Raw genomic sequence first — 57671 nt, 5'->3', positions numbered from 1 at the left:
AGGCAAGCAACATGCCTGACGGTATCGGCGTCTATGGCGACGTGATGCGTCACGTCATCGGCGGCCGTCCGGAAGGCTGGAACTACATGGCCGGCCAGTCGCAGGGCTGGGGCGGCATCGATATCGGCACCATGGAGTGCCTGACCCGTACCGGTCCGCTGTTCGAGATCAAGGCCGACGAACTCGCCCCGATGCCCAACCTCGCCAAGAGCTGGGAATGGAGCACGGACGGCCACACGCTGACCATGCACCTCGTTGAAGGCGCCAAGTGGTCGGACGGCGTGGAGTTCACCTCCGACGACGCCATGTTCTACTGGGAAGACAACGTCGTTGACCCCAACGTATCGCCGCTCAACGGCGCCACCCCGGAGAGCTTCGGCGAAGGCACGACCCTTGCAGCGCCCGACAAGTACACGCTCGTCTGGACCTTCAAGGAAGCCTTCCCGGCCCAGTACATCTACCAGATGGCCTACGGCACGTTCTGCCCGGGTCCGGCTCATATCTTCAAGCCGCTCCATCCCAAGTACAAGGCTGGCCAGACCTACGATCAGTACAAGAATGCGGTCCCGCCAGACTGGATGAACATTCCGGTGATGGGTGCCTGGGTTCCTGTGACCTACCGCCCCGACGATATCATCGTGCTGCGCCGCAACCCCTACTACTGGAAGGTCGACGACCAGGGTAACCAGCTGCCGTACCTGAACGAAGTTCAGTACAAGCTCTCCACCTGGGCCGATCGTGACGTGCAGGCAGTTGCCGGTACGGGCGACTTCTCCAACCTTGAACAGGCTGAGAGCTATGTTGAAGCCCTGAAGCGCTCGGCAGATCCTGCAGCTCCCGCACGTCTCGCCTTCGGTGCCCGCACCATCGGCTATTCGCTGCTGCCGAACCTTTCGGCCAATGGCTGGGGCGAACCCGACGCACGCGGCGAAGCCGTACGTGAACTGAACCGCAACAGCGACTTCCGTCTGGCCGTCACGTCCGCTCTGGACCGCAAGGCTCTGGGCGAAAGCCTGGTGAAGGGCCCGTTCACCGCCATCTATCCGGGCGGCCTCTATGCCGGCACGACCTATTACGACAAGGCGTCGACCGTCTACTACCCGTACAATCTCGATGGCGCCAAGGCGCTGCTTGAGAAAATCGGGCTCAAGGACACGGACGGCAACGGCATCGTGAACTTCCCCGCTGATACCGCCGGAGTTGGTGGCAAGGACGTGGAAATCACCATCCTCGCCAACGCCGACTACCAGACCGACAAGTCCCTTGCAGAAGGCGTGATCGCACAGCTCGAAAAGCTCGGCCTGCGCGTCATCCCGACCTTCCTGCCCGGTACCCAGCGTGACGCAACCGAGCAGTCGGGCAAGTTTGACTGGACGGTTCGTCGTAACGGTTCGGAACTGATCTCCGTGGTTCAGGGCACGCCGGCGCTTGCGCCGACCGGTCCCCAGATCGCATCGAACCATCGTGCTGGTACTGACGGCACGCTCGACCTCCTGCCGTGGGAACAGCAGATGGTGGACGTGGTCAATCAGTTCATCGCGAACAAAGATGCTGCGGCTCGTGTCGACCTGATGAAGCAGTACCAGAAGCTGTTCACCGAGAACGTGGCAGCGATTGGTCTCACCCAGTATCCGGGTGCACTGATCATCAACAAGCGCTTTGCCAATATCCCGGCCGGCGCTCCGATCTTCATGTTCAACTGGGCTGAAGACAACATCATCCGTGAGCGCGTCTTCGTGCCCAAGGACAAGCAGCAGAACCTCGAGCTCTCTCCCAACACCCTCCCGGGTGCACCTGGCTCGGCCGGACCGGAATCTCTTTAGTCGGTCTGATCTAGCCTAGGGCAGGGGGCTCGCGCCCCCTGCCACCTTCACAAAAATCGGCTTCGGGTGCGCCGCCGGCATCCTTCGCTGACCAAGACTTCAGATCCGGCGCGTTGGGTGAGGCCTCAAGATGGTTCAAGTGTTGCGCTTCCTGGTCGTGCGCATTCTGGCCGCGCTGCCCATCCTGTTCACGCTCAGTGTCGTGACCTTCGCCATCATTCAGGCGCCTCCTGGCGACTATGGCGACTACATCCGATCCATGCTCATCAATCAGGGCGGCGCGACCGCCGACGAGGCCGAGGCTCAAGCCAACGCCTATCGCGAGGCAAACGGCCTCAATGACCCGCTGCCGGTGCAGTATCTCAACTGGATGGGCGGCATCCTCACGCGCTTCGATTTCGGCCACTCGCTCTACTACAACAAGCCGGTTGGCGACGTTGTCGCCGAGCGCTTGCCGCGCACCATCCTGCTGGCGCTGACCTGCCACATCCTCGCGTCCGTCATCGGCATCTCGCTGGGGATTGTCGCCGCCACCCGTCAATACAGTTGGGTGGATACCCTGCTGGGCGTCTTCTCATTCCTCGGTATGACCATACCCAGGTTCCTGCTGGCGCTGATCATCATCTACATCCTCGCCTTCAAGTTGAACGTGCAGGAGATCGGTAGCTTCTTTTCGGCGAAATATGGTGGCGCGCCGTGGAGTTGGGACAAGTTCGTCGATCTCGTGAGTCACGTCTGGCCGGTGGTCTTCATCGCCACCTTCGGCGGCCTCGCCTACAACATGCGTGTGATGCGGGCGAACCTGCTCGACGTGCTCAATGCGCAATACGTGGAAACCGCCCGGGCCAAGGGCCTGTCTGAAGGCGCGGTCATTCTCAAGCACGCCGTTCCGAACGCGCTCCATCCTCTCGTCGCCTATCAAGGCGTTGTGCTGCCCTACATGCTGACTGGCGAAATCGAAGTCGCGATCGTCTTCGGCCTTGCCACTGTCGGCCCTGCGATCGTGGGTTCGATGGCTGTGGGTGACGTCTATGTCACCGCGACCTTCATGATGGTGCTCGCGGTGACGCTGATCATCGGCAACATAATTGCCGATCTTCTGCTGGTGGCGCTGGATCCGCGCGTACGTCTTGGCGGGGGAGCACGCGAATGAGCGAGGTAACACACAAGCCCGAAACGGCCGCCCCGGCGCCCGCCGTATCTGCGCGCTTTGCCTATGGCAACGAGACCTACGCCGCCCTCGTCTGGCGTCGCTTCCGCCGCTCTACAATGGGGATGATCGGCCTGGTTCTCGTCGTTGCGCTGATCCTGATGGCGATCTTTGGCGACTTCTTCGCGCCCATGGATCCCAAGCGGACCGAGATCGGCTTCGCGCCACCTGACCATATCGAGTTTACGGCACCGGACGGCGGTTTCAGCCTGATCCCGTACATCTACCCAATCGTCGAGACCGGCGAATTTGACCCGATCACCTTCCAGCCGCTAACGGGTGCCGACCGCAGCAACCCGACGGTGCTGGGGTTCTTCGTCAAGGGCCACAAGTACAATGTGCTGGGCCTGATCCCGAGCGACACCCACTTCTTCGGTTCAGTTGATGGTCGTCCGATTCACTTCCTCGGTACCGACAAGTTCGGCCGGGACATCCTGTCTCGCGGCATTATCGGCTCACAGATCACGCTGACCATCGCGCTTGTGGTGGTGCTGCTCACCTCGGTGATTGGCACGTTTGTCGGCATCTTCTCAGGCTACATGGGGGGCAGGATCGACGTTTGGGTGCAGCGCTTCGTCGAGTTCGTGCTGGCGTTCCCACAACTGCCGCTCTACCTCGCCCTGACCTCGCTGATCCCAGTAACGGCACCGTCGAACGTGTTCATCGCGTTCGTGATCGGTCTGATGTCGGTGCTGGGCTGGGCGCAACTGAGCCGCGAAGTGCGATCGAAGACTTTGGCACTGGCGCGGATCGAGTACGTCAGGGCGGCGATCGCAGTCGGCTCGTCGGACATGCGGATCATCACCCGCCACATCCTGCCCAACGTCTCGAGCCACCTGATCGTCGCGGTCACCATGGCAATCCCCGCCGTCGTGCTGCTCGAGAGCTTCCTTGGTTTCCTGGGCTTTGCCGTTAAGCCGCCTCTGATTTCCTGGGGCCTGATGCTCCAGGATACCGGTACGTTCTCGGTGATCGGCTCCTATCCCTGGATCCTTTCGCCCGTGATGTTCGTCCTCATCACAGTGTTTGCCTTCAACGCGCTCGGCGACGGCCTTCGCGACGCTATTGACCCCTATTGAGGCCATGACCATGACCGATAGCAACGAAGACCTGAGCCCACCCGAACGCTACGATCTGGGCGCCCATGGACGCGAGCTCATCCTCGACGCCCGCAACCTCGCCGTCGATTTCAAGGTCGAAGGCGGCATCGTCAACGCCGTCCGCGACGTCTCGTTTCAGCTCCACAAGGGCGAGACCATCGCCATCGTGGGCGAGAGCGGGTCGGGCAAGTCGGTGACGGCCCGCACCATCATGCGGCTGCTGACCAAGCGGGCCAAGATCGGCAAGAACTCGCGCATTACCCTGTCGGGCAAGGACATCCTGGGGCTGTCCGATGCGGGGATGCGGAAGCTCCGTGGCAATGATCTGACAATGATCTTCCAGGAGCCGATGAGTTCGCTGAACCCGGTTTATACCATCGGCCAGCAGCTTTGCGAGGTGCTGCACCTGCACAACAAGATGAGCCGCGCCGAGGCCATGGAACGGGCGCGCGTGCTGCTCGAGGAGGTGCAGATTCCGGAGCCCGAAGCGCGTCTGCGCCAGTATCCGCATCAGATGTCGGGCGGCCAGCGTCAGCGCGTCATGATCGCCATGGCGCTGGCCAATCGGCCCGACGTGCTGATCGCCGATGAGCCGACCACCGCGCTCGACGTCACGGTGCAGGCGCAGATCCTCAACCTGATCAAGGATCTTAAGGCCAAGTACGGCATGGCCGTGATCCTCATCACCCACGACCTGACCATCGTCCGGCAGTTCTCGGACTACGTCTATGTCATGCAGAACGGCCGCGTGCAGGAGCACAACACCACCGAGGCGCTGTTTTCCAATCCGCGCCACGCCTACACCAAGCACCTCTTGGCTTCAGAACCCAAGGGCTCGGCCAAGCCGATCGCGGCGGACTCGCCGACGGTGCTTGAGGGCAAGAAGGTCAAAGTCGCCTTCACTCTCAAGCGCGGCGGTTTCCTCAGCCCGGATTTCTTCGAACTTGTCGCTGTCGACAGCCTCGACCTCAAGCTTCAAAAGCATGAGACGCTGGGTCTTGTGGGCGAAAGTGGCTCGGGCAAGACTACTTTCGGGCAGGCACTGATCCGCCTCATCGGCACCCAAGGCGGCGAGATCTACTTCAATGGCGAGGCGATCCACACCAAGGACCGGCAGGCGATGCGGCCATTGCGCAGCCGCATGCAGATTGTCTTCCAGGACCCCTTCGCCTCGCTCAACCCGCGCATGTCGGTGCGGCAGATCATCGAAGAGGGCCTGATCGTCAACGGCCTCGGCGGCAACAGCCGCGAGCGCGGCGACCGCGTCCGTGAAGCCCTCCGCGATGCTGGGCTGCCCGACACCATCCTGCAACGTTTCCCGCATGAGTTCTCGGGCGGCCAGCGCCAGCGTCTCGCGATCGCACGTGCCATTGCGCTTGAACCAGAGTTCATTCTGCTCGACGAGCCCACCTCTGCGCTCGATCTTTCCGTGCAGGCGCAGATCATCGAACTGCTGCGCAAGCTGCAGGACGAGAAGGGGCTGAGCTACCTGTTCATTTCCCACGACCTCAAGGTGGTGAAAGCGCTTTGCCACCGGGTCATGGTGATGCAGAACGGCAAAATCGTCGAGCAGGGGCTCGTCGCCGACGTGCTCGAACGCCCGCAAACTGAATACACATCACGGCTCGTTAGGGCCGCTTTCGAAATCGCGGCCTGACGGCCACGCTACAGCCTTACGGAGACATTTGATGGCTAATCCCAAGATCACCTTTATCGGCGCAGGCTCGTCGGTGTTCATGAAGAACATCGTCGGCGACATTTTGCAGCGCGAGGCGCTGACCGGAGCCGAAATCCGCCTCATGGACATCAATCCGCAGCGCCTCGAAGAAAGCGCCATCATCGCCGGCAAGCTGGTGCAGACGCTTGGTGTGCCCGCAACCGTCAAGACCTATTCGAACCAGCGTGAAGCCCTAGACGGCACCAATTTCGTGGTCGTCTGCTTCCAGATCGGCGGTTACGAGCCCTCGACCGTGGTCGATTTCGACGTGCCCAAGAAGTATAACCTACGCCAGACCATTGCCGACACGCTCGGCGTTGGCGGCATCATGCGCGGCATCCGTACTGTGCCGCACCTGTGGTCGATCTGCGAGGACATGCTGCAGGTGGCGCCCGATGCGATCATGCTGCAGTACGTGAATCCGATGGCCATCAACACTTGGGCCATTGCCGAAAAATACCCCACCATCAAGCAGGTCGGCCTGTGCCACTCGGTGCAGGGCACCGCGATGGAACTGGCCCACGATCTCGATATTCCCTATGACGAGATCCGCTACCGCTCGGCCGGCATCAACCACATGGCGTTCTACCTGAAGTTCGAACACCGCCAGGCCGACGGTTCCTACCGTGACCTCTATCCCGACCTGGTCCGCGCCTATCGCGAAGGTCGCGCGCCCAAGCCGACTTGGAACCCGCGCTGCCCCAACAAGGTGCGCTACGAGATGCTGACGAGGCTCGGCTATTTCGTCACCGAGAGCTCCGAGCATTTCGCTGAATACACCCCGTACTTCATCAAGGAAGGCCGCGAGGACATCATCGAAAAGTTCGGCATTCCGCTCGACGAATACCCCAAGCGCTGCATCGAGCAGATCGCGAAGTGGAAGACTACGTCGGAAGAATACCGCAAGGCCAACACCATCGAGGTCAAGCAATCCAAGGAATACGCGTCCGAGATCGTCAACTCGGTGTGGACCGGCGAGCCCGGCGTGATCTACGGCAACGTCCGCAACAATGGCGTCATCACCTCGCTGCCCAACAATGCCGCGGTGGAAGTGCCGTGCCTCGTTGATGCCTCGGGCATTCAGCCGACCTATATCGGCGCCCTGCCGCCGCAGTTGACTGCCTTGATCCGCACCAACATCAACGTGCAGGAACTGACCGTCGCGGCGCTCATGACCGAGAACAAGGAACACATCTACCACGCCGCGATGATGGACCCGCACACCGCGGCCGAGCTCGACCTCGAGCAGATCTGGAACCTCGTCGACGACCTGCTCGCCGCTCACGGTGACATGCTGCCGGCCTGGGCGCGCGTGCCGAAAAAGCAGCGCGTCGCCTGATGCTTTGGGGCAGGGCGCTAGCGCCCTGCCTCCCTCTCCCTAAAGCTTGATGGCCAGCGTCACCGCGCCGGCCCCGACCAGCGCAACGCCGACCCAGCCCTGCAGTGTCAGCTTCTCCCCCAGAAACAACACCCCAAAAATCGCCACCAGCACCACGCTGAGTTTGTCGACGGGCGCCACCTGCGCCGCCTGTCCGAGCTTCAGCGCGCGAAAATAGGCGAGCCACGAAGCCCCGGTCGCAAGTCCGGAGAGGACCAGGAACAGCCAGGTCTTTCCCCCGATGCTCCCCAAGGGTTGGAACTTGCCCATCGCCAGCACAATCCCCGTGAGCACGACGAGGATCACCACCGTGCGGATCAGCGTCGCGAAGTCGCTGTCGATATTGGCGATACCGATCTTCGCAAAGATCGCGGTCAGCGAAGCGAACACGGCCGAGAGCAGCGCCCAGAACAGCCAGCTATCCAGCGGAGAACTCATTGCAGTCTCTCACGGAGCGAGATGCCCCTGATCAATACTGCGCCCCGGCCCGCACGGCGGCAAGGAACTCGGCGTGTCCAAGGGCGCGTGTTGATGCGAGCTTGTACTCCTTGACCAGACTGTCATGGGTCTCGCGCGCAAACTTCCGCAATTTCGGGTCCCGCGCCATCTCCGCCTTCGCCACCGCCGGGTCGAGCAGCCCCAGCCCATCAAGCACGGGGTAGTGCAATTGCGTTTCGACATGCGGCAGCCCGAACAGATAGTCCGCAAAGTGCTCGCGCCGCGGCATCTCCGTTCTCCACCGCGCCAGCCGCTCCTTGGTCTCGGGGTGGATGCGATTGGCCCGGACTTCCCGCCAGAACGGCGTGTCCTCACGCTCGGTCATGTAGTGCGTGTTGACGAAGGTCCGGAAATCGTCGACCTGGCGCCCGACCCGGGCGTTGTAGTCATCCCGCAGCTTCTGCGTCATCTGCGCCGGATCGCGGAGATACTGGCCCGCGAACATCATCATCTGTACGATCGTGCCATGGATCGAGGTCGACTCCAGCGGCTCGAGAAAGCTCGAGCTCAGGCCGACCGCCACGACATTGTTGATCCACGCCTTCTCCAGCCGGCCGATCTGGAAGACGATATCACCGCGCACGTCGACCTTCCGGCCAAGCACCCGCTCGATTTCTGCATGGGCTTCGTCCGGCGTTCGGAATTCGTCTGAGTAGACATAGCCGCACCCGAAGCGCGTCTGCGTCGGGATCTGCCACATCCAGCCCGCTTCCTGCGCCCAGGCGCGGGTGTAGTTGGGGATTTCGTCGCCCGGGGCGATATCGAGCCAGAAGGGCAGTGCCCGGTTCACCGGCAACTCATGCGCATAAGAAACCCAGCCCGCCTGCATTTCCTTGAGGATCAGCCGCTTGCGGAAGCCGGTGGCGTCGATGAAAAAATCCCCGGCCAGCCGCTCGCCATCCTCAAACACCAGCGCCGTGATATCGCCGCTGACAGCGTCCCGCTCCACCGTGCTCAGCACGTTGTCGACGATCTCAACGCCCTGCGACTTGGCCTTGAGGAACTCGCCCACCAGTGACTGGTCAAAGTGGTAGGCCGGAATGAACGGGCCGAGCGGGATCAGGCTGCCGTCATCCTTCTTCGCCCACGGTGCTTTCTTTTTTTCGAGCAGCGGGCCGAACAGGTGCATGTCCTGCACCTTGTGCCCCGCCGATACCGCATAGACGTTGAGATAGTCGGATGGCGCGCCGGGCGGGGCTTTCACCACCTGGTGCGGGTCATCGATCGGGCCGTAATAGGTAAAGCCCTTGCGCCGCCAGTCCTCGTGCCGGATGCCGAGCTTGTAGGTGGCTTCGGTGGCGCGGAAGAATTCGAAGATATCGATGTTGAAGTGGCGCAGGAACACGTGGAACGCCGCAGTGGTTGCTTCGCCGACCCCAACAGTGGGGATCTTCGTCGATTCGACGACGGTTACCTTCGCGTCGAGCTTCAGGCGCTTGATGCTGTCCTGGATGATGAACGCGCTGATCCAGCCGGCCGTGCCGCCACCGACGACGACGAAATGCGATTGTCCCGCCATTGCCTTAACTCCTTCTCCCTGAGTGAGTTAAGGCGACGGCGCCCCTTCGCGCAAGCGATGAAGCACAAGGGAAAGTCCGGTTTGTTAAGCCACGCTGTAGATGCGCTCGGCGTTGCGATATAGCAGCTTGGCGCGTTCATCTTCGCTGGCGCCGGCGATAATCGCCTCTGTCGCCTTCACCCATCGCGTCAGGTCCGCGAACAGAGTCACCACCGGATGATCGCTGCCCCAGACCACCCGGTCCCAGCCGAAGGTCTCGATCACGAACTCGACGTAGGGCTTGATGTCATCGACGGTCCAGGTGGCATCCACGTTGGAGAGGATGCCCGAGACCTTGCAGGCGACATTGGGCAGTTCGGCTATGGCCTCCATCCGGGTCGTCCAGCTTTCCCACTCCCGGTCGGCGACCTTGGGGTTACCGCAGTGATCGAGAATGAACTGGGTGTCAGGGCAGGCGCGGATCAGGGGTGGCGCGAAGGGGAGTTCGTGGCTCTTGACGCAGATATCGAAGTTCATCCCGTAGCGTGGCAATAGCTTGATATTGTTGATGAACGTCTCAGTGGTCGAGAGCTCCGGTGGCTGAAACTGCAGCAGCCGCCGGATGCCTTTTACGCCCCCAAAGGCCGCCATCTTGTCGAGGTGCGCCGGGAAATCCGCGTGCTCCGGGCGGCCATTGGCGATGGCGCCGACGATGCGGTCCAGCCCCAGCACAAACTCGGTTTCCCCTGCGATATCGCTCTCGGCGACATCAACCTCCATGTGGAGTGCTGCCTCGATCCCAAGTGGTGCCGCTTCGGCCCAGTAGGCCTCGATGCTCCAGGGCCTGTTGATCTCCGGCGCGTTCGCGAGCCAGGGGTACGAGAACCGGTCGGGGTAAACGAGGTGGAGGTGGGTATCGAGGATTCGCATAGGTTGGCCTGGGTCTCTGAACTAAGCGGCAACGTTAGCATAGGCCGTTCGAAAGACGACGGAAGTCAGCCAATAGTCGGGCAGAAGCTGTGGCTTAGCCGGTCCGGCGCCATACTCAAACGAAGTGAGCTGCCATTTTCCACTTGGGGAATGGTCTTTTATTGGTATCATACCGCGAGAAGGAGTTCCGCATGTCTCGTCGGCTCGATGCGATGGCCAAGCCGCTTGTGCACCACCATTTTGGCGCACCGATAATTTCGGTTGGCTGTCATGGCTGATGCCCGCGGAGCTTTGTTTGGCACCGGTCCGGTGGTCCTGCCGCAGGGCGGGCCGCTCTACCTTCAATTGAAACGCTGGATCGAGGATGCCGTTACCCGCGGGACGATCCAGCCGGGCGACGCGCTGCCGTCAGAGCGCGATCTCGCCACCAAGGTCGACGTCTCCCGTGTGACCGTACGCAAGGCCGTGCAGCATCTGGTGCGCGATGGCATCCTGGTGCAGCGCCATGGGTCTGGTACTTTCGTTGCGCCGCAGCCGCATCGCTTCGAGCAGTCGCTGAGCCAGCTGACCTCGTTCGCCGAGGATATGGCCCGCCGGGGCATCGCCGTGCGGTCGGTCTGGCTCGATCGCGGCCTCTATGATGCGAGTTCCGAGGAGACCATGGCGCTTGGTCTTTCGCCCAACGAGCGCGTGGCCCGTATCGAGCGTCTGCGCATATCCGGGGACACGCCGCTGGCGATCGAGCGCGCTTCGCTGTCATCCTCGATTTTGCCTGACCCGGGCGAAGTCGGCACTTCGCTCTACACGCACCTTGAGCGCAGCGGAAATCGGCCGGTTCGCGCCATTCAGCGCATCCGCGCCGCCAACCTGGGCGAGGCCGATGCCAAGCTTCTCGAAATCGCCGAGGGCGCAGCGGCGCTTCACATCGAGCGGATCGCCTACCTTGCCTCGGGCAGGGCCGTCGAGTTCACACGTTCAGTCTATCGCGGTGACACCTACGACTTCGTCGCCGAACTCAGAGTTGGGGAAGGAACCCGCAAGTGACCAATGCCAGCTACATGCGCCAGGAAATCGAAGAGATTCCCCTAGCCATCCGACGTTTGCTGGATGACGGACGCGAGACTTTCGCGAAAGCTGGCGTAGCGCTGCGCGAAAAGAACCCGTCGACCATCGTTACCATCGCCCGCGGCTCGTCCGACCATGCGTCGTCGTTTCTGAAGTATGCCATTGAGCTCCTCGCCGGGGTTCCCGTTGCCTCGGTTGGCCCATCGATCGTTTCGATATACGGGCGCGAGCTCAAACTCTCGCATGCTGCCGCGATCTGCATTTCGCAGTCAGGCAAGAGCCCGGATATCGTCGCCATGGCCCAATCGGCCAGGAAAAACAGCGCCCTGACCTTTGCGCTGACGAACACCCCAGACTCGCCGCTCGCTGCGGCCTCCGACCTCACTATCGCCTTGCGCTCAGGTGAGGAAAAGAGCGTTGCGGCGACGAAGACGTTCATTGCCTCGATTGTCGCGGGTCTGGCCGTCGTTGGAAACTGGTTGGAAGACAAGGCCTTGCTGGCGGCTCTGGAATCTTCGCCGCAGCTTTTCGAACAGGCCATCGCCTGTGACTGGTCGCCGCTGATGGGCGCGCTCGACAAGCACCAGTCGCTCTACGTGCTCGGGCGCGGCCCAGGCTTCGCCATCGCGTGCGAAGCAGCGCTCAAGTTCAAGGAGACCTGTGGGATCCACGCGGAGGCCTACAGCTCCGCCGAAGTCGTGCACGGTCCGGCGCGAATCGTCGAAAACCATTTTCCGGTGCTGGCGCTCGCCGCGCGTGACGCGGCCGAGAGCTCGATTGCCGAGATTGCTGAACGGCTGGCAGGGCAGGGCGCGAGGGTGTTCATTACATCGGTCAATGCCCAGAAGGCCGAGCGGCTTCCCTTCGCGGCGTCCGGCCACCCCATAACGGACGCGCTTGCCCTTGGTGTCACTTTTTATGGTTTGGTCGAAGCGTTGTCCCGCCGTCGCGGCTTCGATCCCGATCGTCCCCCGCACCTCAACAAGATCACCCAAACCGTATGACCCGTCATGATCCGACAGGCTTTCACTGCCGACTGGATATTGACGGCGAGGGCTGGGACGAGCGCTCGGTGGTGGTTGTGCGCGCCTTCACCAACTGACCTGCCCGTTCTTGCAGGCTTACGTCGCGTCGCGACGCTGCTATCGTTGCGCCGGCAGGGGGGAATCGCATGCAGATCGGTGTTCTGGGGACTGGACAGGTTGGTCAGACGCTCGGCGGCAAACTGGTCGCACTGGGGCATTCTGTCATGATGGGCGCCCGCAGCGCCGACAACGAAAAGGCTCTGGCCTTTGCGGCGAGGACCGGCGGCCAGACCGGCACATTTGCCCAGGCGGCTGAGTTCGGCGAGATCGTCATTCACGCGACCCGCGGCGACTCAGCGATAGAAGTGCTGACTGCTGCTGGGGCGGCCAACCTCGCCGGGAAGCTCTTGATCGACCTTTCGAACCCGCTGGATTTCTCGAACGGCTTCCCGCCATCGCTCTCCATCTCGAACACGGATTCGCTGGGGGAACTGATCCAGCGGACGTTTCCGGACGCACTGGTGGTCAAGACGCTGAACACTGTCACCGCCTCGGTGATGATCGACCCGGCCTCGGTTCCTGGCCCGCATACGGTGTTCGTTTCGGGCAATGACAAGGGTGCCAAGGGCCGCGCGATGGATCTGCTGCGCAGTTTCGGCTGGCAGTCGATCATCGATCTTGGCGATATCACCTCCGCCCGCGCCACCGAGCAGATGTTGCCACTATGGGTCAGGCTCTACTCGGTGCTTGGGACGGGGCAGTTCAACTTCGCCCTGATGAAGGCTTAGCCGCGCCCGATATAGGGCATGCTGGACGCCATCACGGTCATGAACTGCACATTGGCCTCAAGCGGCAGCCCCGCCATATAGAGGACAGCGTCGACAACGTGCTTCACGTCAAAAGTCGGCTCCGGCATCATCGTGCCGTTTGCCTGCAATGACCCGGTGGTCATCTTCGAGGTCATATCGGTGGCCGTGTTGCCAATATCGATCTGCCCGCAAGCGATGCTGAACGCCCTGCCATCGAGCGAGATGGCTTTGGTCAGGCCAGTGATCGCATGTTTGGTGGCAGTGTAGGCGGCAGCGCCGGGCCGCGGCACATAGGCCGAAATCGAGCCATTGTTGATGATGCGGCCGCCCTGCGGGCTCTGATCGCGCATCGCCCGGAACGCTTCTCGGGCCACATAGAACGCGCCATTGAGGTTGACGTTGACCATGTCCTGCCAGGACGTGATGTCGGTGTCCCCAAAGCTCGCCTGCGGCATGAACTTGCCGGCATTGTTGAACACCACGTCGATGCGGCCGAGCTTGGAACGTACGTCGCTGAAGTAGCGGTGCACAGCGGCGGGATCGGTGACGTCGCAGACGCCCGAGTAGCGGGCGCCGGCGAGCGTTGCGGTTTCGTTGAGTTCGGCTTCGCGCCTGCCCAGGATGGCGACACGATAGCCGGCCTTGCCAAGGCCAATCGCGGTTGCCCGCCCAATGCCGGACGTTGCGCCGCTGACAACGGCTACCTTCACTTCAGTCATCTGGTTATCTCACCCCATTTTTCGTTCATATGGGCGGCAAGATGCGGCAGAGACAAGGCAGACCATCGGCTAGGCTTCGTTTGACAGCCCAACTGCCGTAGCTATGGTCGCCCCGACCAACGACGACGAACCCATGTCCAAACCGCCAAAACCCAATCGTCCCGGCACTAACCTGCCGCAACGCGCTCCGATAGCTGACGTGCTGCAGGATGGCTTGCGACTGCACCAGGCGGGCCGTGGCGACGAGGCGGCACGGCTTTATGAGCAGGTGCTGGCGCGCGAACCTTTGCAGCCGGCAGCCAACCACCTGCTCGGGCTGGTTCGGTTGCAGCAGGGAAAGCCCGACGATGCAGTTCGCCTGATTAGCCGCGCCACCAGCGTGAATAAGAGTGACCCGCAGTACTTCGCCAATCTCGGCGCAGCCCTCAATGCGGCGGGGCGCCCGGCCGAGGCAGTCGAGGCGCTGGACCGCGCGATTGCATTGAAGCCAGCGTTTCCGGGGGCGCATTCTAATCGCGGCATGGCGTTGAAAGCGCTGGGGAGGCTGGATGACGCCGCAGCCAGCTACCGGCAGGCTGTGTCATTGGCGCCTGCGGAGCCGGGCTTTTACCTCAACCTCGCGAACGTCCTTGGCGACTTGAGTGAACTCGATGCAGCAGAGAGTGCCTATCGTGAGGCGCTGCGGCTGCGCCCGGTCTATCCGGCTGCGGTCGCCGGTCTCTCTGGGGTCCTTGACCTCCTCGGCCGACCGGAAGACGCACTGACGGTAAGCGCCGAAGCTTTGGCCAAGGCGCCGAACGAGGCCGATTTTCACTATTGGAAGGGTCGCGCGCTCTACCGGCTCGGTCGGCTCAAAGAGGCTCTGGCGGCTTCCCAGCGCGCGCTGCAACTGCGGCCAGCGTTTGGCGAAGCGCACTTCCACGCTGCCCATATGCGGCGGTGGTCGGCAACTGATCACGGGATCGCGGCGATGGAGGCGATCTACTCGAACGCCGCTGCGCCAGTTGACGATCGCGTCTATACCGGTTTTGGACTCGCCAAAGCGCTGGGCGACGCTGGGGACCACGAGCGCTCGGTGACGACATATATAGGCGTCAATGCACTGCATCGGCCGCGGCTGAATTTTTCGCTCCCGGCTGTGGAGGCGGATTTTGCCCGACTGGTCGAGATGTTCAGCGGCGCGGCGGGCAATCAAGCCAGCGATTCTGTAGAAGACTCGCCGATCTTTGTGGTCGGGCTGCCACGCTCGGGCAAGAGCACCGTGGAATCAGTGCTCGCCCGGCATGCCGACGTCTACGCCGCCGGTGAGCAGCGCCTCTTGAGCCGGTTGGTGGATCGATACGGTTCAGGCGGTCCTGAGGGTTTGCGGCAGATTGGCGTCGAATACGCCAGATTCGGCCGCGAACTGGGCGGCGGCAAGCGCATCATCGACACCATGCCGCCTAATTTCCGCCTGCTCGGCTTCATTCGCGCGGCTCTCCCCAATGCCCGGGTGATCCACTGTGTTCGCGATTCTGGCGACCATGCCGTCGCGATCTTCGAGAAATTCCTGCCACGCTCTGGCTATGAGTTCGCTTCCGATCTCACTGAGATCGTCGCGTATCATCGCGCCTATCGCAAACTGATGGCGCAGTGGCACAGCCTGTTTCCGGGCTTCATTCTTGATGTGGACGTGGCGACGCTCTCCGGACAAGCAGCAAAGCCGGTCGCGGATTTGCTAGGGTTTGCGGGGCTTCCATGGGACCCGGCGTGCCTGGCAGTGGTAGAATCCGAGCCGCAGCTCGGAAACTGGACGGCTGAAATGCGCGCTGCAAATTGGGCGGCGCACAGGGCTGAGTGGATGCTGCGGCACCCTGAGCTATGGGCGTGAGAGCCATCTTTCAGAGCTTTGCAGGGCGCAAAGGCCTGATTGGTAAGGTGTTGTTCACACGGGTTAACACTTGGTTTTCAAACCTGTGCTGAATCTGCAACAGCCACATCGCAACCACGTTGCCCGTGCCCAATTTCGGCCATTCTGCGATTGCGCCCAGTCAAGGCATGCGTAGAGTGGGTCTTGCGAATCCATGCATGGGATCGTTTGTCGGTCGCAAACGCGTCGACAACACACACAACTAAGTGTGTTCGCGTTTCGACAAACCGCCGGTAACGGCAAACCGAATGACTGACTTTGGAGGTCAATAATGAAAATCAGGAGCCTTCTTCTGGGTTCTGTGGCAGCAGCTGGTCTCTCGACCGGTGCCGCTTATGCAGCCGATCTTGGCGTTCTGACGTCGCTTGACGTCTGCGACAACCTGGGCCTTTCGGGTCTGACGATCTCGTCCGACACCAACTGCCTGCAGATCACCGGCGAAGTGAAGTACAAGTTCAGCTGGGGCGATTACAAAACCAGTGGATACGAGATTTCTCACATCCACACGCCCGACGACTTGACGACGTTCAACAACGACAACGGCGGCAACGATTGGGAATCGCGTTTTGACGCGTGGATCAAGTTCGTTGCGACCGCTTCGAGCGACTTTGGCCCGGCCAAGGCTGTCATCAAGCTGCTGGAAAAAGACAACAGCCGCGTTTCGGGCGCTAGCTATGCTTCGGGCGTCTCGTACACCTACATCACCACAACCGGCCTTTCTGGCGGCACCAGCGGCACTGTAACGTATTCGACGTCCAGCAGTTCTGCGGCTTACGCCTCTGGCGTGTCGTACGCAACCTACTCGGGTTCGGACACCGACGGTGTGGTTCTCGACGAAGCCTATGTCTCGATCGGCGATTCTACGGTCATCTCGGCCGGTAAGAAGGGCTCGATCATGAACAAGGGCGACGACGAGCCCCTGAACTGGCTCGGCCTGTTCAACTCTGAAAACGTCGACGCGGGTGTTGGTTGGACGCCGGACCTGATCGGTGATGGCGGCCATGTTATCCAGATCGAAACCGATCTTGGCAACGGCCTGTCTGCCAAGGCTGGTCTTGAAAACCTCAATGGCGGCGCCAGCGACACGACTGGTACTGCGGTTGGCGTTCTCGCCTACTCGGGTGATGGCCTCTCGGCTCACATCACGGTCGCTGCTAATGGTGTCCTCGCTGGCGAAATCCAGGATTGGGGTGTCCATGCTGGCTTCACCGGCACGTTCGACAACTTCAAGATTGTTGCAGCAGGCGCCTTTGATAGCACCGACTACTGGAACGTCTTGGCGTCGGCTTCCGCGACGTTCGACATGTTCACCATCGCCGCCTCGGTTGAGGCTGCGGACGGTACTTCCGGTGGTGGCGACGACTACTATGGTGCTGGCGCATCCATCACTGCAGCAGTTGCTGACGGCGTGACGCTGAATGTTGGCGGCCGTTGGGCTCACGACAGCTGGGGCGACAATAGCTACGAAGTCGCAGCGGCTGTTGCTGCCAGCGTAACAGAGAACCTGACCCTTACCGGTACGGTTGGTTATGTGAACACCAACGACGAGACTGGCAGCGACCTGTTCTACGGTTCGGCTAAGCTGGCTTGGGCTCCTGGTGGCGACGCCTTCACGTCGTCGGTCAAGGGCACCATCAACTCGGAAGGTGGCTACAAGATCGAGTCCGAGTTCAAGAAGACCTTCCAGTAAGGTTCTCTGCTCTCAGAAATTGGAAGGCCCGGCTTTTGCCGGGCCTTTCTCTTTTTGGGTCCCTCGCAGGGGCAGGGTCCTGAATTGAGGCCCGACTAGGCTCAACTGTGCACAACGCTAAGAAAATCGCCTGCTGACAAAGAGTTGGCGTACTTCTGCGATTCAGTACGACGCGCTATGGCTTGATAGTGCATCGGTGGTCTTGTTGGGTTGAGGACGGTATGAGCGGCATCTTCCTGCGCTGGGGCATCCCGGCTTTCATCACCGTCATCAGCACCACGGCAGCCGCGATCGCTACCAGCGCAAGCACAATTCCAAATGATCTGACCACTCGCGCCGCTGCAGCGCTGACCGCCCCGGAGCTTTCGTGGGCTCAGGTGTCGTTCGATATGCAGGATGCGGTTCTGAACGGCACGGCCACCACACAGAAAATGGTGGATGAGGCTATTGCCCGAGTTGCAGAGGTACGCGGGGTTCGCTCTGTGACTTCAAATATCGTGCTGGCCGAATTTGCAAAGCCGTATCCATTTGTCGCGACGGTCGCTGATGGTCGCATCACGCTGAGTGGTGGGGTGCCCGATGCGAGTGCGCGCGACGACATTCTCAAAATCGCCGGAAACACCGCAGCCGACAAGACGCGACCGCTCTCCGGCGCGCCCGATCGCGCGACCTGGCTGGCCGCCGTCACTTTCGCATTGAAGCAGGCCCAGGACCTCGACGAAGGAGAGGTTGCGGTAGCCGATCTGGATGTGACGCTCTCCGGTCGCGCGAAGTCACCCGAGGCATATGACGACCTGCTGCTCGTCACTGAACTAGCGCCGCCGGGGGTCAAGATGGCCTTCCACGAGATCCAGCCGGCTCTGGCATCGCCATTCGAGTGGCACGCGGTGTTTGACGGCAAGCACCTGGATCTCTCGGGCTCTGTTCCGAATTCCGATGTCGCGCGCGATCTCGCGGCGTTAGTGCCGGCAGGAATTTCCATTACAAACAGCCTGACGCCGGCGTCTGGGGCACCGGAAGAGTTTGCTGATCACGCCAAAGTGCTGCTGCAGAATCTGCTGCTATTAGAGAATGGTAGCGCGACGATCTCAGATACTAAGTTAAGTTTGGAAGGTGCGCCCGCGGACGAGATGACGGCAAAGGCTGTGCAGACGGCGCTTGCTGCTTCGGATGTTGAGCTGTCTCTCGGCGCCCCCAAAGTGGCCCAGTACGTGTTCAAGGCCAGCCGCGCTGGCGACAAGGTCAGGCTGGATGGTTTTGTGCCTGACAAGGAGACGCTGCAGCGGCTCGCTTCCCAGTCGGGTATTGATACGGGTGGCCTTCAGCTTGGCCGCGGCGAACCGGATCACTTCCAGTCCGGCGTCGATTTCGTTCTCGCTGCGGTGCAGAAGATGTCGGAAGGCGAGGCCTCAATTTCGGGCGAAGTGCTTACCGTGAAGGGCCGTGCGGCAAGTGTAGACGCCTATGCTGCTGTCGAAAGTGCTCTGGCCGCCGGAGCGCCACAAGGCCTGACCTTGGGGTCGAGTGAGGTGCGGCCACCGATAGCCAACCCGTTCACATTTGCCGTGGAGAAGACGGCAGACGGGACCTATGCCTTTGGCGGCTTCGTGCCCGACCAGTCCCTGCTCACCCGACTTCAGGCCGACGCGGCCAAGGTCGGCAAAGCCGAAGTCGCAATCGCCGACGGCAATCCGGCCGATTTCGAGAGCGTCAGTCTCAAGGCGGTAAAGCTGCTGGGCTTGGTTGATCACGGACTGATCCAGTTCGACGGCAAGCACTGGAGTTTTGATGGTGCGGTCGGTTCTGCCGCCAATGCGAAGGCTCTTCAGGCTGCGGTCGACCAGGCCGGCCTCGGCGGGCCGGACTGGACCGTCAACATAGCTCAGCCCGCCGTCCCCGCCTTGCCCGTCATTGACCCGTATGTGTGGCACGCCCAGAAGGCGTCTGACGGAACGCTGACTGTGACGGGCTTCGTGCCCGACGAGGACGTGAAGGCCCAACTGACCGCAGAGGTGAAAGACAAACTGCAGGATGGGACGAGTCTGGGGGCAGGGGCGCCCGAGAGTTTCGGAACAGCATCCATCGCTGCGGCGCGTGCTCTGGCTGGCCTCGAAAGTGGCACTGCAGATTACTCGGCAAGTGGGTGGACTCTGACTGGGACGGCTGCGACCACCGCTGATCGGCACAGTGTCGAGGGCGAGCTCCAGGCCGCAGTCGATACATCGACATGGCATATCTCCATCCAGGCAAAGGACGCCGCGCCGGTGGTGACGCCATTCGTGTGGTCCGCCACCAAATCCGCCGATGGCAGCGTTGCCCTGTCAGGCTATGTTCCAACCGAGACACTGCGTTCTGCGCTGGCGGCCCAGGCAGGGAAGGTTTCAGAAGATCGCAGCCTTGTCGGCTCTGGTGAGCCTGAGGGCTTTGCCGCCGATGTGTCGGCAGGCCTGGCGGCACTGACAAAACTCGTAAGCGGCGAGGTCCACTATGATGGCCGCGCCTGGTCGGTCTCGGGGCAACCGGGCACCGAGGCCGACGCGAAGGCTGTAAAGGACGCGATATCCGCAGCCTCGGATCGCGGGGCCAGCTGGCAGCTGGCACTTCTGGCGCCGGTGACTGCACCCGAGCCAGTAGTTGCAGCGGTTGAGCCAACTCCGGATATCGAAAAACTGCCTCCGGTTGCCCCGGTTGCTCCTCCTGCCGGAGCGCCGAAGGCCGACGAGGAAACCAAAGCCCCCGAGAGCGCCACAACGTCGGCCTCAGTTCCGGCTGAGACCGCCGCTGTCGCAACCACTCCTGTTCCAGTTGCGCCGGTCGAGCCGCCCGCAGAACCGAAGGTGGCCGCTGTCCCGCGCAACTTCGTCTTTGACGTCAAGAAATCCGCCGATGGAAAGCTGGAGTTTGTAGGGAGCGTAGCGGTGGAGGCTGATCGGTCAACGCTGGCCACCGCAGCCGGAACCAAGCCCCCGGCCGCCCTCGCTGTTGGCCCCGGTCTCCCACCAAACTTTTCTGAGAGTGCTGCGGCGGGGACACGGGCGCTGGCTATGCTCACCGACGGCGAGCTAGGGCTCGATGGGCAGACCTGGGTTCTCTCCGGACGAGCGGAAACCGATGTGGTGCGGCAGTCTGCGATCAACGAGTTGGCGAGCTTGCCGGCTGCGAAGGACTGGCAGGTTGATGTTTCCCTGCTGCCTGGGTTGGAGGTCTGCCAGAACAAGGTTGCCGCGCTCGCGGCGCGCAACGATATCCGGTTTGAGTCCGGGGGCGCAAAGCTGCTGAAGGAATCGCTGACGGCGCTTGATGAACTCGCGAACGATCTCGCTGCCTGCAAGGAAGCGACGGTTAATGTCGAGGGCCATACGGACGCCGACGGCGATGCCGACGCCAATCTGGCATTGTCGGTGGCGCGCGCCGAGGCCGTCGTCGACGCATTGATCGTAAGGGGGGTCGCCCCCGAGCGGCTCTATGCCGTCGGCTATGGTGAGAGCTTACCGATCGCTAGCAACGAAACACGCGCCGGCAAGCAGGCCAACCGCCGCATCGCTTTCAGCATTACGGACCACTGACTTTACCGATGTTCATTAGCTCGCTGATTTACCTGCTTGAAATCTACTGGCCGTTTGCGCTGGCAGCCTTGCTCGCCGGCCTTGCCACCGGCTGGTGGTCTTTGCCCGCAAAGAAGGACTAGGCGCGATATGTTCAACGCCGCTCACATCCTTGAGACTGCGCTCATAATGCTGGTGGCATTTCTGATCGGTGCGGCCGCGGGTACGCTGATCAGGTTGGGAGTGAGGACGCTCAGGCCGAAGCCAGTTGCCACGGTATCGCCTGCACTGGTTGCACCAATCGCGGCGGCGGGACCGGCGCTGGTGACCGCTCCGGTGGTCGATCCGATCAACGCCCCTGCGGTGCCGGTGGCATCCAAGGAGGTGCCCGTTCCCGATTTTGCCGAAACGATGATTGCGCTCGCCAACGCGCCGCTCCCAGAAATACGGCAGATGCCGACCATTGCGCCACTGCCTCCGGTGGAAGGGGCAGCGCCAACGGCAGTGGCTAAAGCCCAAATCGAACCGGCGCGGACGGCAGGTGAAACGACGTCTGGCCGGCATATCGCGTCACCGCTTGACGTGGCGCAGCCCAGAACGCTGGTGACCTCGGAGACGACCCAATCCGCTGACATCCTGCCGTTTCCGATTGAGGCGACGGCCTCACCGAGCCTCACCGACGTGGCGGCAGAGCTTGAGTCCCTGCTCACGCAGGCGGTTGCGGCAGATGCTGAGGCCCCCAAATCCAGCAACTCTCCGTCTGAAGAGACTGAGGTTGTTGCGCCCGTTGTCGCGGTGGACAGATCCGGTTCGGCGGGTATCGAGCTGGAAGAAGCCCCACCAGTACCAGCTGCACCCCCTGTGGTGCTCACCGTTGCCGAAGAGGCGCCCGCAGAACAGAGCGACTTGGTAGTTGCAGAAGTCTCAGAGACGACAGCGGAGCCCGATGTTGTGGCGTCGGCAGAAGTGAGTCCTGAGGGGGTGGTGCCAGTCGATTTGGCCGTTGCCGAGCAGGTCGTTGTTCCGGATGCGCAGCCGCCGGCGACCGCATCGGACGAGGTCGTCGAAGTGGTTCAGGCCGGGCCTGCCGAGGTTGCGGTCGAGGCACCGGCCGAAAGTCAGATCAAGGTCCCGGTCGACAGCCCCGTCGAGGCAAATAGCCACCCCTCCGAAACGCCAGTGCCGATGCCGGCGAAGCGCTCGCCCGAAGAGGATGAGGCGGCGGCCATGCGCGCTATCGAGGGAAACTGGTCGCCACGGCAGAAGGGAAGTAAGCCTAGGCGTGCTGCGCCGGTGCCCGATGGCATCGCCGAGGCAGGAGATGCAGTAAAGGCGTCTGGCGCGGCAGTTGCCGCCGCAGCCGAGGCGGCCAACGCAGTCGTGGAGGCCATTCCCGACCCCAATAAGCCGGAGGGTATTCCCGCCCCACGCAATGGGCAGCGGGACGAGTTGACGAACGTCATCGGCATTCTTCCGATCATCGAGACCGCTCTGAATACGCTCGGCATTTATCACTTTGATCAGGTTGCAGATCTGAACGACAAGCAGATGGCATGGGTCGAGACGCATCTGGGCATCGACGGCCGCATCAGCCGCGAGCACTGGCGTGAGCAGGCCGTCGAGCTGGCGGCGCTGACCAACGCAAAGGTCGCGGCAGACACCTGATCAGGCGGCTGCCCTGCCGCGGCGCTTGACGATCGAGCGGATGAACTCAGCGATCGGCTCGACATCTTCTGGGGTGGCGAGGAGGGCAGGGGATCCCTGGCCTTCGATCACGTAGCCCTGGACGTCCCGGCGGCGGCGGAGCATTTCCTCGAAGGTTTCGCGCCGCAGCTGATCGGTCAACTGGGTGCGCATCAGCAGCAACGGCGCATGGGCTAGGGCCTCGTAAAGCGGCCACTGCGGCACGAGGATGTCGTCATGCTCGAAGGCCTCGAGCGGCTTGAGGATCTGCGGGTCGTAGAGCGCCCGGACCTTGCCGCGCTTGTCGAGAAAGTGCGTACGGCCTGCCAACGCATCGAGGGCATCGTCGGTGAGGCCGGGATGATCGGGCGCCAGCATGCGGCGGAACATCGAGCGAAATCCGATCTCGCTGCGGTGCCCTTCGAGATCATGCAGGTTGTTGCGGAGCCGGACGAGGCCGCGGGGATCGGAGACAGGTCCTGCATCGATCAGCACCGTGCCAGCCACCAGTACAGGTCGCTCGGCGGCGAGCGCCATGACGACCTGTCCGCCGTGGCCTTGGCCGACGAATAGTCCCGCTTCTACCCCGAGGGCGGCCATCAGCTGGATCACGTCCATCGCGTCGATCGTGGAAACGTAACGTGATTTGTCGCTGCGGTCCGATGAGCGGCCGCGGCCTTTGAGGTCGATGAGGATGACCGGCCAGTCCTCGCCGAAGCTGCGGCGGAACTGGGTGGCGAAATCGGCGAAATCCGACATGTTGCGCTGAAAGCCGGCGAGGCAAATCAGCGGCGTGCGGCCGATGACCAGTTGCCCCGAGACGTGGACGGCCATCTGCTCGTTGGCTGGGCCGACGATATAGCGGGTGACCGGCAGGTGCGCGAAGGCGCGGAGGTCGGCGGGGACGGGGCGGGGGCCAAACAGCATGGGCAAAGACCTAGCACAGGCAGGGCGGAGGGCAAGATCGGGCCGGGCGAACTACCCCGGAATCCGCCGCAGCGCCTGCTCCATGTCGAGGTCGTTCTGGCCGAGCCGGGCGCGATAGACCAGATAATTGCCGAGCACGCGCTGCACGTATTTGCGCGTCTCCTGCACCGGGATCAGCTCGACCCAGACGACCGGGTCGATGGTCTCTGAGCGCGGATCGCCGAAGGTGCCGATCCACTTGTTGGCATTCCCACCCCCGGCATTGTAGGCGGCGGCTGCGAGCAGAAGCGAGCCATCGAACCGTTCGAGCTGTGCCTTGAGGTAGGTCGAACCGAGCAGCGCATTGTAGGCGGGGTCGGTGGTGAGGCGGTTGGCGGAGTATGCGACGCCGATCTTGCCGGCCGTCTCCTTGGCGGTCGCCGGCATCAGTTGCATCAGGCCGCGGGCGCCGGACGACGACACCGCGTCGACCTGGAAGCGGCTCTCCTGGCGGGCAATGGCGTAGACCACGGCGTGGTCGATGCTGGCGAGTTGGGTAGACGGCAGCCCGTCCTTGGGGAAGTTGAACAGATCGAGCGGGAAGCCGCGCTGCTCGGCGGTATCGGCGATTGTGATCGCGAGATGGTGGGCGTCGAGCGATTGTGCCAGCCGCGCCGCAAGCAGCAGTTCGCCGCCGGTCCTGAAACCGAAGGCGAAGCTGCGGAGCAAGGGCACCGCCATTTCCTTGTGGCCATTGTCGGCGAGGAGGCGGACGGCGCGCACCAGTTCACGCGACTCGAAACCAGGTTCGGCGCTCTTGGCGTCGGGCAGGGGGCGGAGGGCGACGTTCTTTTCGCCCAGCGCCGAACGCGCCAGCTGGCCGTAATAGATTGTACCGTACTTTGCCGCTGCGATGTAAGCAGCCTTGGCGCCTGCCGTGTCGCCAGCGGCGGCGAGCGCGCGGCCAAGCCAGAAATTGGCCTGCGTCACGGAATCGGGAAGCGTCGATAGCTTCGTCATGGCCTCGAAATGTGGGATCGCCAGCTTGGCGTCATGGAGGAAACTCAGCGCTATCCAGCCGGCATGGAAATGCGCCTCGACCTGGCGGCCTTCCGGTCCGCCGCGATAGCCATCGGCGGCGTGATAGGCGCGCTTGACCTCGCCGAGCGCCAGCAACTGGCGGACGAGGCCGCGCCGTTCGTACCAGACATCTTCACTATCGGGCACATCACCCTTGATCTTGCCCAGCCAGGCGATGGCATCGTCCCAGAGTTCGAACTGCCGGGCGCGCTGGGCGCGTGAGAACAGGTAGACCGGGTTCGATTGCATCGACGGATCGACCTTGTCGAGCAGCTTCTTGGCGTCTTTGCCGTTACGGGACACCGCATTGCGCGCCACAGCGAGCGATTGCTGCGCCGGCGACAGGTATTTCATCAGCCGGTTGACCGCTGAGGCGCGGTCGTTCATCATCAGATGCATGGCGCGGGCCCAGTGGGCATCGCGGTTAAGCAGAGTGCCGAGCTTGTCCAGCACCTCGGCCTCGGTCTTGGGATCGAGGAAATTATCGACCCAGATGCTGCGGGCGAGGCGCGCGGCACGGTCGGTCTGGCCGCCAGCGGCATAGGCGCTGGCGAGCGCAATCCGCGCGTCGATGGTATTGGGAACGGCACCGCCGAGGAACTTGATGACGTCGCTGCCGGCGGCGTTTTCCTTCACCAGCGCCTGTTCGAGGCGGGTCTTGAACACCGATCCGGAGGCGTAGCTGGGCGCGTCGGCCATGAAGCGTTCGATGGAGGCCGAGGGGACTTCGCCATTGCCGAAATAAATCGCGGCCCATTGCAGGGCGCGGCGTTCGGTGGGGTCAGGGAGGGCGCGGGCCTGCTCATAGGCGGCCGCAGCGTCGCCGTCAGCGAGCACCTTCAGCGCAGCCTGAAACCCATTGGACGCAGCATCGCTTGATGCGGGCGTCGTCTTGTCGATCGAGCCGGTGATCAGGGCGTCTATGCCGTCGTTCGCGCGCACCGCCTCGTCTGCCGGAAAGGGGGCAGCGACGATCAGTATGGCGACGAAAACGCCAGCTAGGAGGCCAAAGGGCCTCTTCGCAAAGAACATGGTAACCGTCCTGTTGGTCCTCAGTACAAATCCAACAAGGTGCCCCCACCCTTGCAGCCTAAGATTGCTCCCTTGTCGTGAACAATTGGTTAGCCACTCGGTCCTTGTGGGTGTGCGGCGCGAGATCGCTCGATAGCTCGCTTGTCGCGCCGCACGAGGCCAACTATGGTGCGCGACTGTGGCTAGGGCATGAACCCGATATGGCCGCAATCTGGCCATTTCGGCCCACCAAACCAGAACCAAGTCCGCCATACGGACGCCAAACCGAGGAATTTGCCTGAAATGTTGAGAGGTTCGATTACAGCGCTCCTGACGCCGTTCGCCAACGGAGCGCTGGACGAGAAAGCCTTTTCGCATTTTGTTGATTGGCAAATCACCGAAGGGAGCCATGGCCTCGTGCCGGTGGGAACGACGGGCGAAAGCCCGACCGTCACCCACGAAGAGCACCGCCGCGTCATCGAGATCTGCGTCGAAGTGACGAACAAGCGCGTGCCGGTTGTGGCTGGTGCCGGCGCCAATTCCACCGCCGAGGCGGTGTCGCTGGCGCGCTTTGCCGAGGAAGTCGGCGCTGATGCCGTGCTCTCCGTCGTGCCCTACTACAACAAGCCGACCCAGGAAGGGCTGTTCCAGCACTTTTCGGCGGTGGCCAATTCGACGGCTTTGCCGATCCTGCTCTATTCGGTGCCGGGCCGGACGGTTGTCGACCTGACCATCGACACAATTGCGCGATTGCGCGATGCGCATTCCAACATCATCGGCGTCAAGGACGCGACCGCGAGCATGGAGCGGGCGAGCCTGCAGCGCGCCAAGCTCGGGGCCGATTTCATCCTGCTCTCGGGCGAGGATATGACGGCGCTGGGGTTTAACGCCCATGGCGGTTCGGGCTGCATCTCGGTGACGTCGAACGTTGCGCCGCGGCTGTCGTCGCTGTTCCAGAATGCCTGCCAGCAGGGCAACTACGCCGAGGCGCTGGCGCTGCAGGACAAGTTGGTGCACCTGCACAAGAACCTGTTCCTCGAGAACAACCCGGGCGGCGTCAAATACGCAGCGTCGAAGCTTGGCCTCTGCCGCAACGAGTTCCGCCTGCCGCTCACGCCGATCTCGAAGGCCAACGAACAGGCCATCGATTTCGCCTTGTCGCATGCGGGGCTGCTGCCTAACTAAGGGTGGGCGCTCGATAAAGGCGGAAACGGCTTTGCGTTGCGGGCGCCCGACCAGTAAGAAGGCAAGATGGCAACCAAGCCCAACAAACCCGCAATGATCGTCACGGGCCCGATCGCCGAGAACCGGCGGGCCCGGTACGACTACGAGATCATCGACACGCTCGAGGCCGGCATCATGCTGACCGGCACCGAAGTGAAGTCATTGCGCGTGGGCAAGGCGCAGATCACCGAGGCCTATGCCTCGCCCGAGCGTGGCGAGCTGTGGTTGATCAACGCCCATATCCCCGAATATCTGCAGGCCAACCGCTTCAACCATGAGGAAAAGCGGCCGCGCAAGCTCCTCGTCAAGAAGAAGGAACTGGCACGGCTGAGCCAGGATGTGGAGCGCGCGGGCAATACCATCGTGCCGTTGAAACTCTACTTTAACGAGCAGGGCAGAGCCAAATTGCTGATCGGCGTCGGCAAGGGTAAGAAGAGCTTCGACAAGCGCGAGACTGAAAAGAACCGCGACTGGAACCGCGAGAAGAGCCGCTTGCTCAAGCACGGCTGACCCCTCGCGCCTGGAGCCGAGGCAGATGGACGAAGTCGGAACCGACGGACGACTGCGCCATGTTGTGCCCATGCACAACGCCCTGAGGGTGTTCCTGATTGTCTGCGGGCTCATCGTTCTGGTGCTGACACTCGGCGAACTCGGGCGGGGACTGTGGCCGCCGAGCTTCGTGAGCCTGTTTTTCCTGATCATCGTGGTTGGCGCGTTTTCGGTCGGCGTGCCGATGATCGCCGCAGGCCTCCTCGCCCCGGCGGCCACCTGGACGGTCGCGAAGGGTCGGATCGACATTGAACTGCGCACCCCGTTCAGCGCACGCACGGTGTCTATCACTCCGGGTGCGGTAGCAGATTTCGAGCTGCGCGAGATCGAGTGGGACAGCTCCGGCCCAACCTGGGGCGTGGTGCTGAAGACGGTGGACGGCAAGCGCTATCACACGCGCGACTTCGGCTCCAAGGCCACCGCTGAGGCGTTTCGGGACAGGATCCGCTTGGTGCTTGAGGGGTAGGGCGTGCAGATGCGCCCGGCTGGCTCACGCCATCGGGGTTCGTGGGGGTAGACGGATCCGGCGTGGCGATTGCCGACGCGGGTAGTCCGCAGTTTTGTATGGCCGTCGCCACGCCGGATCATCGGGGTCTGAGTTAGGCCTCCGGCATCGGGGAGCGTACTGGCCGGTGCGCCTCGCGACTTGTTACCAAGACGGAGCCTGACTGGTCGGTCGGTTGCCAATACCATCGGCCCGCCAGGGAACGACTCCCCTGGCTCCCGATACCCCCACCGTTCGTTCGTCGCGACCGCGTCCGTGTAGGGGACGGGATGAGAATAGCTCAGGTTGGCGAAGCGGGGATAAGTTCAGGAATTCGATTGAGTTTCAATGCACTAAGGCCACGTTCCTAGCCATTCGAGCATAACTCTCATGGCTTTTCTTGCTCAAATGGAAGTGCCCGTGAGGGTGGAGGGGACCGAGCGGCCGCTGCTGGACGACGGGTAGCGATAACTGATCCAAATGCAATTAGGACCGATTTGCAGAAATGGAGGCAGGGCGGTCTGGTCGCTGGGGGCGGCAGGCGGGCGAAGGTGGAGGCGGCTGGTGTCCTAGGTGGTGCGAAGTCACTGACAGTGCACACATACTCGGTGTCATCCCCGCGCGGGCAGGGACTCAACTCTCCGTCTGAGCAGGCTGATATGTGGGTCCCAGCCGACGCTGGGATGACGTTCGATGGGAGTTCGGCACCATGCGGACGCCCCGGTCTGCCTCTGTCCGTGTCTTGGTCTCCCTCCCCGGTAGGGGGAGGGGACAGGGGTGGGGGTCAGCACGCTCCAGATCGTCGGTCGAGCACCGGCGCGTTCACCACCAGGGCAAGTGCGTGTTGACCCCACCCAAGTGCGTGTTGACCCCCACCCTCCCCCTCAGAATGGGGAGGGAGCTAGAGGGATACGAGTGGCTTGCGCCCCTTACTTCAAGTTTTCGCTGAAGAACTTGGCGAACGATCCTTCGACCAGCGCGGTGACGGCGGGCTGGTCGCTGTAGAAGCCGTAGCCGTGGTCGGCGTCGGGGACGGTGACGAGTTCGGCGGCGGGATAGGCCTTGAGCAGCATGTCAACTTCCGGCTGCTTGATCACCGTATCCTTGTCACCATGCACCACCAGCATCGGGCCCTTGTAGACGGCGATCGTCTCGTCGGGATGCGAGGCGAGCAACTCGTCGAACCAGCGTTTGCCGAGTTGCTGCTTCTGCCCATAAATCGTCGTGTAATCAGCATAGCCCTTGTCGGTCGAGGCTTCGGCATAGAGCCGTTCGAACTCGGCTTCCGAGCCCGCAAAGAACAGCGCAAGCGTCTTGCCCGGGTCGGACGAGGGCGCCAGCAGCCCGATGGCCTTATACGGGTTGTCCGCCGTCGCCGCGATGGTGAGCGCGATGCGGCCGCCCATCGAGTAGCCGAGGATGCCAAGGCGCTTGGGATCAGCCGGGAAGTTCGCCAGCATATAGGCGAGGCTGGCGTTCGAATCCGAGATCATGTTGCTGAGGTAGCCCTCGGTGAAGGGCTCCTTGCTGTCGCCGGTGCCCGGGAAATCCATGCGGATGGTGATGATGCCGGCATCCGCCAGGGCCTTGGCGAGCTTGGTGAAACCGCCGCCTTCCTGCCGTCCGCCGCCATGGCCGTGGTTCATCACCACAGCAGGGAACGGGCCGGCGCCATCGGGCACGACCACTGTCGCCGGAACAGCGCGCGCGCCGTTCATGACCGTCACTTCGGTGACTGTCTCGGCCAGAGCCAGCGACGCCCCCGCCAGCGAAAACGCCAGGGTGGCCAGCATCGTCATCCCAGTCTTCATCACGCGCATCAGTGCTTTCCTTTTGAATGGTCTCGTCAATATCGGTGACAAGGTTGTCATCCCGGGTTTGCGGGTGTCAACGGGGATGATGGGAGGGGGAGGGTGCGATGACCCGCATTGACGCCGAATTCGAAAGCGTCAGAACTGGTAATTTAGCCAATGGCTGCCACAGGGATTGTGAAGCTGACGTCAGGTTACATCATTTGCAGGGCATTAGCTTGATAGGAAATCGATCACGATACTGTATAGAAAGGCTGCAGACCGGTATCAGTGCTTTGGAGAGCTTTCAATGATCGTTGCCTCGCTACGCCATAACTTGGCAAGGCTCTTGCGCTTTCATGGTCGAGATTCATCACGGCTGTTCTGGCCATATGCGCTCCTGGTGAGCGCCACTCTGCTCGTTGCCGTGCAAGTGACCATGCAATCCAGCTTCCAGCGCAGTTTGACAGCAGTAGATTTCGCAACAGTAGATTTCGGCGAATTCGTACGGGCCATCTTCTTGAGCATGATCCCACTTTACCTAGCAGCGGTTTCTGCCGCTGCTGTGCTCCTCAGCGCAGCGATCGTAAGGAGGTTGCGCGACGGAGGAAAGCACCTCGCTTGGGGTGCATTACCACTGGTCCCAGCTATCGCTACGCCGCTACTGTATAATGAGACACTAAGTACCGATGAAGTGGTGACTGGTTGGTTCTTCGCCACCTTTTTTGCAAACCTGCTGACCATAGGGTTTCTGATCACCCTTGTAGTCAAACTCAACGCGCCAACGGCACGGTCGAGCGTGTGAGAGACTGCAACCGTATCATGGCACGCCACCTCCTTTGGGAAAGTCCGTATTGGACCAGAAGGGAGGCACGTCACCTCAATGGCCTACCTCGCTCCGGAAGGGCGTGGGTGGTCTTCTCGCGAGCAATGGGAACGAAGCCCTGCGCTTCCCAGAACGCCGCGCCTTGGGGTGTATCTGTGTAGAGAGCGATCGGACGGCCCAAGGGCAGGGCGGTTGGAAGCAGATGATCAACGATGGCTTTGCCCACCCCTTGGCGGCGGAACTGCGGGCGGACGTAGAACCGCCGCATCCGGAGCCATGCGGGATCGATGAAGTCCTCGGTGATGCCGCCGACTGCGGCCAGTTCATCGCCCGCATAGGCGCAAACGAGGATTTCACCGGGACGATCAAATCGCACCTTCTGGTCCTGCCACTGCTGCCACAAATCTTCGATATGCCGGAAGCCTTCCGAGCGTGCCTCCGCCCGAAGCGTGTCCATCTGTGCTGGCAATGTGACAAGACGTTCGATGCGCATGGACAGAGAGTTAGGAGGCGGATGCGCTGCCGGTCAAGGCTGGGACACCAGGAGGTTGCTCAACTATTTGCTCCACCGCCTCCGCCATCCGCCCCTCCGCATGATTGAACATCGCCGCAGTCAGCGCCTTTGCTCGTGTTCTCGCGTAGCAGGGCAAACTGCCGATCAGCACCCACGAGATCGCGGCAAGGGCTTTGTAGCCTGACCAGATCAAAGCAAGTGGATCGAGTGCGAGCCCTCGACGGTTTGCGCTGCGATAGCGGCGAAATCCCAGTCGATGCCGAGGCCGGGCTTGCTTGAGGGGACGGCGCGGCCGTCGATGATCTTCATTTTCTCGCCGGTGAGGTCATCGAGCTGAGGGATATATTCGACCCACCGCGCATTGGGGATCGCCGCGCAGAGACCGACGTGGAGTTCCATCAGGAAGTGCGGGCAGACCGCGATGTTGAAGCTCTCGGCCATATGCGCGACCTTCAGCCAGGGGGTTACGCCGCCGATCCGGCCGACATCGACCTGGACGATCGAACAGGCGTGCCGCTCGAGATACTCCCGGAAATGCATCGCGCTGTAGAGGCTTTCCCCCACTGCAATCGGGATCGAGGTGCTGGAGACAAGGCGTGTGTGCCCGGAAATGTCCTCGGCGGTCAGCGGCTCTTCGAACCAGCCGATGTCGAGCGCCTCATAGGCGCGTGCCCGCCGGATGGCCTCATCGACGTTGAAGCGCTGGTTGGCATCGGTGAAGATCTCAAAGCCCGGACCGACAGCCTCACGCACCGCCGCGATCCGCCTGACGTCTTCGTGAAGCGGCCTGCCAACCTTCAGCTTGCAGCCGCCGAACCCATCGGCCTTTGCCCGCAGCGCATCCTCGACGAGGGCGCTCTCAGACAGATGCAGCCAGCCGCCCTCGGTGGTGTAAAGCGGGATCGAGGCCTGCGCCCCGCCGGCGAGCAGATGCAGCGGCAGGCCGAGCTTGCGGGCTTTGAGGTCCCACAAGGCCGTATCGATGGCGGCAAGCGCGATCGAGGTAATCGCCCCGGTGGTGGTTGCATGGGTCAGGAACAGCAGGTCGCGCCAGATCCGCTCGATCTCCATCGCCTCGCGTCCAATCAGCGCCGGCACCAGGGTGCGCTTGAGCAGTTCCATCACCGAGGGGCCGCCGGTGCCGATAGTGTAGCTGTAGCCGGTGCCAATGGCGCCATCACTGTCAGTGATCCTGACGATCGGCGTTTCCTGGCTGACGAAGGACTGGATCGCGTCCACCCGTTTGACCTTGGGCACGAGGTCAACCATCAGGATTTCAACCCGCTCGATCCTGCTCATCTGACGTGCCCCTCGCTTTCAGCCTCAATTCGCCTCCAGCATTAGCCACAGCCCGGACGCGCGCGGAAGCTGTCCCAAAGCAGCATTGATCCATGGCCGATGAACGGTCTACCCGTGGGGGAACGCCGTCTTGGGCCGTCAGGGCGAGGCACGATTTTGGGGGGATGACGATGAAGCGCTTTGGATCGGTGATCGGGCTGCAGCCCGAGGCGGTTACCGAATACCGGCGGGTGCACGCTGCGGTCTGGCCTGACGTGCTGGCGCAGATTTCCCGCTCCAACATCCGCAACTACTCGATCTTCCTCAAGGAGCCCGAGAACCTGCTGTTCGCCTATTTCGAGTACCACGGCACCGATTTCGCCGCTGACATGGCGGCGATGTCGGCCGATACCAGGACGCAGGAGTGGTGGGCCGTCTGCAACCCGATGCAGGCGCCGCTTGCGACCCGCAAGCCCGGCGAATGGTGGGCCGATATGACCGAGGTTTTCCACATCGACTGACAGCCGTCGGTCGGCTGGACGCATCAGACGGCGAAGGTGCGGTGCGTCGAGGCCCGGAAATGGGCCTCTAGGTTGGCCACCGCCCCGGCAATATCGCGCTGCTCGAGGCTGTCGATGATCCGCATGTGCTCACCGACGGTGCTGATGAGCTGACCGCGGAACACCGAGCGTTGGTGGACGCGCCGGGCCATACTCAGATTGTCCTGCAGCCGCGCGTGGGTAGCGAGGATAGCCTGGTTGTCGAGCAGGGAGACGATATCGCGATGCAGCTTGCGATCGAGCGTCAGGATGCGGCTCTGGGCTGGTTCAAACGGTGTGTCGCCAGCCAGTTCCGCCATGCACTCTTCGTGTCCCGCTCGCATGCTGGCAAGCCAGTCCGCACTGACCTGGTCGCCGAAAGTGGTGAGGGCATGCATTTCGATCATGCTGCGGAACTGGAAGTTCTCACGGATGAAGGCCACTTCCGGATAGACGATCCGGATCCCTGTCCGCGGCTTTATCTCGACGAGCCCGAACTCTTCGAGCAGCACCAGCGTCTCCCGCAGCGGTGAGAGCGAGAGCCCGAGGAGATCGCAGAGCTCATTCTGGGTAACGATCATACCAGCCTTGATCGTCCCAGCCTGCAGGGCCTCGCGGAAGAGGCGGTAGCCTTCGTTGTCTTGCCGGTTCTCGGCCATTTTTCACCAGTGAAGTAGCGGGTTTCCCAGGGAGCCCTATCACAAGGATTTTCGGTTTGGAAACTGCTTCGTTGCTCGTTTTCGCGTCATCCCCAAGGCTGGTGCTCGGGTCATCTAGCCAAAGGTATACATCAAGGAAGCCGTAAACGACACCACCAAAGCTTGACCTGATACATTCAAACGCGCCATTGATATCTCACGGCGCGCCGTCGAGGGGATATCTATGAAGGTCACGGGGTCCACCAATTGGCTGGTCGAGATAGTTGATGGCCTTCTCAGCGTCAGCAGCGAGCCTGGTCCCGATTGGGACGAACGGCACCGCGCGGCGCTGAAGAAGGTCGCATCGACTGAGCGAGTCAGCTGAGGAACCGCGGTATGGCGAGCGTGGAACTCAGAGACGTCACCAAGTCGTTCGGTTCGGTCAAGGTGATCGAACGGATCGATCTCACCATCGAAAAGGGCGAGTTCGTCTGCTTTGTCGGGCCCTCGGGATCAGGCAAGTCGACACTGCTGCGCATGATTGCCGGGCTGGAGACGGTCAGCGGGGGCGACATACTGATCGATGGCAAGGATGTCACCTTCGCCGAGCCCTCCGACCGCGGCATCGCCATGGTGTTCCAGTCCTATGCGCTCTACCCGCATATGAATGTCTACGACAACATCGCCTTCAACCTGCGGCTCTCGAAATTCAGCAAGTCCGAGATCGCCGCCCGCGTGAAGGAAGCCGCCCGCATCCTGCGGCTTGATGAGCTGCTGCAGCGCTCGCCGGCGCAGCTCTCAGGCGGGCAGCGCCAGCGTGTTGCCATCGGCCGCGCCATTGTCCGGCACCCCAAGGTATTCCTCTTCGACGAGCCGCTCTCCAACCTCGATGCGGCGCTGCGCGTGCAGATGCGGCTCGAGATCGAGCGGCTGCACCGTGAACTCGGCACCACGATGATCTACGTCACGCACGACCAGGTCGAGGCGATGACGCTCGCCGATCGCATCGTCGCCCTTGATGCCGGCGTCATCCAGCAGGTCGGCCCGCCGCTTGAGCTCTATGCGCGGCCGGCCAATCGTTTTGTGGCCGGGTTCATCGGCTCGCCAAAGATGAACTTCCTGCCCGGCCGGGTGCAATACTCGACCGGCACCGAGGCCAGCATCAAGGTCGATGGCAGCGCGGCCGGTCTGGTTATTCCCAGCGCCACGCTCAAGGTCGGCGACCCGGTCACCATCGGGGTGCGGCCGGAAGCCATGGAAATCGTGCCATCCGGCGCGCCTGCGCCCGCCGGGCTCGAACTGCTCAAAGCGCGTGTCGAGTCGGTGGAACGGCTGGGCAACATCACTTTCGCCTATCTCGATGCAGGCACACCTGAACTCATCACCGTGCAGGTGATCGGGCACTCGCCGCTCGCGGGCGGCCAGGAGGTTCAGGTCGGGCTGCGCACCAGCCAGATGCACGTCTTTGACGCCGGGGGTACCGCCATCGCGGTTGCTGCCGGCTGACAAAACGTCCGGCGGGGAGCCGGACCACAACAGGAGGAACGTCTATGCCATTTCTGAAAACCAGCCTGGTGGCGCTGGCCGGGGCGATGACCCTCGGTGTGCTCGCCCACGGCGCGCTGGCGGCTGACCCGGTAACGCTGAACGTCTGGTCGGACCCCGTGCGTCTGACGATGTTCGATCTCTACGACAAGACCCACGACAACGTGAAGCTCAATGTCACAACGATCGATCCGGCGGGTCTCGTGGCCAAGATCCAGCTCGGCATGCAGTCGAAGTCGGAAGTGCCCGACGTCATCTTCATGAACGATATCGGCTACGCTGCGCAGCTGTCGACGCGGCGGTCGAACTACCTGTTGGACCTCACCGGCAAGGTGCCGCACGCGACGCTCGACGAGTTCTACCCCAACGCCAATTCGCCCTGCTACATCAACGGCAAGCTGATGTGCATGCGCAACGACATCGCGCATGACGTGGTGTGGTACGACAAGCCGCTGATGGAAAGCCTCGGCGCCAAGGTTCCGACCACCTGGGAAGAGTACCAGGCGCTGGGCGACGAACTGGTTGACAAGGGCTACTCGCTGGGCTCGCCGATGGTGCCGTTCGAAGCGTTTCTCGTCTCCGATGGCTGCGACATGGTGATGCCAGTCGAGGGCAAGGACGATACCGTCAAGATCGACTTGACCACCGACAAGTGCCTGAAGCCCGCCCGGATGATCGACCACATGATCGCCGCCGGCAGCCTTTCCAAGGTCGGCCCGTTCGATCCGGCCGTCGTCGACCTCGTGAAGACCGGCAAGGTGCCGCTGATGATCGGCCCGACCTGGTTCGGCGAATACGTCATCAAGGCGACCTATGAAATGGCCCCCGGCAAGCTCGCCGTGGCCCTGCCGCTGAAGTGGGACGACCAGACGCAGCCGCTCACCTGGAGCTGGGGCGGTGGCGTCTATGGCGGCTGGAAGGACACTGCCCATCCGGCGGAAGTCGCCGACCTGATCACCTGGATGTCGAGCGACGTCACCAACCAGACCACCGCCGTGACCTTGCCGGCCCATAAGCCGTCGGCGATCGCCTGGGGCGCGCGTCTCAAGAGCGACCCGTTCTATGCGTCGCCGGACGCGTTCGACGTGCAGGTCGCCGCAGCCGCATTCAGCCACCCGGGCTATGTCTCGCTGCGCTTCTCGGTTGAGGACGCGATCGTCAAAATCGTCTCGGCAAACATTGCCAAGGGCGTAACAGTCGAAGCCTCGCTGCCAGCGCTGCAAACCGAACTGGTCAATCTCGCCAAGCTCAACGGCTATACCGTCGAGTAACGCGAACCTCCCCCGGCTGGGCGTGTCCCAACGCGCCCGGCCGGCCCTTCTTTGTTTCATCTGCCTTGTGGACCGAGATGAGCGCCATCGCCGACCCAGCATCGCCGACCGCACTCCTTGACCGGGCTCGCGCCGCCAAGCGCAAGGGCCAGCGCGACACGCGGATGGCCTATCTGCTGCTGCTGCCATACCTGGTGCTGCTGATCATGTTCGGCGTGTTCCCGGTCGCTTACGCCTTCGGCTTGAGCTTCGTCGACACCATCGAAAACGCCTTCTACGGGCTCGCGAACTACGAGTTCGTGTTCAACGATTTCCGTGTGCCCACTGCTGCCGTCAACGTCATCTGGTTTGTCGTCATCTGGGTGGCGATGACGATGATCGGCGTAGCAACGCTGTCGCTGATGCTCGATAGCGTCGGCCGCCGCACCGCGACGACGCTGCGCACCATCTATTTCCTCCCCGGCGCCGTGACCTCTTCGGCGGTGGTCGTGCTCTGGCTCTTCCTGCTCGATCCGGGCGTCAGCCCTTTCCAGGGCCTGCTGCATGCGGCGGGGTGGACCTACAGCATCGACGTGATCTCAGGCATCGGCCTTGCTGGCGTGTTCGCGCTTATGGCGTTCTTTTCCGGCTCAGGCGGCTGGATCGTGGTGTTTGGCGGCGCGCTATCGAGCCTCCCCACCGAAGTGCTGGAAGCGGCACGTATCGATGGCGCCAACCGATTCCAGCTCGCCACCCGCATCAAGCTGCCGATGATATGGCGCTCGCTGGTACTGATGGGCATCCTCAGCTTCGCCGCCGGGCTGCAGCTGTTCGTCGAACCGCAACTGATGCAACTGGCCGGCCCGCAATCGGCGCAGAACGACTGGTCGCTCAACCAGATGGCGTTCCAGTACGCTTTTCGGATGGGCGATTTCGGCGCCTCAGCGGCGCTCAGCACGATGCTGGTCGGTACCTCGATCGTTATCGCGCTGGTGATCGTCTTCGCTACCCGCTTCTACAAGCTTGATTGAGGGGACCATGGCCGACGTACGCACTGCGCCATTTCGATTTAGTCTCGGTCGCTTCGTCGTTTTCGCGTTCCTCGCGTTCGCGGTGTGCTTTTACGGCATCCCGCTGCTCTGGCTGCTGATCGCCGGCACGCGCTCGCAATCGTCCCTGTTCGCCGACCCGCCTTTTGCGCTCGGCAACTGGGACTCGTTCCTCGCAACCTGGAACAATCTCACCACCTACAACAACTTCCAGATCGTCAGCTGGGCAACGAACTCACTGATCTATTCGGTCGGCGGCGTGCTGCTGGCGCTGGTCGCCTCCATTCCCGCCGGCTACGCGCTGGCAGCCTCGGAGTTCCCTGGGCGCAAGCTCATCCTCGTGGTGACCCTCATCGCCATGATCACGCCAAGTACGGCAGTGGTGCTACCGATCTTTCTCGAGATGAACCTCTTGGGGCTCAACAACAGTTACGCAGGACTGATCCTTGCCTCCGGATTCTTCCCGTTCGGCGTCTATCTCACCTACGTTTACTTCTCGACCTCACTGCCCAAGGGCGTGATGGATTCGGCGCGGATCGATGGCGCCAACCGGTTCGAGCTGTTCACCCGCATCGCCCTGCCGCTCGCCCGGCCGATTGTCGCGCTGGTGGCGTTCTTCAGCTTCATCGGCATCTGGAGCAACTACTTCCTCGCCTTCGTGCTGCTCAGCGACGACAAGCTCTACAATCTGCCGGTCGGTCTCACAGTGCTGATCTCGACCTCCGGCGCCCTCAGCAACCTGCCGGCAAACGATGTGCCGATCAAGAAGCCCGAGGTCATCCTCGCGGCGATCCTCGTGATCCTGCCGGTGCTGCTCATTTTCATCGTCGCACAGCGCTTCGTCCGCTCGGGCACCCTGTCAGGGGCCGAGAAGGGCTGATGGCGACACCTATTCAAAGTTTCAGGAGGACTGCATGAAGATCACCGGGTTCACCGCTTGGCTTGTCGAGCACGAGCCAGGGCCGAGGTTCATCTGGCGCGATGGCATTCCGGGTTCGCATGGCGACATCCCGCGCGGGACCAAGCCGCACAAGGCGGTAATCCGCATGGAAACCGACGCCGGGATTTTCGGCTCGATCGAGATGGGGCGCGGCGAGGCGGTGGTCGACCTGGTACGCCGGCGTTACCACGAGTTCCTCGGTGAAAATCCGCTGCTGACCGAGCGCATGTGGAGACTGATCTGGGAGATCGATCGCATCGAGGAAATCCACATGCGAGCCCTCGGCATGCTCGACATGATGTGCTGGGACGTGAAATCGCAGCACGCCAAAATGCCGATCTACCAGTTGCTGGGTGGCGACGACCGCGTGGTGCCGGCCTATGCCTCGACGGTCACCTGGCCCACGATGGGCGAGTACGAACGCTACATCAAGATGAGCCGCGACCTCGGGTTCAAGGCGTTCAAGCTCCACGCCTGGGGCGGGCCGGTTAAGCGCGATATCGAGCTTTGCACGAACCTCCGCAAGTGGGTCGGCGACGATGCCGACCTGATGTTCGACGGCTCGGCGGGCTGGGACTATGTCAACGCGCTCGAGTTCGGCAAGGCGATCCAGGACCTGGGCTTCCTGTGGTACGAGGAGCCGATGCGCGAGTTCCACCTTGGCTCGTACACTAAGCTTTGCGACAAGCTCGACATCCCGGTGCTGGCTGCGGAAACCTCCGATGGCGTGCATGGCAACATGGCGACCTGGATCGAGAACAAGGCGCTCGACATGACGCGCGTTTCCACCTTCTACAAAGGCGGGTTCACCGGCTCGATGAAGGTGGCTCACCTGTCGGAAAGCCATGGCATGCGGGCGCAGGTGCACGGCATGGGGCTCGAGAATGCGCAGATCTGCGCCGCGATCTCCAACAACGACTACTATGAGCAACTGATCATGGATGAGGACCAGATCATGGGGCTCAGCAAACTCGGTCCGCTGGCGATTGTCGACGGCAACCTGACTGTCAGCGACGAACCTGGCATCGGCTATAATTTCGACTGGAAGAAGCTCGACGAAACCTGCCTGACGAAAGTCGAGGTGGACGAGCGCTTGACCCCGCATCGCACTCTAGTACCGTGGCACTGATATATCAGTTTGCATAAGTGAACGATCATTAAGGGAGGATTACACATGACGACCAGGTTTGACCGGCGATCGGTCCTCAAGATGGGCGGTAGCCTGCTGGCGGCATCGGCATTGACGCCGATCGGCAGGGCCTTCGCCCAGGCGGCCAGCATCAACTATTGGCACACGTTTACTTCGCAGTCGGAAGCAGCGGGGTTGCAGGCAGTGCTTGACCTGTTCAAGGCGGCCAAGCCCGATATCACGGTAACGCCCGAGAACATTCCGAACCCCGAGTTCATGGCCAAGATCACCGCGGCCGTGGTCGGCAATGCTCGGCCGAACGTGACGATGGTGTCCTCGGAGCGGTTCGAGGATCTGCTCGCGATGGGCGCGCTGATCGACATGACGGACCGGATCGCTGCATGGGAGCGCCGCGCCGATTTTGACGACAAGCGCTTCGCCTCGATCACCAAGGACGGCAAGACCTATGGCGTGCCGGGCTTCACGTTTGTCGACTGGGGCTATTACCGCAAAGACTGGTTCGACGAGGCCGGGTTGGCCGCGCCGACCACCTATGACGAGTTCCGTGATGCGGCGATCAAACTGACCGACCCGGCCAAGGGCCGGTACGGCTTCGGTCTGCGCGGTGGCCCCGGCGGACAGAACTATGTGGTCAACGTGATCGAAGCGTTTGGCTCGCCAGTGAAGGCAGCCGACGGCACCATCGGGCTCGACCGTGACATCGTGGTGAAGGCACTCGACTGGTATTCGGGCCTCTTGGTCAAGGACAAGGCGGTGCCGCCGAGCGCCGCGAACGATGGGTTCCAGCAGGTGATCTCGGGCTTCCAGACCGGACAGACCGCAATGATCTGGCACCACACCGGCTCATACCAGGACATCGCGTCCAAGCTGAAACCGGGCGTCGAGTTCGGCACGTTTGCGATGCCGGCCGGCCCGGCAACGCGGGTGGCGCGCCTCGCCTATGCCTATAACTGCATCACCAAGGAAGAGGGTGCGGACGCAGCGTGGGAGTGGATCAAGTTCTGGGGCGAGCCGGACTCGGCCGTCGCCTTCCTTGAAAAGACCGGCTACTTCCCGGCCTCGAACGTCGCAGCGCAGGACCAGCGCATCGGCGGCAACCCGATGTACAAGGCGGCCTCGGACACACTGGGCTTCGGCATTCCGCAGCCGAGCTTCCCGGGAGCGGCGGGCTGGGCGCAGAACACCGTACTGCCGGCGCTGCAGCAGATCCTGATCGGGCAGGCGACGCCCGAGCAGGCGGCTGACCAGATCGTCGAAGGCCTCGCTGCGGCGATTGCCTGATTTATCTGAGGCGGCCGGGTTGTACCCCGGTCGCCTCTTCCCCCGACCAGTCATAAGCGTTTGGAGCTTGGATGAGCCGAGGCCCTGCCATTTCTGCCATGCCGCCGCCGCGTAACATCTGGGACGCGATCAATCCGATGCGGCTGCTCGGTGAGCTCTCCGAGACGCGGTACTGGATGTACCTTCTGCTGCTGCCGTCGGCGCTGCTGATTACCGCGATCGTGCTATTTCCGACGATCTATGGCTTCCAGCTGTCGTTCACCGAGATGCGGTTGAACCGGCCGGCGGGCAATGGCGCATTGGTGGGGTTCAAGCACTACGCGCGAATGCTGTCGGACCCGATCTTCTGGCTGGCACTGCGCAATACCGCGGTGTGGGTGACGTTCTCGATCCTGATCGAGTTTACCGTCGGGCTGGTTGCCGCGTTGGCGCTCAACCGCAATCTACCAGGCACCAAGATCCTCGCGGTGCTGATCCTGATCCCGTATTTCCTGCCCAACGTGGTGGCGGGCAACATGTGGGGGTTGATGCTCGATAGCCGCGTCGGGGTCGTCAACGACCTGCTGGTCAGGCTGGGGCTGCTCGCCGAATACAAGGCGTGGTTTGCCGACCCCAATACCGCCATGGCGACGGCGATCTTCGTCGAGGCGTGGCACAGTTTTCCGTTCTTTACGCTGCTGATCATGGCGGGGCTAAAGGGCATCCCGACCGATCTCTACAAGGCGGCCGATATCGATGGGGCAGGGGCGTTCGCGCAGTTGCGGCTGATCACGCTGCCGATGCTTCGCACCATCATCGCGGCGGCGGTGATCCTGCGGGTGATCGGTCTCGTCAACTCGCCGGATCTGCTGCTGATCCTGACGCAGGGCGGGCCGGGGCGATCCACGCAGGTGCTCTCGCTATACGCGTTCCAGAACGCCTACTCGGACTTCAATTTCGGCTACGCGGGCGCGCTATCCACCGTGATGTTCGTGCTGCTGATGCTGTTCGCCTGGGCCTATATCCGGCTCAGCAAGGTCAACCAGGACTAGCGCCATGGCCCAGGCCCGCTCCCGCTCAAACCTTGGCTGGAACATCCTCAGCTACGCCATCCTGATCTTTCTGGCGGTGCTCAGTGTCGGGCCGCTGCTGTGGATGCTGCTGACCTCGTTCAAGGTCGAGGACGACATCGTCACGCGAACGATGGTGTATTTCCCGACCCGCTTCACCTTCGAGTGGTACACCAAGTTATGGAACCAGTCGGGCTATCCGGTGCTGGTGGTCAACTCGCTGGTGACGACGGCGATGACGGTGGCGATCTGCCTGTTCACCGGCACGATCGCGTCCTACGCCTTCTCGCGCTTCAATTTTCCCGGCCGCACGCCGCTGATGCTGGGCTACCTCGTGGTCCGCATGTTCCCGGCGGTGCTGATGATCATTCCGCTGTTCATCGTCATGCGGAACCTCGGGCTGTTCGACACCAGCATCGGCCTGGCGGTGGCCTACACCAGCTTCCTCTTGCCGCTGTTCGTCTGGATGCTGAAAGGCTTCTTCGATGCGGCGCCCAAGGAGCTGGAATCGGCGGCGCGGATCGATGGCTCGACGCGGATAGGAGCAATGTTCCGCATCGTCATCCCGATCGCCCGGAACGGGTTGGCCGCCACCTGCGTGTTCGTCGCCATCGCGGCCTGGAATGAGTACCTGTTCGCGCTGATGCTGACCTCGTCTACCGGGTCGCGGACCTGGCCGGTCGGCCTGCAACTAATGGTCGGCGAGTTCCAGTTGCCGTGGGGCATGCTGGCGGCCGGCGGCATCATTTCCATCATTCCAGTGATCGTGCTGTTCGCCCTCGTACAGCGCGTCATGGTTGCCGGCATCACCGCCGGCGCAGTCAAAGGATAGCGCCGATGGCCACTCTATCGATCAAGGGCGTGCGCAAGAGCTTCGGGGCGCTGGAAGTGCTCAAGAACATCGACCTCGAGCTCGACGACGGCGGATTCCTGGTGCTGCTGGGGCCGTCGGGCTGCGGGAAATCGACGCTGCTGTCGATCATCGCCGGGCTCGAGCCGAGCTCGGGCGGCGACGTGGTGATCGGGGGGCGCAACGTCAACGACGTGCACCCCAAGGACCGCAACATCGCCATGGTGTTCCAGAGCTACGCGCTCTACCCGACCATGTCGGTAAAGCGGAACATCGGCTTCGGACTTGAGATGCGCAAGGTGAAGCAGACCGACCGAGAGGCGGCGGTGCAGAGGGCGGCGGAGCTTCTGCAGATCGGGCATTTGCTGGAGCGCAAGCCGGGGCAGTTGTCGGGCGGACAGCGGCAGCGCGTGGCGATGGGGCGGGCGATCGTGCGCGATCCGGAACTGTTCCTGTTCGACGAGCCGCTATCGAATCTCGATGCAAAGCTGCGCGTCGAGATGCGGACCGAGATCAAGCGGCTGCATGACCGGCTCGGCACGTCGGTGGTCTACGTCACGCACGACCAGGTGGAGGCGATGACGCTCGGCACCAAGGTTGCGGTAATGCGCGAAGGGGTGATCCAGCAGATCGCCGACCCGCAGACCATCTACGAGCGGCCGGCCAACATGTTTGTGGCGGGCTTTATCGGCTCGCCGACGATGAACTTTCTGGGTGGGACGCTGGAGCGGGTGGGCGACACGTTCGCGCTGATGCATGGCGATGGGGCGCTGCCGCTCAACGGGCTGGTGCAGGACGTTGCAGGATTTGTCGGGCGCAAGGTGGTGGCCGGAATACGGCCCGAAAGCCTCAGCGCGGGAGAGGGCGTGGCGACGCTCAACGGCATGGTGGAGGTGGTGGAACCGACCGGGCCGGACACGATGGTGCTGGTCAATGTCGGCGGGCAGTTAATCAGCGCGCGGCTTGGCTCGCGCGACAGGCCCGGGCTTGGGCAGCCGCTGAGCGTGGCGGTCGATACGTCGGCGGTGAATTTGTTCGACACGGAAACGGGCATGCGCATCTAGCGCGATCGCATTTGAGGGGATTTCGATGAAGGATCTGCGGATCAAGCGGCTGACCGTAACGCAATACAAGTGGAAGCGGCGAGACCTGACGGGCGACTATAACGGCTTCAACCACGTCTACCTGAAAGGTGGCGAGGTCGAGTTCACCGACTATGTGCTGACGGTGGAGACCGAGGCTGGGGTCACCGGGGAGTATGTCGGAGGCGTCGGCGTCTCGTACGCGCAGGTGGCGATGGCGGCGGAGTACCTGATCGGTAAGAACGCGCTCGAGCGCGAAAAGATCTGGAACGATTTGAAGCGGGCGCTGCGCAAGCACGACAAGTTTGGCATGGGGCCGATCGACTGCGCGTTGTGGGACATTGCCGGCAAGGTGGCGGGCCAGCCGGTATACCAGCTGCTCGGCGGCTGGCGAGACAAGCTGCCGGCCTATGCCTCGACCTTCCACGGCGACGAGAATGGCGGGCTCGACAGCCCCGAAGCGTTCGGCGAGTTCGCCGTCCAGTGCCGCGAGATGGGCTATCCGGCGTTCAAGATCCATGGCTGGGGGCATGGGCCGATACGGCGCGAGGCGCAGGCGGTGCTGGCGACGCGCAAGGCGGTCGGCGACAGCATGGACCTGATGATCGACCCCGGCTGCGAGTACGAGACGTGGGGCGACGCGCTGAAGGTCGGGCAGGCCTGCGACGAGGCCAACTACTTCTGGTACGAGGACCCCTACAAGGATGGCGGGCTCTCAGCCTATTCGCACAAGCGGTTGCGTGAGCTGATCAAGACGCCGATCCTGATGGGCGAGCATATTCGCGGGATAGAGTCCCGGGTGGATAATCTCATCGCCGAGGGCACGGATTTCGTGCGTGCGGACGTCGACTACGATGGCGGCATCACCGGGGTGATGAAGCTGGCGCATGTGGCCGAGGGCTTCGGCATGGACTGCGAAATCCATGCGCCCGGCCACGCGCCGCGCCACTGCATGGCGGCGATCCGCAACACCAATTACTACGAACTCGGTCTGGTGAACCCGAAGGTCGCCGGGTGGAAGTCGCAGCATCAGGTGCATGCCGACGACTATTCGGACGACCTCGATGCGGTGGATGCCGACGGCTGCGTGCCGGTGCCGCAGGGGCCGGGACTTGGCGCGAATATCAACTGGGACTGGGTGCGCAAGCACGCCACAGGGACTACGGTTTACGAGTGACATCATGACGACTTCCGAACTGCCGCGGGTGATCGCGAGCCGGCTTGCTCCCATGCCCCGGTGGGCGCTACTGCAGCGGCAGATTTTCGCCGTGCTTGACAAGGCGGCGATCGAGTTTGCCGATCGCTATACGCGCGACGACGGGACATTGATCTGGCGCGACGAGTGGCCCGGGATGGATGGCTCGGACGACCCCTATGAGGGGTTCATGAACATGCCGCTGTTCTATGCGCTGGGCGGATCGCGCGAGGTTTATGAGCGCTCGCGCACGATCTGGGACGGGATTACCTGGCAGTGGACTGAGTATGGCCAGATCCACCGCGAGTTCGACGCCTATTACGACTGGATGCATCACGGCGAGAGCAACCTGTTCTTCTACTTCCTCGGTCTTGCCGACCCCAATGTGCCGAAGGACCGGCAGCGGACGCGGCGGTTTGCCGGGTTCTACAACGGCGAGGACAAGGAGGCGCTGAACTGGGACGCCGAGAAAAAGTTGATCCGCTCGCCGATCAACGGCAGCCGCGGTCCGCGGCATCACCAGACGGCCGAAGACTGGTCGACGCATCGAGAGATTCTCGACGGGTATCTTCCGCCGTTCGAGGACCTGCCGGGGATTGACCGCTATGGGATGAAGACACCGTGGTCGGACGATGCGGTGTACGAGGAGATCCTGAAGCGGATCAATTCGCGGCAATCGCGCGGCGACGTCCCGCTGAACCTCGGCGCCACCTCGCTGATGATGCACGCCTTTGCCTATACGGGCGAGGAGAAGTACCGGGCTTGGGTGGTCGAGTATCTCGATGCGTGGGTGGAGCGCACGGCGCGCAATGGCGGGATCACGCCTGACAATATCGGCCCTTCGGGCGAGATCGGCGAATACAATGACGGCAAGTGGTGGGGCGGCTATTACGGTTGGCGCTGGCCACACGGCTCGTTTTCGCTGCTCGAGCCATTGTCGGTGGCCGGGACAAATGCCGCAGCGCTGACCGGCGACATGCGGCACCTGCAACTGCCGCGCTCGCAACTCGACATGCTTTGGGGATTACGGAAGGAAGAGGACGGGCAGCAGTTCGTTCCGAACCGGCACTACGACGAGGGGTGGCGCGACTATCGCCGCTTCCATCCGATGTATGGAGTGTATCTGTGGAACGTCTCGATGGCCGAGGAAGACGCCGAGCGGGCAGAGCGTGGCTGGGCGCATGATCTGTTTGACTCGGTGAATCCCGCTTACCACGGCTATGGCAAGACAAATGGCGGGCACATGGGCTTCAATGGCAACACGGCGCAGTGGTTCAGGTTCATGCGGGGGAAGTTGCCGGACTACCCAGAGCGGATCCTCGAAGCGAACTTGACGGTGATCGCCGAGCAGATCGCGAAGTATCGGTCCGAAGAGAACAATCCCCTGACGATGGATCACTACCGGGAGTCGATGACCATCCACATGTGGCAGCAACTGACCCCGATGATCATCGAGGGGCTGACCCAACTGACGCTGGGTGGGCCGATGCATGTGTATCACGGCGGGCTGCAGCATGCGCGATTCCGGTATTTCGATCCGGCAGGGCAGCGGCCGGGGTTGCCGGAGGGCGTAGCGGCACTGGTCGATGGTTTGCGAGATGACGGGGCGTCACTGACGCTGGTGAACACCGATGTTGGAGCGGCACGTGAGGTGATCGTGCAGGCCAGGACATTCGGGGAGCACGTTTTTGCAGGCGGAGCGCTGGATGGGGTGGCATTCGAGGCAGAGGGCCCGTGGCTGGCAGTGCGGCTCCAGGCCGGGGCGATAGCGCGGCTTGAGGTTTCGATGAAGCGGTACGCGCGGGCGCCAAATTATGACACGCCGTGGGTGAGGGCGGCGGATGGCGTCGCGCCGATTGTCGGGCGGAAAGGTTAGTTAGGCTGTGTCCCAGGTTTCATCGGGACCCCAGTAGCGGTGCCTGCGCGGACAGCACTCGGGGGATCCGAAGGGCGGGTGACCAGAACCACTGCGACACCATCGAATTCGGCCGCGCCTGCCCGCCCGACCTTGCCAGCGCAATCGGCCGACGCGGGGCTACCTGTCATCGACGGTATAGTATGCGCGCGCAGCGCGGGCATTCGTGCGGCATCCTATTTTGTCCGAGATCTGGCCAAATCCGACGTGATGGGGACAGCGGTTCAGATCAGGCGCTGCCTCTGCCAATACTGGAGAGGCACAGGAGGAGCCACGCTGCGGCTATCTACCGTCCTGCATTTTCCGACTGCGGCTACGCCAACTCCGACTAGACTCGCGTATCCAAGGCTGAAGGCGACGCTCTGAAAGCCATGCCAGAGCCAGGGTCACGCAAAACATCACAGGCCACTGGACCAGTCCAAGCCATTCGGTCCTTGCGGAGATAGTATTCATGATGGGGAAGTGCAGCAGATAGATACCATACGAAATGGGTGCCAAAATGGCGAACGGTCCTATCGTCCATCTGAACCCTACCCAGTTTGCAAGAGACCAGAGCGTAACCAGACCCGTGAATGCAATGGCGGCCACAAAATGGCGCGCCTCCAATATCGGGTACACGCCGAGCGTCGTGCCGTTCACCGGGTAGTGCCCCAGTACGGCCACGCCCACCCAGATAAATGCACCCACGGCAAGGGCAAGAATGGTCTCTGCAAGTCGCCGATAGCTCGCTCGACCAGCATAGCAATCTGCCAAAACAACGCCGGTCCACCAAATGATAAAGTAGCCGATCCACCTGAAAAGTTGGTTTGGGAACAAAACGAGGAGCACGAGCGACAGTACTGACACCCCACCCACAACGCGGTGCCGCACATCTTCAGAGACATATCGAACCACCAGTGGGTAGGCGACATAGAAGAAGATTTCATATGAAAGCGACCACAGCGGCAAGTTGTCCGAAAACGGCGTGACGATCGTTCCCGGCCTATCGAGATCTTGGAGAAACGCCAAATTCCCAAGCAACTGCCATCCGTCGATGGCCACGACCGATCCGAGAGCAACGGACCTGGCGGCGAATGCAGCCACCAAGGCAAGAAGGTAAATCGGCTCAATGCGAAGGAAACGCGCCCAAGCGTATCTGCGCCAGGACGGCGAACTGGCACTGACAGTCGAGTAGTGGACAACGAAACCCGAGAGTACAAAGAATATGACTACTGCCTCTTGGCCAAAAGACAGCGCCGTGCCGAGCAAAGGGTGAACCGCCGCCGCGGCATCTTTGAGCGTGTGGTGCAAGACGACATAGATGGCCGCCAAACCCCGAAAAGCCTCTAGCTCGAAAAGTCGTCCGTTCACTCTCGTGAAACTGAGCATCCGATGTCCTTACGGTGAAACGGCTATGCTGGAGAGAGCAGCAGCCATGGCGTTCCCGAGTTTGCGATATCCTTCGCCAGTCAGGTGGCCAAGATCTTTTGTAATAATTGGACAAGGGCTTACCGGGCGTATGTCCTCTGGATAAACATACCAGCTAAAATAGCTCTCCTCGGAGCATGATACTGCTGCGTTGAGATCGAGTAGAACCGTGCCGCTCGGTAGTTCTTCTGAGGCCAAGCGTGTCCAATAGTCAGCTACCTCGTCTCTGAACCGCTCGCCAAAGCCGCCGTTCCTGAACGGCTTTATTATGATCAGTCGGGAGGCTGGCCACAGCGAATGGACCTTAGCCACTATCAGAGCTGTGCCATGTGCAATAGCGCAAGGCGCAGTGCCGTCGATCAGATTGTTAGTTCCAATGAACAGGACAGTGCTGCGAGGCGATATCTGGCGGAGTCGGTCGTCATCAAGACGCCACAACGTGTTCTGAGCTCTATCTCCTGGCACCCCAAGGTTGACGGACTGGGTGTTTGGAAACGCCTGCGCGAATATATCCGCCGGCCAATAATAAGCGTGAGAGTCGCCGAGCAGCGCCACATTTGCCGGATGCAACAAGCCAGCCTTGTACTGCTTCCAAGACTGTGCCTGCGGCGGCGCGGGAAGGGAGACGACCTCCAGATCGAGCGTGGGGCAGTCAGTTGAGGCTGCCGCGCTGGTTGCGTACCCAATAACTGCAACTGCTAAAATTATCCCAAGGTGGGCCAGAAACCGGCGGCCAAGCTGAGCAATCAGTTCTCGCATCCGTCCGGAATCCTCCCCCAGCGCTATAATCAATTATCTCTGAATATCCTTTGCGGCAACTACGGCTGAAATACACCTCACCCTAACTACAGTTGGGCCCACCACTGACACCCCCGCACTCCTGCCTACTCTCCCACCGCTTGCGCCGCACGTCCCACCACATCTTCGAACATCGCCGTGGTCAGCACGCCCGTGTTCGTGTTGTAGCGGGAGCAGTGGTAGCTGTCGAAAAGGCGGGCGCCGCTGGTGAGGTGGTGTTCGGCGCCGTGGGCAAAGGGGAAGCTGGCGCGTCGTTCACCGAGCGTCGTCAGCAGCGTGTCGTGGGCGATGCGGCCGAGGACGAGGTAGGCGCGGGGTTTGTGCACGGCGATGGTGGCCGCGAGGAACGGGCGGCAGGTCTTGATTTCGTCGCCGGTCGGCTTGTTCTGCGGCGGCACGCACCGCACCGCGTTGGCGATCAGCACGCCTTCGAGCGCGAGGCCATCATCGGGGCGCTTGTCATAGAGCCCGGCGGCGAGGCCGAACTTTCGCAGCGTGGCGTAGAGCAGATCGCCCGCATAGTCGCCCGTGAACGGGCGGCCGGTGCGGTTGGCGCCCTTGAGGCCGGGGGCGAGGCCGACGATCATCAGCCCCGGCTCCGCATCGCCCCAGTTAGGCACCGGCCCGTTGAAGAAATCAGGATAGTTCCGGCGATTGTCGTGGCGAAACTCGACAAGGCGCGGGCAGCGCGGGCAATCGTGCGGCGGATTGGTTTCGGGCAAAGAGCAGGCCTAGCGGTCGGGGACTCAGGTGACCTTAGGCTCTACGGCGATCACCGTACGGTCAACCGGCGTCCGGTCGATCGGCGTGCGGTCGGGGGAGGGGGCGCGGCCCACGATCTTGGCGAGTTCGGCCACATCCATGAAGAAATCGGCCTGGCGTCGGAGATCGTCAGCGATCATCGGAGTTGGGGTAGTCAATGTCGAGACGACCGTTACCCGCTTGCCCTTGCGCTGCAGCGCCGCGACGAGGGCCGTGAAATCACCGTCGCCGGAGAACAATACCAAATGATCGTAGTGCTCGCTCATTTCGAGCGCATCCACGGTCAACTCGATGTCCATATTGCCCTTGATTTTTCGGCGACCCATGGCATCGGTAAATTCTTTGGCAGGTTTGGTGACGACCGTGAAGCCGTTATAGTCAAGCCAATCAATCAACGGGCGAATAGACGAGTATTCCTGATCTTCGACAAGTGCTGTGTAATAGTAGGCACGTAGAAGAAATGCCTTGCTTTGGAACTCTACTAGCAAACGGCGATAGTCGATATCAATACCAATGGCCTTGCTGGTGGCATAAAGATTGGCGCCGTCAATGAAGAGAACCACTTTTTCGCGTGGATCAATAGTCATAAAATATACCCCCTGGCTGAGCTGGTGCGCCGTCTCGGCGGCTCAGACAAATTATCGTTGGATTATCTCCCCTCGAGCCGCGCATTTCAGACACGTCTCGCTAAGTTCCGAATACGCCTTTAATCGGGGCCGATTGCAACAACTATAAATCAGGAGGAATTTGGTATGCTTTGCATAAGGGCATGCATACGCCACCAAGCCCCTGAAACGGCGATAACTTTCGGACCGTAGCGGGGCTGTGGACGGTCGCTCACACAGGCCTGATCGGCAAACCGGCCGAAATCCTTGTACACGGCGCATCGCTCGTGTATGAGGGCCGCTCATTCCATCAATCCCGGAGACGTTCGTGGCCCGCGTCACAGTCGAAGACTGCATCGAGAAGGTCAATAACCGCTTTGACCTGGTGCTCATGTCAGCCCATCGCGCTCGCATGATCTCAGCCGGTTCGTCCATCACGGTCAGCCGCGACAACGACAAGAACCCGGTTGTGGCGCTGCGCGAAATCGGCGATGGCACCATCTCTCCTGAAGACCTGCATGAGGATCTGATCCACTCGCTGCAGAAGTATGTCGAGGTCGACGAGCCCGAGCGCCATGCAGCGCCGCTGCTCGACGTCAACGCCGAGCAGGATGGCGACACGTTCGACACCATCAGCGAAGACGAATTGCTGCGCGGCATCGAGAGCCTTGCGCCGCCGGAGCGTCGCGACGACTGAGCTTTGCTCCACGGCCGCGATTGATCGCAAGTTGATCCCGCATATATAGTCTTTCGGCGTCGGGCCTTCCGCCCGGCGCCTTTTTGTTTGTGAGCGACAGGCGGAGCCGCCTGAGGCCGCTGCGGCGCCGCGTAGGAGTGCGGCAAACCCATGATGCGTCAGTACGAACTGGTCGAGCGGGTACAGGCCTATAACCCGCACACCGACGAGGCGCTGCTCAACAAGGCCTATGTCTATGCCATGCAAAAGCACGGCATGCAGAAGCGCGCATCGGGTGATCCGTACTTCGCGCATCCGCTGGAAGTGGCGGCGATTCTCACCGAACTGAAGCTTGACGATGCCTCGATCGCCGTGGCGCTGCTGCACGATACCATCGAGGACACCGACGCCACCCGCGCCGAGATCGACCAGCTGTTCGGCGCCGAAATCGGCGCGATTGTCGATGGGCTGACCAAGATCGAGCGCTTGCAGTTGGTCACGCGCGAAGAGGCGCAGGCGGAGAACCTGCGCAAGCTCCTCTTGGCGATTTCAGCCGACGTTCGCGTACTGCTGGTCAAGCTCGCTGACCGGCTGCACAACATGCGCACGCTCGATTTCATGCCACCCGAAAAGCGCAAGCGCATCGCTACCGAGACCATGGATATCTATGCGCCGCTCGCGGGCCGCATGGGTATGCAGGATATGCGCTCGGAACTTGAGGACCTGAGCTTCAAGACGCTGCAGCCCGAGCACTATGCGGCGATCACCGACCGGCTGGCGGAGATGAAGTCGGGCTTTGCCGACACGATCAGCACGATCAAGACCGAACTCGGGACCAAGCTCAAGGAAGCGGGCATCGATGCGCGGGTGAGCGCGCGGGTGAAGTCGCCGTGGTCGATTTTTTCCAAAATCGAACGCAAGCAGATCGCGCTCGAACAGCTCTCCGATATGATCGGCTTCCGCGTGATCGTCGGCACGGTGGCCGATTGCTACAGGGCGCTGGGGATCGTCCACACCAACTGGAAGGTCGTGCCGGGGCGCTTCAAGGACTATATCTCGGTCCCCAAGCACAATGATTACCGCTCGATTCACACCAGCATTGTCGGGCTGGGGCGGCAGCGCGCCGAACTGCAGATCCGCACTGAAGAGATGCACCGGATCGCCGAGTTCGGCATCGCCGCGCACGCCCTCTACAAGGAGGGCGCGACGGACATCCACAAGATCGAAAATGAATCCAAGGCCTTCACCTGGCTGCGCCAGACCATCGGGCACCTGACGGCCGGCGCCTCGACCGAGGATTTTCTTGAGTACACCAAGCTTGAGCTGTTCCAGGACCAGGTGTTCTGCTTCACCCCGCGCGGGCGACTGATCGCGCTGCCGAGGGGTGCGACGCCGATCGATTTTGCCTATGCGCTTCATACCGATATCGGCGACACCTGCGTCGGCGCCAAGATCAATGGCCAGATCGTGCCGCTGGTGACCCAGCTGCGCTCGGGCGATGAAGTCGAAATCCTGCGCGACCAGAACCACCTGCCGCCCTCCAACTGGGAAACCATCGCCGCGACCGGCAAGGCCCGCGCCGCCATCCGCCGTGCCGTTCGCCTGCAGGTGCAGCAGCGCGCGCATGCGCTGGGCGAGCACATGGTCTCGATGCTGCTCGAACGTGAAGGCGCGACACTCGAGGACGCTGAGTACAAAGTGCTGGCAGAAGCGCTGGGGCAGGCGAACAAACGCGACCTGCTGGTGGCGCTGGGCGAGGGCAAGATTACCACCGGCGCGCTGGCCGAGGCGCTGCTTGAAGCCAAGGGGCTGAAGCGGCGGAAGAGCATCGACATGCCGGCGCCCGACAAGGCCGAGGGCTGGTTTGCGCTCAAAGCCACCGATCTCTTCCGCTTTCGCGTACCCGGCAACCCGGATTCGGGCCCCAACGCGAAGGCGGCGTTGGCGGAACTCGGGTTCAACACGCCCGCGGAAGTCTCGCCCGAGGGTGTCGTCCCCGGCGACCGGTTGGTGGGGATCATGACGCCGGGCTCGCCCATCATCATCTATCCGATCCATTCGGATGCGTTGGCCGAGCTTTATGACAGCGACGTCGCGTGGATCGATGTGCGCTGGGATATATTCGGGCGCGAGGAGCGGGACCACAAGTGCATCATCTCGCTGCAATCGCGCAATCAGCCGGGATCGCTGGCCAAGATCGCGACGGTGATTGCCGCGTGCCGTGCCAACATCCATAATCTGGTGATGCGCATGGAATCGCCGGACTTCCACAAGCTGATCTTCCAGCTCGAAGTGCGGGACCTCGCACAGCTTACCGACGTGCTGAACTCGCTGAAGCTGACCACCAGCCTCTCCGAAGTGCGGCGCGGCACCGTCAACGAGGCGCGCTCGCTCAATCGCGCCGATTGGGTTGCCCCCAAAATGCCAGAGGAACACGCGTGACCACCGAAGAAGTGCTGGAGCTGTTTCGCGAAAGTGGCGCCCTTTTGCAGGGCCATTTCATCCTGAGCTCGGGCCTGCGCTCGCCGGTCTTTCTGCAGAAGGCGCGCGTGTTCATGCACCCGGCCAAGGCGGAAAAACTCTGCAAGGCGCTGGCTGATAAGATCGTGGCGGAAGGCTATGGTGATGTCAGCCAGATCGTCTCGCCGGCAGTGGGCGGCATCATCCCCGGCTACGAGACGGCGCGGCATATCGGCGTGCCGGCGATCTACACAGAACGCGTCAACGGCGTGTTCGAACTGCGGCGGGGCTTTGAATTGGCCCCGGGCGAGCGGGTGATCGTGGTCGAGGATATCGTCTCTACCGGGCTCTCGATCCGCGAGTGCATCGAGGCGATCCGCAAGTTGGGCGCCAATGTGGTGGCGGCGGCGTGCCTGATCGACCGCTCGGGCGGCGAGGCCGAGATCGGCGTGCCACTGATTTCACTCACGCGCTACAAGGTCCCGGCCTATCCCGCCGACGCCTTGCCACCGGAACTTGCGGCGATCCCTGCGATCAAGCCGGGATCGCGGGGGTTGGCATGAGGGGGGATTTCACCTTCTTCCCTCTCCCCCGAAGGGAGAGGGTGCCCGAAGGGCTGGTGAGGGGACGTTTCGCGATTCTTCCCCCCATCCGTCTCGCTTCGCTCGCCACCTTCTCCCTCAAGGGGAGAAGGAAGGAAGAGGTGACGTCATGATCATCGGACTCGGCAATGACCTCTGCGATATCTCGCGGGTGCAGAAGACGCTGGACCGTTATGGGGAGCGCTTCACGCAGCGGTGTTTCACCGAGATCGAGCGGCAGAAGTCGGATCGGCGGGCACAGCGGGCGGCGTCTTATGCCAAGCGATTTGCCGCCAAGGAGGCCTGTTCCAAGGCACTCGGCACCGGCCTTAGTTTTGGCGTCTATTGGCGCGACATGGGCGTGGTCAATCTGCCATCGGGCAAGCCGACCATGAAACTCACCAATGGCGCGGCGCGCATCCTGGAGCGGCTTGTACCCAAGGGGATGAAACCGCATATCCACCTCACCATCACCGACGATGGCGGAATGGCCCAGGCCTTTGTCATCATTGAAGCGCTGCCGATTGACCAGGCCCCAGCGCTCCCGTAACCAGTTTGGCCCGCAGGGGCAGAGGCAGAAATGAGCCAATCCATGTCGAAAGCCGAACCCAAGGTGGGCAAAAAGAAGAACGAGGCGGTCGAAACGATCGTTGTCGTCATTGAAGCGCTGATCATCGCGCTGCTCTTCCGCACCTTCCTCTACCAGCCCTTTTCCATCCCGACGGCCTCGATGCAGTCGACGCTGATGATCGGCGACTATTTCATCGCCAATAAATGGGCCTGGGGCTTCGGCAAATACTCGTTCCCGCTGCCGCTGCCGTTCAATGGCCGGTTGCTGTCGTTCGCGACGCCCCAGCAGGGCGATATCGCGGTGTTCCACAACATCACCGGCGACGACTACATCAAGCGCGTGATCGGTATGCCGGGCGACAAGATCCAGATGAAGGCGGGGCGCCTCTATATCAACGGCACGATGATCGAGCGCCAGCAGGTCGGGACCGGCGAAGATATCGACAGCGGCAAGACCGGCGTGCCGGTGACCATCTACAACGAGACGTTGCCGAATGGCGTGGTGCACACCATCCAGGAAATCAGCGACAGCGATCAGCTCGATGATACCCCCGAGTACATCGTTCCCGCCGGCCACTATTTCATGATGGGTGACAACCGCGACCGTTCGGCCGATAGCCGCGTGCTGCAGCAGGTGGGCTACGTGCCTCTCGATGCGTTCATCGGCAAAGCCGAGGCCCGCTTCTTCTCGATCAAGAATAACCTGCCGCCATGGCAGCTCTGGGAATGGCCGGCGAACGTCCGCTGGGATCGCATGTTCCAAGCGGTCAACCAGACCTACACCAAAACTCCGGCTCCATGAGCGTAAAGCCGAAGCGACACGACAAACTGGAAGCCCGCCTGGGCTATCGCTTTGCCGACCCAGACCTGCTCGACCGCGCTCTGACCCACTCGAGCGCGGTTTCGCCGGGCAAGCGCGTCGATCGGTCGTATCAGCGGCTTGAGTTCCTGGGCGACCGGGTGCTCGGGCTGGTGGTGGCCGATCTGCTCTATCGCCAGCTGCCCAAGGCCAATGAGGGCGAACTCAGCCGTTCCCTCAACACCCTGGTGCGCAAGGAAACCTGCGCGGCGGTGGCGCGCGACCTCGGGCTCGGCGCTGAAATGAACCTCGGCGAAAGCGAAGCGCGGACTGGTGGCGCCAACAAGGACGCGATCCTCGGCGACGTCGCCGAGGCGCTGCTCGGTGCGATTTATTGTGACGGCGGGCTCGGCAAGGCCTACGAGGTGATCGAGCGGCTGTTCGGCCCGCAACTCGGGCTGGCCTCGAACGTGCGGCCGGACGCCAAGACGACGCTGCAGGAATGGGCGCAGGGCAAGGGGCATGAGCCTCCGCTCTACACCGAGATCGAACGTACCGGCCCCGACCATGCGCCGGAATTCACCATCAGTGTGCGCGTGGGCGCATACGACACCATCACCGCGACCGGCGCTTCCAAGAAGCTGGCCGAGCATAAGGCCGCCGAGGCGTTTCTCATCCGCGAGAGAGTCTGGCGCGACACGCAATGACCGAAACTGAAGATGTGACCACTCCGATGCCCGAGAACACCCGCTGCGGCTTTGTCGCGCTGGTGGGGGCCCCCAATGCGGGCAAATCGACGCTGCTCAATTCGCTGGTTGGCGCAAAGGTGTCGATCGTCACGCACAAGGCGCAGACCACCCGCGCCCAGATCCGTGGCGTCGTCACCGAGGGCGAGGCGCAGATCGTTTTCATCGATACGCCCGGCATCTTCGCGCCCAAGCGCCGGCTCGACCGGGCGATGGTCGATGCCGCCTGGACAGGCGCCGGCGACGCGGATTTCGTGGCGCTGATCGTCGACGTCGAGCGCGGCATCACCCCCGAACTCGAGTCGCTGATCGAGGGGCTGAAGGGCATCACCCATCCGCGCGTGCTGATCCTCAACAAGATCGACCTGATCCCGCACGAAAAGCTGCTCGGCCTCGCGGCTGATCTGAACGGGCGGCTCACCTTCGAGGCGACCTTTATGATCTCGGCCATGAAGGGCCATGGCGTGAAGGATTTCCTCGATTGGGCCTCAAAGCGCATCCCGCTTGGCCCCTGGCACTTCCCCGAGGATCAGCTCACGGACCTGACGCTGGCGATCACGGCCGCCGAAGTGACGCGCGAAAAGCTGTTCCTCCGCATCCACGACGAGATCCCCTACAACGCCACGGTCGAAACCGAGAAGTTCACCATCCAGAAGGACGGCTCGTACCGCATCGACCAGGTGGTCTACGTGACGCGCGACACGCACAAAAAGATCGTGCTGGGCGCTGGAGGGCAAACCATCAAGGCCATCGGCGCCGACTCCCGCAAGGAGCTAATGGAAATCTTCGACACCAAGGTGCACCTGTTCCTGTTCGTGAAGGTGCGGGAAAAGTGGAGCGACGACCCGGAGCGCTATCGCGAGATGGGGCTGGAATACCCGCAGCAGAAGTGACGCCTTCCCGCTCCTCTTGAGGGAGGCGGTGCCCCGCATCGCGGGGCGGGTGAGGGGACGATCGCGAACTGCCCCTCACCCGTCTCGGCTGGGCCGAGCCACCCTCTCCCTCAAGGGGAGAGGGAAGCAGGAGGACCCGCTGACATGCAATGGGACGGTGAGGGGCTGATCATTGGCGTGCGGCGGCACGGCGAGTCGAGCATCATTGCCGAAGTAATGGTGGCGGGGCGGGGCCGCAATCTGGGGCTGGTGCGCGGTGGGCGGTCGTCGAAGCTCTCGGCGACGCTGCAGCCGGGCAATAGTGTGCAAGTCAGCTGGCGCGCCAGGCTCGAGGAGCACCTCGGCACCTTTACCCTCGAACTGCTTGAAGCCCGTGCCGCGGCGCTGATCGTTGATCGCCTGCGCCTCTATGCCAGCCAACTGGTGTGTGAACACCTGCGGCTGCTGCCCGAGCGCGATCCGCATGACCGGCTGCTGGGCATTGCGCTGCGCATCATGGACTTCGACGGCAACCCGCGTGATCTAGGGATTACGCTGGCGCGGTTTGAGTTGATCCTGCTCGAAGAGCTCGGCTTCGGGCTCGATCTTACCAGTTGCGCGGCGACTGGCACGACGCGCGACCTGACCTTT

Annotated in this window: 51 protein-coding genes (2 of these 51 cut by a window edge); 37 read left to right on the top strand and 14 right to left on the bottom strand. The window is 62.2% G+C overall.

What is annotated here, in order from left to right:
• From ACO06J_RS08700 to ACO06J_RS08680, 5 genes are all read left to right on the top strand, one after another.
• Positions 1 to 1823, top strand: partial view of an ABC transporter substrate-binding protein gene (locus ACO06J_RS08700; protein ID WP_421760304.1) — the 3' portion only. Its footprint begins 271 nt before the window's first position; only the last 1823 of its 2094 coding nucleotides appear in the window; its start codon lies beyond the left edge, outside the window; the stop codon is at positions 1821 to 1823.
• Between the two features lie 139 nt (positions 1824 to 1962).
• Positions 1963 to 2976, top strand: coding sequence for an ABC transporter permease (locus tag ACO06J_RS08695; protein WP_421760303.1), 1014 nt, complete (start codon positions 1963 to 1965; stop codon positions 2974 to 2976).
• Positions 2973 to 4112 (top strand): ABC transporter permease, encoded by a 1140-nt coding sequence (locus ACO06J_RS08690; RefSeq protein ID WP_421760302.1) that lies wholly within the window; start codon positions 2973 to 2975, stop codon positions 4110 to 4112. Before ACO06J_RS08695 ends, ACO06J_RS08690 begins: the two co-directional genes overlap by 4 nt.
• 4 nt (positions 4113 to 4116) lie before the next feature.
• A complete protein-coding gene (locus ACO06J_RS08685) occupies positions 4117 to 5790 on the top strand; it encodes an ABC transporter ATP-binding protein (protein ID WP_421760301.1) in 1674 nt (557 codons plus the stop codon).
• Between the two features lie 28 nt (positions 5791 to 5818).
• A complete protein-coding gene (locus ACO06J_RS08680; RefSeq protein ID WP_421760300.1) occupies positions 5819 to 7189 on the top strand; it encodes an alpha-glucosidase/alpha-galactosidase in 1371 nt (456 codons plus the stop codon).
• Between the two features lie 39 nt (positions 7190 to 7228).
• On the opposite strand, the gene ACO06J_RS08675 is transcribed toward ACO06J_RS08680, so the two are convergent.
• From ACO06J_RS08675 to ACO06J_RS08665, 3 genes are all read right to left on the bottom strand, one after another.
• Positions 7229 to 7666: an EamA family transporter gene (locus ACO06J_RS08675; protein WP_421760299.1), complete on the bottom strand. Its 438-nt coding sequence runs from the start codon at positions 7664 to 7666 to the stop codon at positions 7229 to 7231.
• 31 nt (positions 7667 to 7697) lie between these two features.
• Positions 7698 to 9245 carry a tryptophan halogenase family protein gene (locus tag ACO06J_RS08670; RefSeq protein ID WP_421760298.1) on the bottom strand — a complete coding sequence of 516 codons (1548 nt, stop codon included), beginning with the start codon at positions 9243 to 9245 and terminating at the stop codon, positions 7698 to 7700.
• Positions 9246 to 9329: 84 nt separating this feature from the next.
• On the bottom strand, positions 9330 to 10154 hold the full coding sequence (locus ACO06J_RS08665) for an amidohydrolase family protein (RefSeq protein WP_421760297.1): 825 nt from the start codon (positions 10152 to 10154) through the stop codon (positions 9330 to 9332).
• A gap of 270 nt (positions 10155 to 10424) precedes the next feature.
• Between ACO06J_RS08665 and ACO06J_RS08660 the strand changes: the two genes are divergently transcribed.
• The 3 genes from ACO06J_RS08660 (at position 10425) to ACO06J_RS08650 (ending at position 13032) form a co-directional block, all read left to right on the top strand.
• Positions 10425 to 11198, top strand: a complete 774-nt coding sequence (locus ACO06J_RS08660) for a GntR family transcriptional regulator (protein WP_421760296.1) — start codon at positions 10425 to 10427, stop codon at positions 11196 to 11198.
• Positions 11199 to 11212: 14 nt separating this feature from the next.
• Positions 11213 to 12223 (top strand): SIS domain-containing protein, encoded by a 1011-nt coding sequence (locus tag ACO06J_RS08655; protein WP_421762475.1) that lies wholly within the window; start codon positions 11213 to 11215, stop codon positions 12221 to 12223.
• Positions 12224 to 12390: 167 nt separating this feature from the next.
• A complete protein-coding gene (locus ACO06J_RS08650) occupies positions 12391 to 13032 on the top strand; it encodes an NADPH-dependent F420 reductase (RefSeq protein WP_421760295.1) in 642 nt (213 codons plus the stop codon).
• On the opposite strand, the gene ACO06J_RS08645 is transcribed toward ACO06J_RS08650, so the two are convergent.
• Positions 13029 to 13772, bottom strand: a complete 744-nt coding sequence (locus ACO06J_RS08645) for an SDR family oxidoreductase (RefSeq protein WP_421760294.1) — start codon at positions 13770 to 13772, stop codon at positions 13029 to 13031. The two genes, ACO06J_RS08650 and ACO06J_RS08645, sit on opposite strands and share 4 nt — an antisense overlap.
• 133 nt (positions 13773 to 13905) lie before the next feature.
• Here ACO06J_RS08645 and ACO06J_RS08640 point away from each other — a divergent pair, with 133 nt between their 5' ends.
• From ACO06J_RS08640 to ACO06J_RS08625, 4 genes are all read left to right on the top strand, one after another.
• Complete coding sequence (locus ACO06J_RS08640; RefSeq protein ID WP_421760293.1) at positions 13906 to 15642, top strand: tetratricopeptide repeat protein; 1737 nt, start codon at positions 13906 to 13908, stop codon at positions 15640 to 15642.
• A gap of 310 nt (positions 15643 to 15952) precedes the next feature.
• Entirely contained in the window at positions 15953 to 17371 is a 1419-nt protein-coding gene (locus tag ACO06J_RS08635) for a hypothetical protein (RefSeq protein WP_421760292.1), read from the top strand.
• Between the two features lie 221 nt (positions 17372 to 17592).
• Complete coding sequence (locus ACO06J_RS08630) at positions 17593 to 20937, top strand: OmpA family protein (protein WP_421760291.1); 3345 nt, start codon at positions 17593 to 17595, stop codon at positions 20935 to 20937.
• A gap of 129 nt (positions 20938 to 21066) precedes the next feature.
• On the top strand, positions 21067 to 22581 hold the full coding sequence (locus ACO06J_RS08625) for a hypothetical protein (RefSeq protein ID WP_421760290.1): 1515 nt from the start codon (positions 21067 to 21069) through the stop codon (positions 22579 to 22581).
• On the opposite strand, the gene ACO06J_RS08620 is transcribed toward ACO06J_RS08625, so the two are convergent.
• Together ACO06J_RS08620 and ACO06J_RS08615 are read right to left on the bottom strand one after the other, a co-directional pair.
• Positions 22582 to 23526, bottom strand: a complete 945-nt coding sequence (locus tag ACO06J_RS08620; protein ID WP_421760289.1) for an alpha/beta fold hydrolase — start codon at positions 23524 to 23526, stop codon at positions 22582 to 22584.
• 51 nt (positions 23527 to 23577) lie between these two features.
• A complete protein-coding gene (locus tag ACO06J_RS08615) occupies positions 23578 to 25617 on the bottom strand; it encodes a transglycosylase SLT domain-containing protein (protein WP_421760288.1) in 2040 nt (679 codons plus the stop codon).
• Positions 25618 to 25899: 282 nt separating this feature from the next.
• Here ACO06J_RS08615 and dapA point away from each other — a divergent pair, with 282 nt between their 5' ends.
• The 3 genes from dapA to ACO06J_RS08600 all read left to right on the top strand — a co-directional run bounded on the left by dapA (position 25900) and on the right by ACO06J_RS08600 (position 27835).
• On the top strand, positions 25900 to 26781 hold the full coding sequence (dapA, locus tag ACO06J_RS08610; protein WP_421760287.1) for a 4-hydroxy-tetrahydrodipicolinate synthase: 882 nt from the start codon (positions 25900 to 25902) through the stop codon (positions 26779 to 26781).
• A 93-nt stretch (positions 26782 to 26874) separates the two neighbouring features.
• Complete coding sequence (gene smpB, locus ACO06J_RS08605; RefSeq protein ID WP_421762474.1) at positions 26875 to 27330, top strand: SsrA-binding protein SmpB; 456 nt, start codon at positions 26875 to 26877, stop codon at positions 27328 to 27330.
• Positions 27331 to 27355: 25 nt separating this feature from the next.
• Complete coding sequence (locus ACO06J_RS08600; protein WP_421760286.1) at positions 27356 to 27835, top strand: hypothetical protein; 480 nt, start codon at positions 27356 to 27358, stop codon at positions 27833 to 27835.
• A 947-nt stretch (positions 27836 to 28782) separates the two neighbouring features.
• Here the strand turns inward: ACO06J_RS08600 and ACO06J_RS08595 are convergent.
• Positions 28783 to 29673 (bottom strand): alpha/beta hydrolase family protein, encoded by an 891-nt coding sequence (locus tag ACO06J_RS08595; protein ID WP_421760285.1) that lies wholly within the window; start codon positions 29671 to 29673, stop codon positions 28783 to 28785.
• 280 nt (positions 29674 to 29953) lie between these two features.
• On the opposite strand from ACO06J_RS08595, the gene ACO06J_RS08590 reads away from it, so the two are divergent.
• Positions 29954 to 30448 carry a hypothetical protein gene (locus ACO06J_RS08590; RefSeq protein ID WP_421760284.1) on the top strand — a complete coding sequence of 165 codons (495 nt, stop codon included), beginning with the start codon at positions 29954 to 29956 and terminating at the stop codon, positions 30446 to 30448.
• A gap of 70 nt (positions 30449 to 30518) precedes the next feature.
• Here the strand turns inward: ACO06J_RS08590 and ACO06J_RS08585 are convergent, their stop codons facing one another.
• Together ACO06J_RS08585 and ACO06J_RS08580 are read right to left on the bottom strand one after the other, a co-directional pair.
• Complete coding sequence (locus ACO06J_RS08585) at positions 30519 to 30962, bottom strand: GNAT family N-acetyltransferase (protein WP_421760283.1); 444 nt, start codon at positions 30960 to 30962, stop codon at positions 30519 to 30521.
• A gap of 210 nt (positions 30963 to 31172) precedes the next feature.
• Entirely contained in the window at positions 31173 to 32282 is a 1110-nt protein-coding gene (locus ACO06J_RS08580) for a mandelate racemase/muconate lactonizing enzyme family protein (RefSeq protein WP_421760282.1), read from the bottom strand.
• A 170-nt stretch (positions 32283 to 32452) separates the two neighbouring features.
• On the opposite strand from ACO06J_RS08580, the gene ACO06J_RS08575 reads away from it, so the two are divergent.
• Positions 32453 to 32782: an L-rhamnose mutarotase gene (locus ACO06J_RS08575; RefSeq protein ID WP_421760281.1), complete on the top strand. Its 330-nt coding sequence runs from the start codon at positions 32453 to 32455 to the stop codon at positions 32780 to 32782.
• A 23-nt stretch (positions 32783 to 32805) separates the two neighbouring features.
• Here the strand turns inward: ACO06J_RS08575 and ACO06J_RS08570 are convergent, their stop codons facing one another.
• Positions 32806 to 33459 (bottom strand): GntR family transcriptional regulator, encoded by a 654-nt coding sequence (locus ACO06J_RS08570; RefSeq protein ID WP_421760280.1) that lies wholly within the window; start codon positions 33457 to 33459, stop codon positions 32806 to 32808.
• Between the two features lie 223 nt (positions 33460 to 33682).
• Here ACO06J_RS08570 and ACO06J_RS08565 point away from each other — a divergent pair, with 223 nt between their 5' ends.
• The 12 genes from ACO06J_RS08565 (at position 33683) to ACO06J_RS08510 (ending at position 46705) form a co-directional block, all read left to right on the top strand.
• Positions 33683 to 33823, top strand: a complete 141-nt coding sequence (locus ACO06J_RS08565; protein WP_421760279.1) for a hypothetical protein — start codon at positions 33683 to 33685, stop codon at positions 33821 to 33823.
• Positions 33824 to 33834: 11 nt separating this feature from the next.
• Positions 33835 to 34944, top strand: coding sequence for an ABC transporter ATP-binding protein (locus ACO06J_RS08560; RefSeq protein ID WP_421760278.1), 1110 nt, complete (start codon positions 33835 to 33837; stop codon positions 34942 to 34944).
• Positions 34945 to 34988: 44 nt separating this feature from the next.
• Positions 34989 to 36254, top strand: a complete 1266-nt coding sequence (locus ACO06J_RS08555; protein ID WP_421760277.1) for an ABC transporter substrate-binding protein — start codon at positions 34989 to 34991, stop codon at positions 36252 to 36254.
• Positions 36255 to 36331: 77 nt separating this feature from the next.
• The gene (locus ACO06J_RS08550; RefSeq protein WP_421760276.1) at positions 36332 to 37264 is read left to right on the top strand and encodes a carbohydrate ABC transporter permease; all 933 of its coding nucleotides are present in this window, start codon (positions 36332 to 36334) and stop codon (positions 37262 to 37264) included.
• A gap of 7 nt (positions 37265 to 37271) precedes the next feature.
• Positions 37272 to 38162 carry a carbohydrate ABC transporter permease gene (locus tag ACO06J_RS08545; RefSeq protein ID WP_421760275.1) on the top strand — a complete coding sequence of 297 codons (891 nt, stop codon included), beginning with the start codon at positions 37272 to 37274 and terminating at the stop codon, positions 38160 to 38162.
• Positions 38163 to 38196: 34 nt separating this feature from the next.
• Complete coding sequence (locus ACO06J_RS08540) at positions 38197 to 39351, top strand: enolase C-terminal domain-like protein (protein ID WP_421760274.1); 1155 nt, start codon at positions 38197 to 38199, stop codon at positions 39349 to 39351.
• A 45-nt stretch (positions 39352 to 39396) separates the two neighbouring features.
• A complete protein-coding gene (locus ACO06J_RS08535) occupies positions 39397 to 40653 on the top strand; it encodes an extracellular solute-binding protein (protein ID WP_421760273.1) in 1257 nt (418 codons plus the stop codon).
• Between the two features lie 71 nt (positions 40654 to 40724).
• A complete protein-coding gene (locus tag ACO06J_RS08530) occupies positions 40725 to 41684 on the top strand; it encodes a carbohydrate ABC transporter permease (protein WP_421760272.1) in 960 nt (319 codons plus the stop codon).
• A 4-nt stretch (positions 41685 to 41688) separates the two neighbouring features.
• Positions 41689 to 42534 (top strand): carbohydrate ABC transporter permease, encoded by an 846-nt coding sequence (locus tag ACO06J_RS08525; RefSeq protein ID WP_421760271.1) that lies wholly within the window; start codon positions 41689 to 41691, stop codon positions 42532 to 42534.
• Between the two features lie 5 nt (positions 42535 to 42539).
• Entirely contained in the window at positions 42540 to 43616 is a 1077-nt protein-coding gene (locus ACO06J_RS08520) for an ABC transporter ATP-binding protein (protein ID WP_421760270.1), read from the top strand.
• A gap of 25 nt (positions 43617 to 43641) precedes the next feature.
• The gene (locus ACO06J_RS08515; protein ID WP_421760269.1) at positions 43642 to 44811 is read left to right on the top strand and encodes an enolase C-terminal domain-like protein; all 1170 of its coding nucleotides are present in this window, start codon (positions 43642 to 43644) and stop codon (positions 44809 to 44811) included.
• A 4-nt stretch (positions 44812 to 44815) separates the two neighbouring features.
• Positions 44816 to 46705: a hypothetical protein gene (locus ACO06J_RS08510; RefSeq protein WP_421760268.1), complete on the top strand. Its 1890-nt coding sequence runs from the start codon at positions 44816 to 44818 to the stop codon at positions 46703 to 46705.
• A 321-nt stretch (positions 46706 to 47026) separates the two neighbouring features.
• Here the strand turns inward: ACO06J_RS08510 and ACO06J_RS08505 are convergent, their stop codons facing one another.
• The 4 genes from ACO06J_RS08505 to ACO06J_RS08490 all read right to left on the bottom strand — a co-directional run bounded on the left by ACO06J_RS08505 (position 47027) and on the right by ACO06J_RS08490 (position 50298).
• Positions 47027 to 48112, bottom strand: coding sequence for an acyltransferase family protein (locus ACO06J_RS08505; protein WP_421760267.1), 1086 nt, complete (start codon positions 48110 to 48112; stop codon positions 47027 to 47029).
• A gap of 9 nt (positions 48113 to 48121) precedes the next feature.
• Positions 48122 to 48910: an SGNH/GDSL hydrolase family protein gene (locus ACO06J_RS08500; RefSeq protein WP_421760266.1), complete on the bottom strand. Its 789-nt coding sequence runs from the start codon at positions 48908 to 48910 to the stop codon at positions 48122 to 48124.
• A 125-nt stretch (positions 48911 to 49035) separates the two neighbouring features.
• Positions 49036 to 49671: a uracil-DNA glycosylase gene (locus ACO06J_RS08495; protein ID WP_421760265.1), complete on the bottom strand. Its 636-nt coding sequence runs from the start codon at positions 49669 to 49671 to the stop codon at positions 49036 to 49038.
• A gap of 24 nt (positions 49672 to 49695) precedes the next feature.
• Positions 49696 to 50298, bottom strand: coding sequence for an NYN domain-containing protein (locus ACO06J_RS08490; RefSeq protein WP_421760264.1), 603 nt, complete (start codon positions 50296 to 50298; stop codon positions 49696 to 49698).
• Positions 50299 to 50644: 346 nt separating this feature from the next.
• Between ACO06J_RS08490 and rpoZ the strand changes: the two genes are divergently transcribed.
• The 8 genes from rpoZ to recO form a co-directional block, all read left to right on the top strand.
• Positions 50645 to 51013: a DNA-directed RNA polymerase subunit omega gene (rpoZ, locus tag ACO06J_RS08485; RefSeq protein ID WP_421760263.1), complete on the top strand. Its 369-nt coding sequence runs from the start codon at positions 50645 to 50647 to the stop codon at positions 51011 to 51013.
• A 150-nt stretch (positions 51014 to 51163) separates the two neighbouring features.
• Positions 51164 to 53434: a RelA/SpoT family protein gene (locus tag ACO06J_RS08480; RefSeq protein ID WP_421760262.1), complete on the top strand. Its 2271-nt coding sequence runs from the start codon at positions 51164 to 51166 to the stop codon at positions 53432 to 53434.
• A complete protein-coding gene (gene pyrE / locus ACO06J_RS08475; protein WP_421760261.1) occupies positions 53431 to 54015 on the top strand; it encodes an orotate phosphoribosyltransferase in 585 nt (194 codons plus the stop codon). Before ACO06J_RS08480 ends, pyrE begins: the two co-directional genes overlap by 4 nt.
• 148 nt (positions 54016 to 54163) lie before the next feature.
• Complete coding sequence (gene acpS / locus ACO06J_RS08470) at positions 54164 to 54583, top strand: holo-ACP synthase (RefSeq protein WP_421760260.1); 420 nt, start codon at positions 54164 to 54166, stop codon at positions 54581 to 54583.
• 42 nt (positions 54584 to 54625) lie between these two features.
• On the top strand, positions 54626 to 55405 hold the full coding sequence (gene lepB / locus ACO06J_RS08465; protein ID WP_421760259.1) for a signal peptidase I: 780 nt from the start codon (positions 54626 to 54628) through the stop codon (positions 55403 to 55405).
• Positions 55402 to 56109, top strand: a complete 708-nt coding sequence (gene rnc / locus ACO06J_RS08460; RefSeq protein ID WP_421760258.1) for a ribonuclease III — start codon at positions 55402 to 55404, stop codon at positions 56107 to 56109. Before lepB ends, rnc begins: the two co-directional genes overlap by 4 nt.
• Positions 56106 to 57041 (top strand): GTPase Era, encoded by a 936-nt coding sequence (gene era, locus ACO06J_RS08455; RefSeq protein ID WP_421760257.1) that lies wholly within the window; start codon positions 56106 to 56108, stop codon positions 57039 to 57041. The genes rnc and era overlap by 4 nt, the downstream gene beginning before the upstream one ends.
• 144 nt (positions 57042 to 57185) lie before the next feature.
• Positions 57186 to 57671 carry the 5' portion of a DNA repair protein RecO gene (recO, locus tag ACO06J_RS08450; RefSeq protein ID WP_421760256.1) on the top strand. Its footprint extends 231 nt past the window's final position, so 486 of the gene's 717 nt are visible here — the first part of the coding sequence; the start codon lies at positions 57186 to 57188; its stop codon lies beyond the right edge, outside the window.

Source organism: Devosia sp. (assembly GCF_965229025.1).
Lineage (GTDB): Bacteria > Pseudomonadota > Alphaproteobacteria > Rhizobiales > Devosiaceae > Devosia_A.
Note: the sequence above shows the minus strand (reverse complement) of the source record. Positions and strands in the feature narration are given on the sequence as shown.

Excerpts from the sequence above, each read along its gene's own strand:
- ACO06J_RS08675 (WP_421760299.1), bottom strand. The coding sequence starts at position 7,666 with ATGAGTTCTCCGCTGGATAGCTGGCTGTTCTGGGCGCTGCTCTCGGCC.
- ACO06J_RS08660 (WP_421760296.1), top strand. The coding sequence starts at position 10,425 with ATGGCTGATGCCCGCGGAGCTTTGTTTGGCACCGGTCCGGTGGTCCTG.
- ACO06J_RS08620 (WP_421760289.1), bottom strand. The coding sequence starts at position 23,526 with ATGCTGTTTGGCCCCCGCCCCGTCCCCGCCGACCTCCGCGCCTTCGCG.
- rnc (WP_421760258.1), top strand. The coding sequence starts at position 55,402 with ATGAGCGTAAAGCCGAAGCGACACGACAAACTGGAAGCCCGCCTGGGC.
- ACO06J_RS08600 (WP_421760286.1), top strand. The coding sequence starts at position 27,356 with ATGGACGAAGTCGGAACCGACGGACGACTGCGCCATGTTGTGCCCATG.
- ACO06J_RS08645 (WP_421760294.1), bottom strand. The coding sequence starts at position 13,772 with ATGACTGAAGTGAAGGTAGCCGTTGTCAGCGGCGCAACGTCCGGCATT.
- ACO06J_RS08480 (WP_421760262.1), top strand. The coding sequence starts at position 51,164 with ATGATGCGTCAGTACGAACTGGTCGAGCGGGTACAGGCCTATAACCCG.
- acpS (WP_421760260.1), top strand. The coding sequence starts at position 54,164 with ATGATCATCGGACTCGGCAATGACCTCTGCGATATCTCGCGGGTGCAG.
- ACO06J_RS08505 (WP_421760267.1), bottom strand. The coding sequence starts at position 48,112 with ATGCTCAGTTTCACGAGAGTGAACGGACGACTTTTCGAGCTAGAGGCT.
- ACO06J_RS08525 (WP_421760271.1), top strand. The coding sequence starts at position 41,689 with ATGGCCCAGGCCCGCTCCCGCTCAAACCTTGGCTGGAACATCCTCAGC.
- ACO06J_RS08530 (WP_421760272.1), top strand. The coding sequence starts at position 40,725 with ATGAGCCGAGGCCCTGCCATTTCTGCCATGCCGCCGCCGCGTAACATC.
- ACO06J_RS08585 (WP_421760283.1), bottom strand. The coding sequence starts at position 30,962 with ATGCGCATCGAACGTCTTGTCACATTGCCAGCACAGATGGACACGCTT.
- ACO06J_RS08580 (WP_421760282.1), bottom strand. The coding sequence starts at position 32,282 with ATGAGCAGGATCGAGCGGGTTGAAATCCTGATGGTTGACCTCGTGCCC.
- ACO06J_RS08640 (WP_421760293.1), top strand. The coding sequence starts at position 13,906 with ATGTCCAAACCGCCAAAACCCAATCGTCCCGGCACTAACCTGCCGCAA.
- ACO06J_RS08595 (WP_421760285.1), bottom strand. The coding sequence starts at position 29,673 with ATGCGCGTGATGAAGACTGGGATGACGATGCTGGCCACCCTGGCGTTT.
- ACO06J_RS08685 (WP_421760301.1), top strand. The coding sequence starts at position 4,117 with ATGACCATGACCGATAGCAACGAAGACCTGAGCCCACCCGAACGCTAC.
- ACO06J_RS08520 (WP_421760270.1), top strand. The coding sequence starts at position 42,540 with ATGGCCACTCTATCGATCAAGGGCGTGCGCAAGAGCTTCGGGGCGCTG.
- ACO06J_RS08575 (WP_421760281.1), top strand. The coding sequence starts at position 32,453 with ATGAAGCGCTTTGGATCGGTGATCGGGCTGCAGCCCGAGGCGGTTACC.
- ACO06J_RS08655 (WP_421762475.1), top strand. The coding sequence starts at position 11,213 with ATGCGCCAGGAAATCGAAGAGATTCCCCTAGCCATCCGACGTTTGCTG.
- ACO06J_RS08570 (WP_421760280.1), bottom strand. The coding sequence starts at position 33,459 with ATGGCCGAGAACCGGCAAGACAACGAAGGCTACCGCCTCTTCCGCGAG.
- ACO06J_RS08555 (WP_421760277.1), top strand. The coding sequence starts at position 34,989 with ATGCCATTTCTGAAAACCAGCCTGGTGGCGCTGGCCGGGGCGATGACC.
- ACO06J_RS08615 (WP_421760288.1), bottom strand. The coding sequence starts at position 25,617 with ATGTTCTTTGCGAAGAGGCCCTTTGGCCTCCTAGCTGGCGTTTTCGTC.
- ACO06J_RS08560 (WP_421760278.1), top strand. The coding sequence starts at position 33,835 with ATGGCGAGCGTGGAACTCAGAGACGTCACCAAGTCGTTCGGTTCGGTC.
- era (WP_421760257.1), top strand. The coding sequence starts at position 56,106 with ATGACCGAAACTGAAGATGTGACCACTCCGATGCCCGAGAACACCCGC.
- ACO06J_RS08690 (WP_421760302.1), top strand. The coding sequence starts at position 2,973 with ATGAGCGAGGTAACACACAAGCCCGAAACGGCCGCCCCGGCGCCCGCC.
- smpB (WP_421762474.1), top strand. The coding sequence starts at position 26,875 with ATGATCGTCACGGGCCCGATCGCCGAGAACCGGCGGGCCCGGTACGAC.
- ACO06J_RS08515 (WP_421760269.1), top strand. The coding sequence starts at position 43,642 with ATGAAGGATCTGCGGATCAAGCGGCTGACCGTAACGCAATACAAGTGG.
- dapA (WP_421760287.1), top strand. The coding sequence starts at position 25,900 with ATGTTGAGAGGTTCGATTACAGCGCTCCTGACGCCGTTCGCCAACGGA.
- ACO06J_RS08665 (WP_421760297.1), bottom strand. The coding sequence starts at position 10,154 with ATGCGAATCCTCGATACCCACCTCCACCTCGTTTACCCCGACCGGTTC.
- ACO06J_RS08550 (WP_421760276.1), top strand. The coding sequence starts at position 36,332 with ATGAGCGCCATCGCCGACCCAGCATCGCCGACCGCACTCCTTGACCGG.
- ACO06J_RS08490 (WP_421760264.1), bottom strand. The coding sequence starts at position 50,298 with ATGACTATTGATCCACGCGAAAAAGTGGTTCTCTTCATTGACGGCGCC.
- ACO06J_RS08650 (WP_421760295.1), top strand. The coding sequence starts at position 12,391 with ATGCAGATCGGTGTTCTGGGGACTGGACAGGTTGGTCAGACGCTCGGC.
- ACO06J_RS08590 (WP_421760284.1), top strand. The coding sequence starts at position 29,954 with ATGATCGTTGCCTCGCTACGCCATAACTTGGCAAGGCTCTTGCGCTTT.
- ACO06J_RS08630 (WP_421760291.1), top strand. The coding sequence starts at position 17,593 with ATGAGCGGCATCTTCCTGCGCTGGGGCATCCCGGCTTTCATCACCGTC.
- ACO06J_RS08500 (WP_421760266.1), bottom strand. The coding sequence starts at position 48,910 with ATGCGAGAACTGATTGCTCAGCTTGGCCGCCGGTTTCTGGCCCACCTT.
- ACO06J_RS08545 (WP_421760275.1), top strand. The coding sequence starts at position 37,272 with ATGGCCGACGTACGCACTGCGCCATTTCGATTTAGTCTCGGTCGCTTC.
- ACO06J_RS08535 (WP_421760273.1), top strand. The coding sequence starts at position 39,397 with ATGACGACCAGGTTTGACCGGCGATCGGTCCTCAAGATGGGCGGTAGC.
- lepB (WP_421760259.1), top strand. The coding sequence starts at position 54,626 with ATGTCGAAAGCCGAACCCAAGGTGGGCAAAAAGAAGAACGAGGCGGTC.
- ACO06J_RS08670 (WP_421760298.1), bottom strand. The coding sequence starts at position 9,245 with ATGGCGGGACAATCGCATTTCGTCGTCGTCGGTGGCGGCACGGCCGGC.
- ACO06J_RS08625 (WP_421760290.1), top strand. The coding sequence starts at position 21,067 with ATGTTCAACGCCGCTCACATCCTTGAGACTGCGCTCATAATGCTGGTG.
- ACO06J_RS08565 (WP_421760279.1), top strand. The coding sequence starts at position 33,683 with ATGAAGGTCACGGGGTCCACCAATTGGCTGGTCGAGATAGTTGATGGC.
- ACO06J_RS08540 (WP_421760274.1), top strand. The coding sequence starts at position 38,197 with ATGAAGATCACCGGGTTCACCGCTTGGCTTGTCGAGCACGAGCCAGGG.
- ACO06J_RS08635 (WP_421760292.1), top strand. The coding sequence starts at position 15,953 with ATGAAAATCAGGAGCCTTCTTCTGGGTTCTGTGGCAGCAGCTGGTCTC.
- ACO06J_RS08510 (WP_421760268.1), top strand. The coding sequence starts at position 44,816 with ATGACGACTTCCGAACTGCCGCGGGTGATCGCGAGCCGGCTTGCTCCC.